31 protein-coding genes, 1 pseudogene and 1 riboswitch are annotated in these 43688 nt (G+C 34.2%); of the genes and pseudogenes, 19 read left to right on the forward strand and 13 right to left on the reverse strand.

Features of this window, described 5'->3' with window-relative positions; translation table 11 throughout:
• The 6 genes and pseudogenes from BZARG_RS02930 to sbcD all read right to left on the reverse strand — a co-directional run.
• Positions 1 to 528: pseudogene (locus BZARG_RS02930) on the reverse strand (hypothetical protein); the annotation flags it as partial.
• A 480-nt stretch (positions 529 to 1008) separates the two neighbouring features.
• Complete coding sequence (locus BZARG_RS02935) at positions 1009 to 2523, reverse strand: AraC family transcriptional regulator (RefSeq protein ID WP_008635294.1); 1515 nt, start codon at positions 2521 to 2523, stop codon at positions 1009 to 1011.
• Between the two features lie 188 nt (positions 2524 to 2711).
• Entirely contained in the window at positions 2712 to 4595 is a 1884-nt protein-coding gene (locus BZARG_RS02940) for a hypothetical protein (protein ID WP_008635305.1), read from the reverse strand.
• A 157-nt stretch (positions 4596 to 4752) separates the two neighbouring features.
• Positions 4753 to 5829, reverse strand: coding sequence for a mechanosensitive ion channel family protein (locus BZARG_RS02945; protein ID WP_008635277.1), 1077 nt, complete (start codon positions 5827 to 5829; stop codon positions 4753 to 4755).
• Positions 5826 to 8858 carry an AAA family ATPase gene (locus BZARG_RS02950; protein WP_040287958.1) on the reverse strand — a complete coding sequence of 1011 codons (3033 nt, stop codon included), beginning with the start codon at positions 8856 to 8858 and terminating at the stop codon, positions 5826 to 5828. Before BZARG_RS02950 ends, BZARG_RS02945 begins: the two co-directional genes overlap by 4 nt.
• Before the next feature lie 3 nt (positions 8859 to 8861).
• A complete protein-coding gene (gene sbcD / locus BZARG_RS02955; RefSeq protein WP_040287959.1) occupies positions 8862 to 10061 on the reverse strand; it encodes an exonuclease subunit SbcD in 1200 nt (399 codons plus the stop codon).
• A 648-nt stretch (positions 10062 to 10709) separates the two neighbouring features.
• Positions 10710 to 10754: riboswitch (PreQ1 riboswitch) on the forward strand.
• A 33-nt stretch (positions 10755 to 10787) separates the two neighbouring features.
• Between sbcD and BZARG_RS02960 the strand changes: the two genes are divergently transcribed.
• Positions 10788 to 11393: a 7-cyano-7-deazaguanine/7-aminomethyl-7-deazaguanine transporter gene (locus BZARG_RS02960; RefSeq protein ID WP_050807279.1), complete on the forward strand. Its 606-nt coding sequence runs from the start codon at positions 10788 to 10790 to the stop codon at positions 11391 to 11393.
• 121 nt (positions 11394 to 11514) lie between these two features.
• Here BZARG_RS02960 and BZARG_RS02965 read toward each other — a convergent pair whose 3' ends face one another.
• Positions 11515 to 13284 carry an aminopeptidase P family protein gene (locus tag BZARG_RS02965; RefSeq protein WP_008635264.1) on the reverse strand — a complete coding sequence of 590 codons (1770 nt, stop codon included), beginning with the start codon at positions 13282 to 13284 and terminating at the stop codon, positions 11515 to 11517.
• Between the two features lie 264 nt (positions 13285 to 13548).
• Here BZARG_RS02965 and BZARG_RS02970 point away from each other — a divergent pair, with 264 nt between their 5' ends.
• The 6 genes from BZARG_RS02970 to BZARG_RS15165 all read left to right on the forward strand — a co-directional run bounded on the left by BZARG_RS02970 (position 13549) and on the right by BZARG_RS15165 (position 18708).
• The gene (locus BZARG_RS02970; RefSeq protein ID WP_008635315.1) at positions 13549 to 13866 is read left to right on the forward strand and encodes a hypothetical protein; all 318 of its coding nucleotides are present in this window, start codon (positions 13549 to 13551) and stop codon (positions 13864 to 13866) included.
• A gap of 169 nt (positions 13867 to 14035) precedes the next feature.
• Positions 14036 to 14341 carry a cupin domain-containing protein gene (locus tag BZARG_RS02975; protein ID WP_040287960.1) on the forward strand — a complete coding sequence of 102 codons (306 nt, stop codon included), beginning with the start codon at positions 14036 to 14038 and terminating at the stop codon, positions 14339 to 14341.
• A 242-nt stretch (positions 14342 to 14583) separates the two neighbouring features.
• Complete coding sequence (gene acnA / locus BZARG_RS02980; protein ID WP_008635292.1) at positions 14584 to 17370, forward strand: aconitate hydratase AcnA; 2787 nt, start codon at positions 14584 to 14586, stop codon at positions 17368 to 17370.
• Between the two features lie 333 nt (positions 17371 to 17703).
• Positions 17704 to 18123, forward strand: a complete 420-nt coding sequence (locus BZARG_RS02985) for an OsmC family protein (RefSeq protein WP_008635306.1) — start codon at positions 17704 to 17706, stop codon at positions 18121 to 18123.
• A 153-nt stretch (positions 18124 to 18276) separates the two neighbouring features.
• The gene (locus BZARG_RS16115) at positions 18277 to 18411 is read left to right on the forward strand and encodes a hypothetical protein (RefSeq protein WP_262483626.1); all 135 of its coding nucleotides are present in this window, start codon (positions 18277 to 18279) and stop codon (positions 18409 to 18411) included.
• A gap of 3 nt (positions 18412 to 18414) precedes the next feature.
• A complete protein-coding gene (locus BZARG_RS15165) occupies positions 18415 to 18708 on the forward strand; it encodes an SDR family NAD(P)-dependent oxidoreductase (RefSeq protein WP_262483627.1) in 294 nt (97 codons plus the stop codon).
• Between the two features lie 97 nt (positions 18709 to 18805).
• Here BZARG_RS15165 and BZARG_RS02995 read toward each other — a convergent pair whose 3' ends face one another.
• Positions 18806 to 20905, reverse strand: a complete 2100-nt coding sequence (locus BZARG_RS02995; protein WP_008635299.1) for an amino acid carrier protein — start codon at positions 20903 to 20905, stop codon at positions 18806 to 18808.
• A 373-nt stretch (positions 20906 to 21278) separates the two neighbouring features.
• On the opposite strand from BZARG_RS02995, the gene BZARG_RS03000 reads away from it, so the two are divergent.
• From BZARG_RS03000 to BZARG_RS03025, 6 genes are all read left to right on the forward strand, one after another.
• Positions 21279 to 22475, forward strand: coding sequence for a di-heme oxidoredictase family protein (locus BZARG_RS03000; protein ID WP_008635308.1), 1197 nt, complete (start codon positions 21279 to 21281; stop codon positions 22473 to 22475).
• Positions 22476 to 22486: 11 nt separating this feature from the next.
• On the forward strand, positions 22487 to 22927 hold the full coding sequence (locus BZARG_RS03005; RefSeq protein ID WP_008635302.1) for a QcrA and Rieske domain-containing protein: 441 nt from the start codon (positions 22487 to 22489) through the stop codon (positions 22925 to 22927).
• Positions 22899 to 24137 (forward strand): hypothetical protein, encoded by a 1239-nt coding sequence (locus BZARG_RS03010; RefSeq protein ID WP_008635289.1) that lies wholly within the window; start codon positions 22899 to 22901, stop codon positions 24135 to 24137. The genes BZARG_RS03005 and BZARG_RS03010 overlap by 29 nt, the downstream gene beginning before the upstream one ends.
• A 513-nt stretch (positions 24138 to 24650) precedes the next feature.
• A complete protein-coding gene (locus BZARG_RS03015; protein WP_008635278.1) occupies positions 24651 to 25094 on the forward strand; it encodes a response regulator in 444 nt (147 codons plus the stop codon).
• Between the two features lie 218 nt (positions 25095 to 25312).
• A complete protein-coding gene (locus tag BZARG_RS03020; RefSeq protein ID WP_050807280.1) occupies positions 25313 to 27121 on the forward strand; it encodes an FAD/NAD(P)-binding protein in 1809 nt (602 codons plus the stop codon).
• Between the two features lie 141 nt (positions 27122 to 27262).
• Positions 27263 to 29395 carry a catalase gene (locus tag BZARG_RS03025; protein ID WP_008635280.1) on the forward strand — a complete coding sequence of 711 codons (2133 nt, stop codon included), beginning with the start codon at positions 27263 to 27265 and terminating at the stop codon, positions 29393 to 29395.
• A 148-nt stretch (positions 29396 to 29543) separates the two neighbouring features.
• Here BZARG_RS03025 and BZARG_RS03030 read toward each other — a convergent pair whose 3' ends face one another.
• From BZARG_RS03030 to BZARG_RS03045, 4 genes are all read right to left on the reverse strand, one after another.
• Positions 29544 to 30530 (reverse strand): MlaD family protein, encoded by a 987-nt coding sequence (locus BZARG_RS03030; RefSeq protein ID WP_008635312.1) that lies wholly within the window; start codon positions 30528 to 30530, stop codon positions 29544 to 29546.
• A 4-nt stretch (positions 30531 to 30534) separates the two neighbouring features.
• On the reverse strand, positions 30535 to 31287 hold the full coding sequence (locus BZARG_RS03035; protein ID WP_040287962.1) for an ABC transporter ATP-binding protein: 753 nt from the start codon (positions 31285 to 31287) through the stop codon (positions 30535 to 30537).
• Positions 31288 to 32070 (reverse strand): MlaE family ABC transporter permease, encoded by a 783-nt coding sequence (locus BZARG_RS03040; protein ID WP_008635314.1) that lies wholly within the window; start codon positions 32068 to 32070, stop codon positions 31288 to 31290.
• A 627-nt stretch (positions 32071 to 32697) separates the two neighbouring features.
• Positions 32698 to 33216: a DUF421 domain-containing protein gene (locus BZARG_RS03045; RefSeq protein WP_008635275.1), complete on the reverse strand. Its 519-nt coding sequence runs from the start codon at positions 33214 to 33216 to the stop codon at positions 32698 to 32700.
• Between the two features lie 255 nt (positions 33217 to 33471).
• Here BZARG_RS03045 and BZARG_RS03050 point away from each other — a divergent pair, with 255 nt between their 5' ends.
• Both BZARG_RS03050 and BZARG_RS03055 read left to right on the forward strand, forming a co-directional pair.
• Positions 33472 to 33624, forward strand: coding sequence for a YqaE/Pmp3 family membrane protein (locus BZARG_RS03050; RefSeq protein WP_008635313.1), 153 nt, complete (start codon positions 33472 to 33474; stop codon positions 33622 to 33624).
• Between the two features lie 592 nt (positions 33625 to 34216).
• Positions 34217 to 36235 carry a M13 family metallopeptidase gene (locus BZARG_RS03055; RefSeq protein ID WP_008635286.1) on the forward strand — a complete coding sequence of 673 codons (2019 nt, stop codon included), beginning with the start codon at positions 34217 to 34219 and terminating at the stop codon, positions 36233 to 36235.
• Between the two features lie 183 nt (positions 36236 to 36418).
• Here the strand turns inward: BZARG_RS03055 and BZARG_RS03060 are convergent, their stop codons facing one another.
• Entirely contained in the window at positions 36419 to 38191 is a 1773-nt protein-coding gene (locus tag BZARG_RS03060; protein ID WP_008635271.1) for an ABC transporter ATP-binding protein, read from the reverse strand.
• A 391-nt stretch (positions 38192 to 38582) separates the two neighbouring features.
• Here BZARG_RS03060 and BZARG_RS03065 point away from each other — a divergent pair, with 391 nt between their 5' ends.
• From BZARG_RS03065 to BZARG_RS03080, 4 genes are all read left to right on the forward strand, one after another.
• Positions 38583 to 40199, forward strand: a complete 1617-nt coding sequence (locus BZARG_RS03065; protein ID WP_008635291.1) for a GMC oxidoreductase — start codon at positions 38583 to 38585, stop codon at positions 40197 to 40199.
• A gap of 99 nt (positions 40200 to 40298) precedes the next feature.
• Complete coding sequence (locus BZARG_RS03070; RefSeq protein ID WP_008635290.1) at positions 40299 to 41507, forward strand: tyrosine-type recombinase/integrase; 1209 nt, start codon at positions 40299 to 40301, stop codon at positions 41505 to 41507.
• A 490-nt stretch (positions 41508 to 41997) separates the two neighbouring features.
• Positions 41998 to 42879: a hypothetical protein gene (locus BZARG_RS15960; protein WP_040287963.1), complete on the forward strand. Its 882-nt coding sequence runs from the start codon at positions 41998 to 42000 to the stop codon at positions 42877 to 42879.
• Between the two features lie 2 nt (positions 42880 to 42881).
• Entirely contained in the window at positions 42882 to 43571 is a 690-nt protein-coding gene (locus BZARG_RS03080; protein WP_008635266.1) for a hypothetical protein, read from the forward strand.
• The last annotated feature ends 117 nt before the right edge of the window (positions 43572 to 43688 follow it).

The raw sequence follows: 43688 nt of genomic DNA on the forward strand, positions 1-43688 counted from the left end.
ATCAGCGTTTTCAATAACTGTTGTAATGGTTTCGAAGTTTTTAATAACCGCTCCAAGATCTATACTAGTAACAACACCTTCTTCATCGGTATAATCTAATGTGTGCCCATCTGAATTAAGTCCTAAAAAGGTTAAGGTTTCTAGGTCTGCAATATTAATAGGTTGTGTATCTCCGTTTACATCTATATAGGTAAAGGCATTGTTTACCACATCCCAGAAAACAATATTATCGGGCAAATCAGTATCTACCATCATTTTATTCCAGCTTCCCAGGTACCAATAATAATAACCAGGATTAAGCGTTGTAGTAGTACTTGTATTGTATACTAATAAGCTTTCAATATTTCCTGCTGAAATAGTTGTTTGATCTGTTACACTTAATAATGACACTTGCGGAATTAATATTCCTCGATTACCAGATACAATTTCCAACTGGGCAGATGAATTAGGCATATCGGTACCGATACCTACTTGCGCATAAATAAGACCACTTGTGATTAAAGTTAGAATTAGTAATAGTTTTTTCATGAATTCTGAATTGTTTCGCCTTTGGGCTTAGGTACATCTGTTTTAAACAAAAGTGACATGTAATAATTGAAGTATGGAATTACAAAAAGTAAACCTCAATATTATTTTGGAAATATCACTCTAATATATTCTGAGTAAAATTAAGCTTTAAAATAAGGCATAAAAACTATGTAGTAGTCGTATTACGCAAAACAGACAACACACAGATACCTGAAGAATAGTCAATTAGAAATAGCAGTAAATTTCATCAGGTATTTAAAGCACTTCAACGACACCTCATTATAAACTAAAGAAAAAATAGTTATTTATAGAAAATCTATCTTTAGCAATGAGTACGCTGGAAAATTATAGAAATTGTAGACTGAAATAAAACTTTATGTTATTAAATTTATATTACTGGAAAACATCAACAAATTAGATATTAAAATATAAAAGAAACATTTTATACTTCTCAACAGTAAAACTAAACTATATTATGATTTAACTTGCTTTATTATGATTTAACTTTCCAATAAATTTTGAAGGTGGAGTATTTACAAAATGTTTAAAACTAGCTGAAAACTTACTATGTGAAGAAAAACCACATTCTTCTGCTAAATAACTTATTTTATAATTTAAGTATTCGGGATCTGTTTTTAATTTATCTACGATGTACTGAATGCGCAATTTATTTATATAGTCGTTATAATCTGTATTCTTATTTCTTTTAAGAACTTGCCTAAGGTACTTTGCATTGGTATTTAACTCACCTACTAGAGTTGACAAGGACATGTTATTATTTAAAAAATTATTTGAAACTTCAAACTCCTCTAACTTCTGCAACAGCTCCTGTTCTTTTTCTTTAGACAAGAGAAATTCTCGTGATTTGTTTAGATTTATATCATGATCACGTTTTATTTCATGATCATTTCCATACATGGAATTTCCTGCTTTTCTTTTGTGATAAGCACCAAAACCAATTAACAAAAGTATTAAACCTCCAATAATTATGTAAAAATAATTATTGGAAGTAGCTTTTTTTGAGTTCTCATTAAGCGCTTTATAAGCACTATTTATCATGCTCTTATCCTGGGCACTATTTTTATTTAATACATCCAAATATTTTGAATCATAAGCCATATAATGATCTAGCTCTTGTTTTTGCAAATAATAATTACCTAAATTTTTATATACATTTTCTTTTAAAGAACCATTATTGCTGTTTTCAGAAATAACTAAAGCCTTTTTTAAATAGACTTTCGCAATCTCATTATTGTTTAGCCTTAAATACGTTTTCCCTAAACTATAATACACAGTTCCTGCACAAAGAGAACTTCCCGCATCTGCTTTATTTAAAAACACTTCAGCTTTCGAAAAATGCTCCAGTGCTTTCGTATTATCTTCCAATGCCATAAAAGCCCGTCCCATCATTTGTTCAGCATTTCCAATACTAAAATATTTAAATTGTGAGGGCTCTTCCGCTTCAAACGAAGCAATAGCTACTTCAAGAAGTTTAATAGCTTTATAATAATCGTTTTCATCCAAAGCGTATTCAGCTAGTTCCTGATTACTCTGGCCTTGGCGTTTTAAAGCTTGTTTTTTGTCGCTTATATTAGCACTGGCCTCTATTCCTTTTTCAAGATAGTCTTTTCCAGTATCCAAAAAACCAATAATCCTATATTGTGAAGATAGAAAACCATAAATTCTTGACTGGAAATTATAATCTCCTTCCGCCTCTGCTATTTCGAGAGCCTCAAGTGCATGACCAATAGCCTCTCCACGCATATCTTGTTTCTCTAAAATGTCTGCAAGAAACATGTGAGTACTTAATTTTTGTTTTACATTTTTAGAATTCAGATGTATAGAGTCGGCTAAATGGATTGCTTTGGAAGGATTTGATGCCGCTATATTTACAGTAATATTATAAAATACTGAATCCAATTCCTTTAATGATTCTTCGTTTTGAGAATAAAGAATAAAAGGCAATAAAAAGATAATAAAAAGATAAAATCTCATTAAAAACAAAGGACATAGATTGTAGGACCTTGCAAAGGTACCTAATTCCTTACTAATTTGCGTTACAATTGTTAAGAAAATGTTATTTATTAGTTAAACCATGCTCATTTTAGAAATAATAATAATAATAATAATAATAATAATATTATCTAATTAAAAAATCAAACGTCCTAATTCCAATAATTGTTTTAATTATACCCAACTGGTGTCGGTTTGCCTAGCTCAAAACCTTGTAGTCCAAAATCGTCAATATCAAGCGCATTGGTTTTAAATATACTATTCCCATTTCCGGGAATACTCGGATAGTAGGACAATGATAGTTTTATAGAATTAAACACCAAATACTCGTTTTTAATAAGAAGCCCCACACTAAAAGACGAATACAATTTACTCGTATTAAAACGCGTTTCTTCATCGGCAAGCAGTGCAGCACTCATATTTACATAGGGATTAAACCTAAAACCAATAAACCGCCATGGTGGATAAAACTGACTTTGAGTCGATAGCACAAATTTTGAAGTCCCCATTAAGCCACTATCAAAGTTGGGAATCCCCATACTATTTTCATGTCGCTCATATCTGTGATAAAAGCTTTTAAAGTCATTTCTCTCATCAATAGTTATGCGGTCGCCTACAGAGTTTAAACGGTTTTTCCCAATCAATAACTGTGGTTTAATAAACTGGCGCATTTTCCACTTATCGCCCAGATAAATCAAATTAGTAAAGTAATTGGCACTGAAAGAATAGGCTGTTTGTTCGGCTTCACCCTTATTAAAAAAAGTACTATATTCTAAATTAACACTTAAGTATCCCCAATTGTAATAGTTTCCATGCGCTATTTTTCCACCTAAATAAAATCGGTTTTGTTCATTTTTATATTGATTACCGGCGGTAATGGCAAAAATATCCCCCACAGGAACACTTTCCGTTATACCATCTCTAAATATATAGTTGTCCTCCACGAATCGCCTGGATGAAATACCGATACTACTCAAATAAAATGTTTCGTTTGAAAAAAACTGAATACTATCGAATTCTATTGTGGGCTTTTCTTTGTAGTCTATATTAAGAAATCTAACAGCACTAATAATATTTGCGGTTCTTTCTCTCTCCGATTTCCCTTTGAATAAGTGAAAGGAATATCCTGCCCAAACATCTTGTGATTGATACTTAAAATCTTGGCGCATAAACTCCATATTGGCATCTGGAAGATCCTTATATGTAAATTGCTCGTCCAAATAAACACCAGCCGCCCATTTTGTATACGGAGAAAAGAATGTCCTTTCTATATCAATAAATTTACTTTTGGCTTCATCCAAGTTATTACTATAACCAACAGCTGTACTTATATAAGTGTTTTTAAAATTCGGCATAGCATATAAAAACTCATGCGCCCATTTGCCATCGTCAAATCGGTTATCAAAACGCAATTTTAATTGGTGTCCAAATCCTAAAAAGTTATGTTCATTTAATTTCAACTTCATCTTCGATTTTGAAATAGCACCACGCGGCACCAAACTCCAGGAATCTAAAGTTGTCACATATACATCAACAGAATCCGGACTTCCTTCCACCTGCTCTGCTCTAATTTCAACATCTCTTATAAAACCTTGATCGCGTAATAATCGTTTAGACTCTTTGAGCAAAAGACCATCTAAGGGTTTATTCTTATTAAAAATCAAGACGTTTTTAATTGCAAAATCTTTCGATTTTAAATGAAGCTTATTCCCTGTTCTTTCCAACCAACTATGGGTTGTTTTTGTAGAGTCTGAAATTGAAAACCCAAAAGGATCATGACTTTCAATGTTTATATCCCTTATAATCTTGCCCTCAAATTGACGATAATCTTGGGTTGGCACCACCACAGATTTATTATTCGGTTTCTTTTTAGACTTAAAGATTAACTTATGTATTAATTTGGTTGATTTGGATTTTTCCGAGTAGTTTTCTATCCGCTCATAAACAGCATGAGTAGAATCCTGTTTATGATCCTTTACTTGAGAAAAACCATAATTAAAAAAGCTTATACATAGTATGATAAGGACTTTATTAATATGCGATAGTTTATTCATGTAGTTTAATTTGGAAGCTCGTTTTTAGCTACGCTATTTAAAATGTTTTTCCTTTTTAAGTGAAGACCGCACCCATGGGAAGCAAAAATAATGAAATGTCCACTTATGCAGACTTAATAATCACCAATTATATAAAACTTTTGCGGATCATGTTAATTCAACTTTTTATTATAATATTCCGATGCTGAAAAGGCATTTTTATCCCTTCGTCATCAAACCTTTTTTTCACCCTTTCTATCACATCACATTTAAATGCAAACGCATCAGACGAGAATTGCACCCAAGCCCAAGCTTTTATTATCATTGCTTCTTCGTTAATTTCAATCAATGCGGTTTTTACCATAGGGTTTCCATCATTTTTATCAATTAGCAACCGATTATCATAAATTAGCGGATGATTTTCGCATGTTTCTTGAATAATCTTTTTTGCTAAATCCACATCACTAGTATGAGAAATTCCGATTTCTATATGCTCACAGTATTTTGTTTCTCCCAAATCATAATTTGTCAGTTTTTCTTTACTAACTATTGCATTCGGAATAATCATCATTCTATTCTGTGAATCTCTAATAACGGTATGACGCATTGTTATGCTCTTTACCTTACCTACTATGCCTCCTTTAACGGTAACTTTGTCGCCAATTTTAAACGGTTTAAACGTTATTATAAAAAGCCCTCCTACAAAATTACCCAAGGCTTCTTTTGCCCCTAAACCTACAATTAGAGTAAGTACACCTGCTCCACTTAAGGCCAATTTTGCGGCATCTTTAAGGGATGGAAAAATTAATAAACCTAATAGAATCCCTACAAATACCATACTAACTCCAACTACAGAGCGCACGAATTTATAGTTGACTGGTTTTAGATCCGTAACATTTTGTTCATGGGTTTTATATTTAAACCATAAATTACTTAAAACAACAGCAGATATCGTTATTACGGCTATAGTCCCTAAATATGCAACCAGTTTAAAATACTGCTCTAAATTAGTCTGCTTATCCCTTTCATTAAAAATAAAACATAATGCAATTACTGTTAACGCAAACCACAAAACCCATAAAACATATTTGATTAAATTAATAGATTTTAAGGACGCTCCTGGCAGTATTACACTCACTATTTTTGTTAACCAATTATGCAATTTTGTGGTCAGTATACAAAGGGCTACCGCAATTGCTAAAACAGTAACTGCATAAAAAACATCAAACTTATAGGTTTCTAAAAACTGGTTCATATTATTTGAATAGTACTATATCCAGAGCCCATTTTCTCCAGTCTTATTTGCGTAGATATGCGTTCTTTTAAAGCCTCAACATGAGAAATAACTCCAATGGATTTATCACCCTCATTTTGCATTTTTTCCAAGATGGTAATAGCTTGATTTAAGGTTTCAGGATCTAACGTTCCAAAACCTTCGTCAATAAAAATAGATTCGATTTTTACGTTTTTAGCAGCCAAATCAGACAAAGCAAAAGCCATGGCTAAACTCACCATAAATGTTTCACCGCCCGACAAGGTATTAATGGACCTTCTAGCATCTCCTTGGTGACTATCAAAAACTTTTAATGAATCGTTTTTGTCCGCTTCATCAGCCGTTGGGATATCTAGAATGTAGCGATCGCTTAAATCTTTCAGTCGCAAATTAGCATAACCAATCAGTTGTTCAAGCGTTAAATCCTGTACAAAATTTGAAAACCGTTTACCATTAGCATCCCCTATTAAACCATTCATAGTTTTCCATAGGGCTTCTTCTTTTTTATAAGCTTTTAATTTTGTTAGCAGTTTTTCTTGCTTTTCTTTGGTTTGTTTATCGGCCGTAAGCTTATTTTTAATGGTTATAATTCTTTCGTTTAAAATATTATATTCTTCTTCATTCTTATGAAACGCCATTTCCAATGTTGCAATTGGTTCCTGAATTGTAATTAGCTTTATAAAAGCTTCAATTTCCTTTAATGCATTTTCTTTTTCGGTTTTTAACCGCTCTTGCTTTAATTGTAAATCTTTATCTCTCTGGCGAATACTATCTGCTTTTGCTTCCGGAAGTATCAAGCTTTTTAAATGCAGAAGACTTTCAATATTTTCATTTTTAAGGATGTCATCTAATTGCTTCTGAAAAACATCCCGCTCTTTTACAATTTCGGTAATTCGAGCTTTTAATGATGAAATTAACTTATTAGTATTAACAACATCTTGTGTATTTGCAGCCCATTTCGAATTTAAATCTTGAACTTTGGCATCAATATCATCAGCCGCATATAATTGTTTTCTTCTCGTTTGCTTTTTTAACTTCACTTCTGAACTTGTCAGCCACAGATTGGAAGTTTCCTTTAAAGTCGCCAATAGATTTCTTAATTCGAAAGCTTTTTTAAGGCGTTCCACCGTCTGTACGTCGGTTGTTAGTTCTTTCTCTAAAACCTCAACAGCTTCCACGTTTTCAACAATTCCAATTTTAAGGGATTTACATAAGTTTTCAACCTCCTTAAACTTGGGCTTTATGGTTTCTGAAATTTCAGCAATACTTTTTCTTAAAGCTTTCCCTTTTTTTTCTTCGTTTTCAAGATTTGTTTGAGTCGAAGTTTTCAATTCGCGTTTAGTCGCTAAAAAGTCGGTTTTCGTTTTTAAAGCATCTTCTTTTAATTCGAAAATTGGTTTATCAGTTGCAAATGGATGTTCTAATGAACCACAAAGCGGACAAGCTTCGCCATTTTCCAATAAATTTCTGTGCGTTTCTAAACTTTGATGTTTTTTCCGCTTTTCTTCTTCTATATTCAGTTTTTCGACTTCCTTTTGAAGCGCTTTCAGTTCGAATTCTAATAATTCTAAACTGGCTTTATATTTCTTAAATAAATCATCACTTTCGGTTAACTCGGTTTCTTTGGATGTTTTATTCTTTACTAAAGCATTGTAATCTGTTAAAGCGACTTTCAACTTATTAATAAATCCTGATTTCAAACTTAAACTTGCATCCTTTTCTGCTAAAGCTTCTTCATTATCAATCTTCTTTTTATGGAGAAAAACTTCAACTTTTTCTTCAACAGGATTAATGGAATCTATAAAAACAGCAGGATTTTCATTAAATCGAATTCTTTCTGCCCCTTTATTCACATTCAAAAGGATTTTATGAATATGATCTTCATGAAGTTTCGCTTGCGCAGTAGCCAGCGTTTCTTCTTGTTTTAAATCGGTTACGGTTTTACGCAACTGCTCTAATTGCTCTGCATATTGTTCAGGCTTTATCTTTTCCCCTAAAAGTTCTGAAGCCAATTCTTGCAAATTGTCTTTTTCCTTTAAAACCTGGGTTTCATTTGTTTTCTGGCGCGTAAGCTCTTCCGAATTTTCTTTATGCGCTTTATCTTTTTGTTCAAAATTGGAAATAAGGGTATTATGCCCGACGTATTTCGAATGCTTTTTTAAAGTCTCTTCCTCTTTTTTGAAGTTTTCTAACGCCTCTGATAATTCCTTCTGAAGCGATTCGTTTTTACTTAAAATCGTTTCATTTTTCAGAATGCCTTTCTTATTTTCAATCTCAATTTTTAAACCATCAATCTTTTTCTTTTGAGCAACTTTCGTTTTGGCTAATGTAGTTTCTTCAGTAAGTAAATTATTTTTTTCTTCTTCGGGTATTAATTCAATTTCTCCGAGTCGTATATTCTGTTCTTTGCAAGCATCGGATGCGTTTTTAAACTTCTTAAAAACTGCTATTCCAATAGATCTATAATCTTTAGCGCCGGTAATATCTTCCAATAACTTATTGCGCTGGTCTCTTGGCGCTTTTAATAATTTACTGAATTCCCCTTGCGAAAGCACCATGGCTTTTACAAATTGATCATAACTCAAGCCTATTAGTTCGGCGTTTTTACTTGGAACTGCAGATTTACCACTTACAATAATATCTCCCGTTGCAACATCAATAATTTCCTGTTTTCTATCATTCAGATTATTATTCCGATTGCGTTCTATAGACCAATGCGATCGATAGGTTTTTTGGTTAACTATATATTCAACCTCAGCATAACAATCTTGCGCATTTCTAGTCATAATCCCACCATCACCATCAATAATGCGCTTACTAATCGCTCCAATTCTAGGCACCTGATTATATAAAGCCAAAGTAATAACGTCCAACAAGGTAGATTTTCCAGATCCTGTAGCGCCAGTAATAGCAAAAAGCCCGCTTTCGGCTAACGGACCCGATAGAAAATCGATATGATGTTCGCCTCGCAACGAGTGGATGTTTTTAAAACTGATTTTACTGATCTTCATAAATTACAGATTAAGTTCTTCTAAAATTTGACGAAATGCATTTTTTAAATCATCGATGTTTTCCTGATTTCCGTCAAGTTCTAATCGTTTTTCAAACATTTCCATTGGCGTTACATCGGCGACGCTTATTCCTGGTTCAAAAGCTTCGGAAGCTCCACGAACTTTGTTTATGAAATTTAATTTAGACTTTATAATTTTAAGATTCTCGTTTTCTTGACTGTCTAATAATTCATCCAAATCCTGCCTAATTTGAATATTCTCGTTGGGTTCATTTACTATGATTTCGGCTAATGAAACAAGTCCTGTATTCTGAATATAATTACTTAATTGTGTCTTGACTTCTTCAAGCGTACCTTTAAAAGCTACCAAATCTCTAAATTTAGGAATTGGCAAGATTTCAATATCTGTGTTTTTTCCAGAAACAGTAATTATATTGACTAGTTTCTCCTCTTCTTTCTCACTAAAGCTTAAGCAAATAGGCGAACCCGAATAATAAATATTCCGAGATTCGGACACCGCATACGGTTTGTGAATATGGCCAAGCGCCACATAATCGGGTTCATCTCCAAAAATAGAGCCGTTAACACCAGCCTGATTTCCAATTTGAATATCCCGCATACTTTCCGAAACGTGCGCGCCTTGCACATATAAATGTCCCATAACAATAAAAAAATCGCCTTGAAAACTTTCAAGATAATACCTATTAATGTTTGCAAAGTAGTTTTTTATACCGTCTCTAATTTGTTCAATTTTATCAGTATAAGATTCTCCTGGTGCAGATTTTCTAATATCCTTATCTCTCAAAAACGGAACCGCAGCAACCACCACGTTTTCTTCTCCTACACTATATTCAAAAAACAATTCGCTTATAGAATCGGACGCACCACCAACCACATTAATATCCAGAAAATTTAATAGTTCTTTTGGTGCATTTAAAACAGCTGCTGAATCGTGGTTTCCACCAGTAATAAGAATTTTACATCCCGAACCAATCATCCGTTTTAAAAAACTGTAATATTGTTTTAAAGCGGCTTGAGATGGATTTGCCTGATCGAAAACATCACCAGAAACTAATAACAAGTCTATTTTTTCGTTCTTGATGGTATTTAAGAGCCAATGGAAAAACAAATCTAAATCTTCTGATAAATCAATTTTATGTAATTGCTTTCCAATATGCCAGTCTGAAGTGTGTAGTATTTTCATATTTATCAATACATGCATTTTTCTAATAGATTAAAATCTATCAACGCGTTAAATCTAATCATTTAAACCAAAGTTTAAAATTAAGCATTAAAACATGATTTTTAACACCGGTTTCTGTGAAAAAAGTTTTAGTTATTAGACAAACCAAACTTTAAATAAAATGCCTTATTCAAAAAAATACTAAATTAATAGTTCCGAAGTATTTCGAGTAGTAAATGCTGAAATCCACTTAAATCAGGGAGTTGACACTGTAAAGTCTAACATTATACTTACAACATGTCAGTACGTGCAATAATTACAGAACATTATCTGTCGTTTTTTATTTTCCATGTTTTAAATTATTATTAATACTTCCGTAGCATCTTAATACTCATAATACAAGAATGACAAAATGCCATGTATTTATTCAGATTACAATGCAGAGAATTATTCAGTAGAGGTTTAAAACTTAAAAATCATCATTAAACAAGAGCTTAATGAACACTCCCAGGGCTATGATGACTGATGTCTTGCCTATTATAAAATTCTCCTGGCGCGGACTTCCTAACATTATAATAAAACAGTATTAATACTGAAATTTGATTTTTATGATACTTATAAACTACTAAAAAGTAACTACCTTTGTCCATCCTAATTTACAGTAAAACGGGACACGTGGTTCGTAATTCTCCCACGTTAAAAAACTATGAAACGCTTTATGTCTTCTAAAAAAATAAGCGCCTTGTATTGCTACTCGTCGCATTTCACATTCTTATTGTTGCATCAAGCAATTATTTGGTGCAGTTTCCTATATCGGTTTTCGGATTCAAGGCCACTTGGGGTGCTTTCACCTTTCCGTTTATCTTTTTGGCAACAGATCTTACCGTACGCCTTTTCGGAGCACGACTAGGAAGACGGATTATTTTTTACGCTATGTTTCCCGCCCTGATAGTATCCTATTTGATTACCGTTGGTTTTCGCCATGGTATTTGGTTAGGGTTTGACGTGCTATATAGTTTCGATCTTTTTGTGGCACGCATTGCCATTGCTAGCTTTTCTGCCTATGTAATTGGACAGGTTTTAGATGTTTTTGTATTTAATAAACTACGACAACACAAACAATGGTGGCATGCGCCAGTAGCTTCCGCTATTTTCGGGAACTTTATGGATACTCTTGTGTTTTTTATCATTGCTTTTTACAAAACATCAGACACCTATTTAGCAGAAAATCTCGTCGAAATAGCAACAGTAGATTATATTTTTAAAATGATAATAAATGCGCTATTCTTTCTTCCGCTTTATAAAGTTATTTTAGATCGTGTTATGAAAAGGTTACAACAACAGACTGTATAAGTTTTACGACATTCTTAAAGTTGTAAATCGAATAAAAACTACATATAAGAGTAACTTCTAAATGAAAATACCCCGAGACGCTGCTCAGGGTATAAATTTTCTTATTAAAATTAGTTTGCTTTTAGATTGGTGAAACCAAATCCTCAAACCAAGTTTTTACGTCCCCTTCCAAATGCGGTTTCAGTTTTTCTTGAACTAATTTATGATAAGTGTTCATCCAATCTATTTCTTCTTTAGAAAGTAAATCTTTAACAATAATACTTTTAAAGAAAGGACAAAGAGTTAAAGTTTCAAATTCGTAAAACGTATTCCATTCCGTTGTCTTCCACGTATTAATCAGGATTAGATTCTCATGACGGATTCCGTATTTACCTTCTACATAATAGCCCGGTTCATTAGATAATACCATCCCTTCCTGTAATTCATTTGGATTAAGATCCTTACGGATGCTCATTGGTCCTTCGTGAACATTTAAGAAACTGCCTACACCATGACCAGTACCGTGATTAAAATCTTTTCCTTCTTTCCATAAAGGCATTCTCGCCAAAGCATCTAGTTGAACACCTCTAGTACCTTTAGGAAATTTAACCATAGACAACTGGATCATGCCTTGAAGCGCCAAGGTAGCATCCTTTTTAAATTCGTCTGATACATCGCCTAATGGAAATGTACGGGTAATATCCGTTGTACCTTCTAAATATTGACCACCAGAATCTACCAAAATACTGCTATCGTTTGTCACTTTAGCACTGCCTTCAGATTTAGCTGAATAATGAATAATGGCTCCATTACCTTTATAACCAACAATGCTATCAAAACTAGCACCTATAAAATTCTTTCCTTCGGCACGAAAACCGTGCAATTTTTTCCCGATGGTATACTCGTCTAAATCCTCTTTTCCAACTGTATGGGTTAGCCAATGGAGAAATTTAACCATTGCGACACCATCGCGAACCATTACCGTTCTGAAACCTTCTTGCTCCGTTTCATTTTTAATGGCTTTCATTACATGCCCTGGAACCGGTTTTTCAATAATAGTATTATCTTTTTTTACAGCTTCAAAAACAGATTGATTACTATTAGGCGCGATCAAAATAGATTCGTTATTTAACGTTCCGAGATAATCGAAAAAACTGTCGTAAGATTTCAGTTTAACACCCGATTTCTTCATGAGATTTTGAGCATTTTCATCTAATTTATTTAAATCAACAAAAAGAAAACAATCTTTTAGCGTCAACAAGACATAACTTAAAAATACAGGGTTACATTGTACATCGCTACCGCGTAAATTAAGCGTCCAAGCTACATCATCCAAACTAGAAATAACGTGCGATGTTGCTCCTTCTGCCTTCATTTTTTCGCGGATAGCAGCAATTTTATAAGTCACCGATTGTCCAGCACGTTCTATAGGCTGTACAAAAACAGCATTTTTACTCGCTGCGGGACGTTTAGTCCATACATTATTTAGTAAGGGCAAATCTTTAAGATTGCGTTTATGTTTTGTGCATTTATTTTTTAAAGCTTCCCAGTTGGCATGTGATGTTGCTAAACCATTTACAGCTATGGTTGCATTATCAGAAGTTTCAGAAATAATCCAATCAATATAATTTGGGGTGCCTTCTACGCCGTCTTTAAACAAGTCAATCCCTGAACCTTTTAATTCTTCTGGCCCTTGGGTAAAGTAACGACCGTCTGTCCAAAGTCCAGCTTTATTCGCAGTAACTACTACAAACCCTGCCGAACCGGTAAAACCAGAAAGCCAAGTCCTTTCTTGCCATTCTGCTGGCAAATATTCACCCATATGAGGATCGGCGGAATATACGATAAAAGCATCGATGTTATTTTTCTTCATTTCGGCTCTCAAGGAAGCTACTTTTTCTTTGGCTGTCATAGTTACTATTTTTTTAGAATTCGAAAGTTACAGAAAGTCTACTGTACTGAAAAAGATAATAGATGTTTTACAACTTTTTTAACCTAACTAAAGTGTAATGATGAAATATTACGTTTTTAAAACCCAAAAAGCATAGCTAAATTGGATATCTAGCTAGAATTCAACTATAATTTTCTTAATAATTACGAAGAGACTCCATTTGTTAACTTTGTTTTTATTTAGATAAATGCCTAAATTACAAAGACTCACAAAAACATAAGCATTATGGATATTATAAAAACAATTGTAGAATTTTTCAAGAAACCGGAAGCGGAGACTATCAACGAATCTCCTCAAGGTGTTTGTTCATTATGTTGGGGCTATCAAGAGTACAACGGAAAAATCCGACAACTATTTAAGGACAAACAGGTGGATGTAAACAACCATAAAGACTCTTATACACTGATTCAAGATTTTGTAAAAGCACATGTAGACGGTTATCATATTAAAGATGGTATGGTGCATGTATGTCCTAATTGTGGTGAGTTAGAAAGCGGGAAAGACCGGATTGAGAAGTATAAGCTATCAAAGGATCAGGAATAAATATTTGCTACTATTGGTTTTTCTGAAGCCAAATAATAAAAATCCGTTGGCCTTCATTCGAGATTTAACAAGATTTGGCAAAGAATAATATAAAAGCAAGAATTTTGCAGAAGATATTGCTATCAGTTTACATCCACATATTAATTAACTTTATAATTGTAATAATATTATGAAAAAAGCAGCGAATCCTAAAGTAAGAGTATTAACCTCGGGCACTAAATTAATAGCCAAAGAAATGCAAGCAAACGCTGGAGATTTATTGCCTGCCCACCTTGCAAATGTCGAATCGATACTCTTGGTTCAAGAAGGCGAATGTATTCTTAAAATGAACGATGAAGATCATGTACTTAAACCAGGCGATGCTATGGTAATTCCACCAGAAATAAAACATCAGATAACGGTAATTAAGAGCTTTAAGGCTGTTCACTTTATGCCTAACGACATTGAATTTAAGTTCTTTGACAGTCTTATTTAGACCAGTCCTTTACTACAAGAAAGACATAAAAAATGGGATTAAATAACTAACAGCCTAATTCAACTTTAATTTTTAATCATACTTAAAACCGGCGACAATAAGTCATCAAGAAACTCATTTCTAAATAGTTCCGAATTAAAACCAAACAAACTTATTTATGAAAATTCTAAAAAAGTATCTAGAATTAAAATTGTAAAAGCGGTTTATTAATCCGAAATTAGAGACTCAAAACATTATTTATCATGGACAAAGATATATACCACATAAAAAAAACGCTTCACATAAACGGAAAAGAGAGTTATTATTTTAGCTTGGTAGAACTTCAAAAACAAGGACATGACATTAGTAAAATGCCTTTTTCTATTCGCATTTTACTAGAAAATGCCCTACGTAATTATGACGATTTTGCAGTGACAAAAGAAAACATAGAAACGCTGTTGAATTGGAAACCAAAAGGATCCGATAAAGACATTCCTTTTAAACCAGCTCGGGTGTTAATGCAAGATTTCACTGGTGTTCCTGCCGTAGTAGATATTGCTGCATTGCGCACCGAAGTAGCGCGAAAAGGCAAGAATCCAGACAGCATCAATCCACTTATCCCAGTAGATTTAGTGATAGACCACTCTGTTCAAGTAGATTATTTCGGTACGGATTACGCCTATCAACGCAATATAGACGAAGAATATAAGCGTAATCAAGAGCGGTATCAGTTTTTAAAATGGGCGCAAAATTCATTTGATAATTTCACAGTTGTGCCACCGGGCATGGGTATTTGCCATCAAATAAATCTCGAGTATTTATCTAAAGGTGTTATAGAACGAAATGGTGAAATTTTCCCTGATTCATTAGTAGGAACAGACAGCCACACACCAATGGTTAACGGAATTGGTGTCGTAGCCTGGGGCGTTGGTGGGATAGAAGCGGAAGCTGCTATTTTAGGTCAACCGCTTTATTTTATCATGCCCGAAGTTATTGGTTTGAAACTAACCGGTAAACTACCACTAGGTTCTACAGCTACCGATTTAGTATTAACGATTGCTAATTTGTTACGAAAACGCGGTGTGGTAGGCAAATTTGTTGAAGTTTTTGGTCCTGGTTTAGATTATCTTTCTGTTCCAGATCGCGCTACTATTGGTAATATGTCGCCAGAATTTGGTAGCACTATTACTTACTTCCCTATAGACGATAAAACATTAGAATATATGCGTCAGAGTAACCGATCTGAAGCACAAATAAACCTGGTAGAAACCTACTGCAAAGCTAATATGCTATGGCGTGAAAACGAAAATAAAATCACCTATACAGATGTTGTTGAATTAGATGTTTCTAGTATTGTTCCAACAGTAGCTGGACCTAAAAGGCCACAGGATAAAATTCTATTAAAAGATTTTAAAAACAAATTTATTGAGCTTTTAGATGATTCATTCAACAGGAAATACATTTCTCAAAAAGACCGAGAAATTGAAAAATCCATAACACGCTTTGATAATGAAGGTGGTGATTTACCGGTACCAGAGCCAAAAACAAAACCACAACTTCTAGAAACAGAAACCAAAGAAAAAGACGGGTTAAAAACGGTTTGGATAACTCGTGGCCAAGAAAAATTCATGTTGTCTGACGGCGCAGTAGCCATTGCTGCCATTACATCCTGCACCAATACGTCTAACCCGTTTGTTATGGTGGGTGCCGGTTTAGTTGCCAAAAAAGCACGCGAACATGGTCTTGACGTAAAACCTTGGGTTAAGACATCCTTGGCACCGGGTTCTAAAGTGGTAACCGATTATTTAGAAAAAGCGGATTTAATGAAGGATTTGGAAGCACTCCGATTCCATTTGGCAGGTTACGGTTGCACGTCTTGCATTGGTAATTCCGGTCCACTTCCACAACAAATTGCTAAAGCTATAGATGAACATAACTTGGTCGTAACTTCGGTGCTTTCAGGTAACCGGAATTTTGAAGCGCGGATTCATCCACAAGTGAAAATGAACTTTTTAATGTCGCCAATGTTGGTTGTCGCTTATGCCATTGCAGGTCGCGTAGATATAGATTTAATTAACGAGCCTATTAGCTACGACATCAATCAAGAGCCTGTTTATCTCAAAGATATTTGGCCGACAGACGACGAAATTAATGCCGTTTTGAGTCGTGTTTTATCGCCTTTAGATTTTAAGAAAAATTATGATGAGATTTTTGAAGGCAATGAAATTTGGAGAAATCTAGAAGTTCCGAAAGGCAAACTTTATGATTGGAATGAAAGCTCAACCTATATCAAAGAAATTCCGTTTTTTAAAGGCATTTCTGATGAACCAGAACCGCTTCAAAATATAGAAAACGCCAAAGCATTACTTGTTCTGGGTGATAGTATAACTACCGATCATATTTCGCCAGCAGGCGCTTTTAATGAAAATTCGGCAGCAGGTAAATACTTACTTTCAAAAGGTGTGGCTAAATCAGACTTCAACTCCTACGGTTCTCGAAGAGGAAATGATGAAGTTATGGTACGCGGTACGTTTGCGAATGTGCGTATAAAAAATAAATTAGCAAAAAAAGAAGGTGGTTACACTAAATTCCTACCAACTGGCGAAGAAATGACTGTATTCGATGCTGCAGAAAAATACAGAGAAAGTAATACGCCGCTCGTAGTTTTGGTAGGCAAAGAATATGGAAGCGGCTCTTCGAGAGATTGGGCTGCAAAAGGGACTTTTCTATTGGGCATAAAAGCAGTTTTAGCAGAAAGCTATGAACGTATTCACCGAAGCAATTTAGTAGGACTAGGCGTTCTGCCATTAGAGTATAAAAATGGAGACACAGCAGAAAGCTTGGGAATTATTGGAACAGAAAATTTTACTTTTTGTGGTATTACAGAAGACATTAAACCGTTAAAAGAAGTGGAGATTACAGCCACAGATGAAAATGGTAAAGAAATAAAATTTAAGGCAATTGCCCGTTTAGATTCTGCCATAGAAATTGAATACTATCGCAACGGTGGTATTTTACAATATGTGCTGCGTCAATTTTTAAAAGCTTAAAACCTTTTTAACTGACTCCTTCACTCACTAGAACGACTACGTTTAGATTATGTCAATTGGTGAGAGAATTCATTTTTTAATCTACAAACTAAACCCTACTCCTAATCAACCGCTTGCCTTTTTCGGAAGAGGTTGATTGGGATTAGGAAACCAACCGCTTTAACAAAATCTTAATTCGGATAGCTTTGTCCTTGTTTAGAGATTAATTAAATTTGGGTAGCCATAAACATCTGCAAAGGTGAAATGATGGAAAAAGATTTACCAAAAAAACTTTAAAGTAACCACTTATGTAAATCGGAAAAAGTAAAAGAATTTAATTTAAAACCATAAAAAATGAAACGTACAGCAAATGCCGTTTGGAGCGGAAACTTAAAAGAAGGTGAAGGAAAAATAACCACACAAAGTAAAGTTTTAAAAGATTCACAATATTGTTTTAATAGCCGCTTTGGCGAAGGAAAAAGCACCAACCCCGATGAGCTTTTAGCTGCTGCTCACTCCGGCTGCTTTGCCATGGCATTGAGTATGATTTTAGGTAAAGAAGGCTTTACTCCCGATTCTTTAAACGTTACCAGTACCATAACTATTGATGCTGATAAGCTTGAAATAACAAGTTCAGATCTCGTATTAAAAGCAAAAATCCCGAATATTAGTCAGGATAAATTTATGGAATGCGCCAATGCAGCAAAAGATGGCTGCCCTGTAAGCAAAGCATTAAGTATAAAAATTACGCTTGAAGCTACTTTAGTTAACTAAAATTCGCAGAAAAAATGAGTAATCAAAATAATTTATATCCAGAAGCAACTCGAGAAAACGTCGAGAAAAAAGCAGCCTTAAATCCAAGCAAATAGAAGCTTGCCGAACTTTTAGCCGCGCCGTTTTTAAAGAAGGTCTTCTGAATGAGAAAACATGGCAGACATCAACCTAACCGAGTGGCATGCCAAGGTTAATACAAACCTTAACGGCACTTATTATGTAACGTCCGCTATTACACCTCTTCTGAAGCAAAATAAAGAGGGTGCACATATTATAAACATCAGATAAATTATAGGGAAAACTAATAGTAGCTTAAGTGCAACATATTCAGCTACCAAATACGCCATGCTAGGTTTTAGCGGAGCATTGTTTAAAGAGTTGCGCGGAGATAATATTAAGGTAACATGTGTAAATCCTGGCAGTATTGAAACCCATTTATTTGAAGATTCTGGTATTATGCCGCACGACCATATGTTGCAACCACAAGAAGTAGTTACTTTGCTGCTTCAGATTTCAGAAGTAGCCAGCAATTTATTGATTGACGAAATTACTCTTCGACCGCTAAATCCCACAGCAACTAAATAATAAAAAACGTGTCGGTCTTTTACTCAATGACCGCTCAAATAAACACCAAGTTTTAGAATATTTCTCTCAATTCTAAAACTTGATATTATGCAAAAGGTTAATCTTTAGATTTGATAAATTTTGGATTGATATACAATTTCCCATCTTTTAACTTCTGCCAGTAAATTTTCATATCAGCGTTTATTTCTGGCGCCATGATATACAACCCTATTATATTAGGAAAAGACATTGCCAAAATCATCATATCGGCGAAACTTAAAACCGCACCTAAACTAACCGAAGCCCCTAATACAACAAAGCCCAAATACATGACTTTATAAACTAATTCCAATTTTTTACTTCTTCCAAAGAGGTAACTCCAAGAACGCATTCCGTAATAAGACCAAGAAACCATAGTAGAAAAAGCAAATAAAAATACAGCCACGGCTAGTACAGAAGGAAACCAAGATACGACGCTTCCAAAGGCATCTGCAGTAAGTTCTACACCACCTAATCCGCTGCTGGTTTCGTGCATACCCGTAAATATTAAAACCAAGGCCGTCATGGTACACACGAGCATAGTATCTATAAAGGGCTCAACCAAGGAGGTGAAACCATCGGCAATAGGATGATTTGTTTTGGCAGCACTGTGCGCAATTGCAGCCGAACCGACTCCTGCTTCACTAGAAAAGGCAGCACGTTGCAAACCGATTATTAACACACCAATAAATCCACCTTTTAAAGCTTCAGCAGAAAAAGCACCATCTAAAATTGCTAAAAAAGCACCACCTATAAATTCAATATGATATACTATCACCACTAAACAACCTAATACGTATAATATAGCCATGACAGGAACTACTTTTGCAGTCACTTTAGCTATACTTTTAATGCCTCCAATAATTACAGCCCCTACTAAAACGGCAAAACCAATTCCGAACCAAAATCCTTGACCTTGTAAAAATGGAATTTGCTCGGAAACTATTTTAAAAGCTTGATTAGACTGTAGCATATTACCGCCTCCAAAAGATGCACCTACACCGAGAACTGCAAAAAGAATAGCCAGAAACTTTCCTAATTTCTTTAGATTACGTTTTTCAAGTCCGTAGCGCAAATAATTCATAGGTCCACCAAATATGCGACCTTCCTCATCAATAAAACGGTATTTAACGCCTAGAGTACATTCGGCAAACTTTAAAGACATTCCGAAAAAACCGGCTAGAAACATCCAAAAAGTAGCACCTGCACCTCCTAAAGAAATTGCTACCGCAACCCCCGCAATATTTCCTAGTCCTACTGTAGCCGAAACTGCTGTTGCCATAGCCTGGAAATGCGTAATCATACCAGGAGCATCTGGGTCATCATACTTTCCTCTTGCCAAATCAATAGAATGTCGGAAACCACGAATATTTACAAACTTTAAACGAAGTGTAAAGAAAATACTTCCTAAAATAAGCCAAATAACAATAAACGGAATGGTATTGGTTTTTATATCGCCATTAGGATGTAAAAGAGGTCGTGGGTTTTTGAATTGGATTACTCCCAAAAGCGGCGCATTAAAAGTACCTGTTTTAGGCATTGTAGAAATTAAGGCTCCTTCTTTTGTGGAATGCTCTAAAGTACCTACATCTGAAGCATAAACAAATAACTCAATATTTTCATTATTTTCCAGTACAGCAATCTCCTCTCCTTTTTTAACTTCGCTCCCTTCTGCAACCAACCAACTTTTAACTAGGTATTCTTCATCGCCCGTCTCTTCAGTTTCTGGAAGCGTAATATTTTTATGAGAAGTATAAACTACCGGATCATATATTCCGACGGATGCAAAAGCATCCCAGAATAAAACGGCTCCTAAAACATCTACTGCAGGTTGTACTTTACTGTTAAAAATTTCTGTTATTGATTCGGCAGGGATTTTAAATTTTTGAATAACGCTATTTCCATTTGCATCACTTACCACTACAGAGTGCTCCATACCTTCAATTAAACCAACGGATTCTGATTCAAATAATGGCGTATCTACATTGCTCCATTTATATTGATAAGGTGCTTGACCTCCTTGGATTGTAACCTTTGCAACAGCATTATTAATTTCCGGAGAAGGATTAAGTAATTCCAACGCCACAGTCATTTCACCCGAAGACTGATCTTGGGCTATAGAATTAGTAAAAGGAATGAATAACAACGCCAAAAGGGCAATAAACCTAAATTTTATCATCAAATATTTTAAAAATTTTCGATTTATTTATCGAAAACCACAATTTAGCAATAAACAGAAGCGCTCCCAAGATAATTTAGTTCTTTTTTTGAATTGCTTGCTTTCAATAGCTAACAAAAAATAATTCACTTTTAGATATAATCATTGTCATTGTAATTCCTTCTTCATTTAACTAAACGTTTTAAATATTAAAACCACAAACCTTAACCCTTACATATCAATCCCTAAAGACCATACAGCCATCCTTTTTTTACGGTAAAAAAGTAGTGTCTGGGATTTAAATTAGTTTATTCTAATATCATTTTTAGACTTATCTAAAAATATCTTTGGTTTATCGAATACAATGTTTAGTTTTGCCTAAAATTATTATGAAATGAGAATGAAAAATTATTTATTAGGAAGTCTATTCGCACTTCTCGTACTTTTTTCTTGTGATGTTTTAGCACCTGGAGAACCGGAAGAGAATGAACTGCTCGATGGCCCTGTAGAAGGTTTAAGTATGGCGGAATCTAGACGTTTTATTGAAGGAGACGTTGCTTTTAACGACCAAATATTTACTGTTGAAACCGGTTTAGGACCTGTTTTTACTGGAACTAGTTGTGTAAGTTGTCACGCTGGAGATGGTAAAGGACATCCTTATGTGAAATTTAAACGTTTTGGACAAATTCTACCAGGCGTAAACGAATATTTAGATCAAGGTGGCCCACAACTACAAAACCGAGCTATTCCTGGTTATGAACCTGAAACCTTGCCTGCAGGAGCACCATATACAGATTTGATAGCACCAATTGTTACAGGTTTAGGACTCTTGGACGCCGTTAGCGATCAGGATATTATTGATATGTCTGATCCAGACGATTTAGATGGCGACGGTATTAGCGGGCGTGTACACTGGAATACAAGACCAGACTACGTTACAGATCGTCCAGGAACGATTAGTTTGAATGGTAAATATATCACGCGTTTTGGAAAAAAAGCGCGAATGTATGATCTTTTACATCAAACAGCAGATGCTTATAATCAAGATATTGGGATAACATCGTATTTCGAACCTTATGACACGTATAGTGGAGATAAACTTTCTCCAGAAATAGACAGACAGACTATTAGCGATGTTGTTTTTTACCTAAAAACATTAAAAGAGCCAATACCTAGAGACCAAGATGATCCAGATGTTATGGCTGGTAAAGCTTTGTTTCAAAGTACGCAATGTGTGGGTTGCCACAAACCGACATTAGAAACTGGATATTCGTCAATTGAAGCTATTTCTTTTAAAGAATTTTATCCGTATACCGATTTACTATTACATGATATGGGTCCAGCTTTAGATGATGGATATACTGAAGGCTACGCGACATCTTCTGAATGGCGAACAGCACCATTATGGGGTATTGGATTATCTAAAGACTCCCAGGGTGGTGATTATTATTTACTTCATGACGGAAGAGCTCGAAGTATCGAAGAAGCTATTTTATATCACGGCGGAGAAGCAGAGAACTCTAAAAACCTATATCAAGGTTTAAGTCAACCAGAAAAAGATCAACTTATAAAGTTTATTGAATCCTTGTAAAACTAACTCCTATGGATCGGAAAAAATTTTTAAAAACCTGCGGGGTAGCTCTCGTAGGTCTTCCCTTTGCTTCGGCACTCTTAACTTCTTGTGAAAGTATATATTATGCAACAAACAGCGTTCAAAACAACACAATTGTCGTACCGCTTTCCGAGTTTGAGATTCTTAAAAAAAACAAAATTACCTATCGGACTTTTGTCATGGTTAAAACCGCGAATCAGGATTTCCCTATTTGTCTTTATAAAACCGGAGAGAATAAATACGTAGCGTCCCTCATGAAATGCACACACCGCGGTTGTGAGCTTAATGTAGGCGGCGGAATATACAGCTGTCCATGTCATGGCAGTGAGTTTGACACCAAAGGCACCGTATTAGAAGGACCAGCCGATCTAGATTTAAAAACATTCAAAACAAACATTAAAAATGAAAATATTTACATCCAAATATCTTAAAATTAATCTATTAATTCTCGGAACATTCTGCTTTAGTTCCAGCTTTGCCCAAGAAGAAGAAAGCGTAACGAACAAAAAAGACGATGAGATAGAGTTAAATATGGATGCGGTTTTTAATAGACCAACATTAAGCTTTGATAAAGTTCCAGTAACAGTTGGAGGTTATTTGGAGGCCAATACTATGTACAGAGTAGAGGAAGGCATTACTGACGGCTTATCTTTTCAAGCTAGAAGATTAACCATATTTATGGCAGCTTCAATATCAAGTCGCATTAAATTTTTAACCGAAATAGAATTCGAAGATGGCGGTAAGGAAGTCGCTATTGAATTTGCGGCTTTAGATGTGGCTCTTCACCCTATGTTTAACTTTCGAGGTGGAATTGTAATGAATCCTATTGGCGCTTTTAATGAAAACCACGACGGTCCAAAATGGGAATTCGTCGAACGTCCAGATGTTGCGGTAAATATGTTGGCAGCTACCTTATCCAACGCAGGTTTTGGGGCTTATGGAAAAACCTATTCTGGAAACTGGATTTTTGGCTATGAGGCGTATGTAACCAATGGGTTTAGTAGTAAAATAATTTCCAATGAAGAAGACAAAACCTATCTACCGGCTCATAAAGATGGTGAGAATATCTTTGAAGAGAATTTTAGTGGAGAAGCAATGTTTTCTGGTAAGTTGGCCATAAGAAATAGGAAAATTGGAGAAATTGGGATTTCTTATATGGGAGGCACTTACAATAAGTTTCTAAATGATGGTGAAGAATTGGAAGACAAAGCTAGACTAGATGTTTTTGCCATAGATTGGAACACCACCATTAAGGCTACTGGAACATATATCGTTGGAGAAGCAGCTTGGATATGGGTACAGACACCAGATACATACACGCAGCAATACGGAAATAAGCAGCGTGGTGCTTTTATGGATATTGTACAACCTGTATATAAAAACAAGATTTTTGAATGGGAAGATGCCACTTTCAATGTTGCAGCAAGATTTGACTATGTAGATTGGAATGTGGGACGATTCGCAGAAACCAATACACGCATAGGCGATCAAATTATGGCCGTAACACCTGGAATTAGTTTTAGACCAACGCCAAAAACTGTATTTAGAATGAACTACAGGTATGAATGGCAAAAAGACATTGTTAACAATCCTGCAAAACAAGCAGCAACTTGGTATATGGGATTCAGTAGTTATTTTTAATCAATTTTATCCAGCATTGGAACGCTATGTTTAAAAGTAAACTACTCATATTTAGTGGGACAGTTTAACAGATACTTAAAATACATTATATTATTCTGAACACATTTCAGAACCTAAAAAAGCCTAATGCCAAGCATTGGGCTTTTTCTTTAGAACTTTTCAAGAATAATTTGTCTTTAAAATAAATAGCGACAGAGTTTAACAATTGCAGGTGAAATATTAAAGCCAAACTTCTCACTCAACTCTAATTCTTTAGCTCACAGAACAATTTAGTTTACTCATCGAAAAACGCAAATCTTAAACTCACTCAATAATCTGATATTTAATCAGTTAAAATTACATATATTTATATAATCATTTTAATTTAACAATTATCACTCATGAGTAATTGTTTGTTTTTCTAACAAAGCATTCAAAAAACAACCTTTTCTCCTTTCAGGAAGCATCAATTTTATATGAAATAAAACAGACGCCAAAGCATTGAAAATTCGTTAACTTTAAATTCCCTCAATTATGTCTCCTAAAAATTTGAATATTGTATTTGTAGATAATGACGAAGATGACAGAGCATTATTTGAAGAAGCATTAGGCGAATTGAAAATAAACTGTTCACTTAAATTATTTGAAAGTGGAAATGAGCTGATGAGATATTTAAACCAAACTGATAAAGAGACTAATGTTCTTTTTTTAGATTTAAACATGCCTATTAAAAGTGGAATTGAATGTCTGATAGAAATAAAACGTGAGAAGAAATTAAAAAATATACCCGTAATTATTTATTCCACCTCATCTGCAGAAAAAGACATTGAAGATACTTTTGGTCATGGCGCCAGTGTATATATAAAAAAGCCAAATAATTTCACAGAACTAAAAAACCTAATTTACAACGTTCTCCAAGTAAATTGGAAGGATCATAATTCAAATCTTAATAGACAGAATTTTTTATTTACGATTTAGAATTTAAATTTATTGGCTTAATATACTAAACCGAAATACTTTGTTCCGTTCGAACATTTTAAGCACATAAGTTACCCTAGGTTTCGATTTCCCTTTTTTGTTATCACTCGGTTTTAGGCTCAAATTTCTGAATTTTTTATTTAAACATAATGTATATTTAATATACAAAAAGAATATGGTGATGGAAATCCTATCCTATTATTAAGAATGCAATACGTATGAAAAAACTTGGATTGGCTATTATAGGTTCTGGTGCCACCTCTATATATTGTCTGAAACACATTTTAGATAATTCAGCTGTTTTGAAGAAACAATTTAACCGAATTTCTATTTTTGAAAGAAGTAAAAGAATGGGTTACGGCATGCCTTATAATCCAGATACAACCGATTTATTTAATTTATCAAATATTTCTTCGGAAGAAATACCTTTATTATTTCAAACCTTTGCAGATTGGCTTCGCAATCAAAACAGACAAGATTTAAAAAAGTGGCATGTTACTGAATTTCCTATTGAGGATTCCGAAGTTTATAGCCGTATAGCTTTAGGCGAATATTTCCATCAACAATTCCTTGTATTAATGGATAAACTCCAAACCGCTGGCTTTGCTGTTGAAGAATATACTAATCACGAGATTCTAGATATTGAAATAAACGATAAAAATAACATCAAACTCATAGCCAAAAACGCCTCATTTAAGGCTTCCAAGGTAATTATAGCTACAGGACACAATTGGCAGCATAATGATAAACCAGCATCTGGATATTATGATACTCCTTGGCCAATTAAAAAAATTATTCCAAAAAATGACGCGTTTTATAATTTTGAAATAGGCGTTTTAGGAGCTTCGTTAAGTGCTTTTGATGTAGTTTCATCTTTAGCACATCGGCATGGAAAATTCACACAAAGTAAAAAAGGTTTGGAATTTCAGTTAAACAAAGAGGCGAAAAACTTTAAAATCACTTTACATGCAGCTCAAGGTTGGCTGCCACATTTACAGTATGAACAAGAAGAGCCATTTCGTGAAATTTATAGACATGCCACACGTGAAAAAATACTATCACTTCGCAATGAAAACGGATTTTTAAAAATAGATTCATTTTTTCATTCCGTATGTCGGTCAGCTTTGCAACGTGCATTTGAGAAAGACGGCAATAAAGAAATGCTAGAATTACTTACAGACACAAAATTCGGCTTTAAGGATTTTATAGAAATCATGGCTAAAAACCATGAATATTTAGACTCTTTTGAAGGCATGAAAAAAGAACTGGTTCAGGCAAAAGATTCCGTAGAAAACAATAAACCCATCCATTGGATGGAAACCTTAGACGATTTAATGTACTGCTTAAACTTTCATGCTGAAATGATGCCAGCAGAAGATCATTTATTCTTTAAAAAAGATGTAAAACCCTTTTTAATGAGTGTAATTGCTGCATTACCTTTAAGTTCCGCCAAAATTCTTTTAGCGCTTTATGATGCAGAAGTTGTCAACTTAATTGCGGGGAGAGTAAGGATTATCGAGGATACGAATATAAAAGAAACCACAGATATTGAAATTTCTAAAGCAGACAATAAAACCATTAAAAAATCCTATCAATTATTTATTAACTGCTCTGGAAATGATAATATAAATGTGGACACTTTTCCATTTCAATCTCTAGTCAAATCAGGCTTTGTTAAGGAGGCAAGTGCCAAATTTGAAACGGTTAAAAAATTAACCGATTTAGAAAGCACACTGGGTAAAGACACTGTTTGGAAAAAAAACAACGAGGTGTTTTTAAATATTGGCGGAATAGCTGTGGATAGTGCCTATCATATTATTGGCGTAAACGGCAAAACTTGTTCTAATATTCATGATCTGTCTTTTACACATACTCACGGTTTCAGACCTTATTCTTACGGGTTACAAGCTTGCCTTGCAACAAGTCTTATTGTTGTGGATTCTTGGCTGATATTAGAAAAGAACACTAACAAACCAAAAACTATTGAAGAAGTTTCAAAAATCTACGACAAAGATGATGACTTATAGACGGTCTTTAAATTAATAAAAACTAGATAATCTTCTTAATTAAGTTACAAATAAAATCAAATGCGTTAATCAAAACACTTGAATTAGAATACTTTAGAACTAAATTTTAAAAATTTCGTTTTAATTTTAAATTCTAGTTTCATGGCCAAAAAGAACAAAACAGAGAATCAGAAAACCAAAGACCTTAAGCAATTTGAAAAGGATGCTACAGGGAAAGTGATGACCACCAATCAAGGGTTAAAGGTAAATGACACCAACAACTCTTTAAAGGCAGGTGAAAGAGGCTCCACATTGTTGGAGGATTTTTTACTTCGGGAAAAAATAACCCGTTTTGATCATGAGCGTATTCCAGAAAGAATTGTACATGCACGTGGAAGTGGCGCACACGGACACTTTGAATTATATAAAAGTATAGAACACTACAGCAAAGCAGGAATTTTTACTGATACTAATCGTAAAACACCTGTATTTGTAAGGTTTTCAACAGTTGCGGGATCTAAAGGATCGCCAGATTTGGCACGGGATGTTCGCGGATTCGCTGTAAAAATGTATACGGAAGAAGGCACTTGGGATTTAGTTGGAAATAACATGCCGATTTTCTTTATTCAAGATGCCATGAAATTTCCAGATTTAGTACATTCTGTTAAACCAGAGCCTAACAGAGAAATTCCGCAAGCCGCGTCGGCTCATGATACGTTTTATGATTTTGTTTCACATACTACCGAAACACTTCACAATCAAATTTGGGCTATGAGCGATCGTGCCATTCCGCGTAGTTTTCGGATGATGGAAGGTTTTGGAATTCACACATTTCGATTAATTAATGCAAAAGATGAATCGCATTTTGTAAAATTTCATTGGAAACCAAAATTAGGCGTTCATTCTGTAACTTGGGATGAAGCCGTTAAAATTAATGGAGCAGATTCCGATTTCCACAGACGTGATTTATGGGACGCTATAGATTCCGGTCATTATCCAGAATGGGAATTAGGAATTCAAGTGGTTGCACAAGAGGATGAGCACAAGTTCGAATTTGATTTACTTGATCCTACCAAACTCATTCCCGAAGAAATGGTTCCGGTTGAAATTATTGGTAAAATGACCTTAAACAGAAATCCAGAAAACTTTTTTGCTGAAACGGAACAAGTAGCTTTCCTTCCAGGACATATTGTGCCTGGTATTGATTTCACTAATGACCCATTACTTCAAGGTCGATTATTTTCCTACAGAGACACACAGTTGTCACGTTTGGGAAGTCCGAACTTTCATCAAATCCCTATAAACAGACCAATTGGCGAGGCACATAATAATCAGCGCGACGGACATATGCAAATGGATATTCCGAAAGGTCAAACTGCTTATTTTCCAAATACATTAGGTGGCGGATGTCCACATTTAGCTAAAATGGCAGAAGGCGCTTTTCATTCATTTGAAGAACGTATTGATGCAAAAAAAATAAGAACGCGAAGTGAAAGTTTTAGTGATCATTTTTCGCAGCCAGCCTTATTTTATAGAAGTCTTGCTAAATGGGAAAAACAACATTTGGCTGAAGCTTATATTTTTGAGCTTGGAAAATGTACACAAAAACATATTAAACAACGCATGCTTTGGCTAATTGCTCAAATTGATACTGATTTAGCCAAAAATGTTTCCAAAGGTTTAGGATTACCAATTCCGAAGGAAATAGATCACCCCATCAATCAAGCTATTGGTGCCGATGCTGATGTAAAAAAACACCAACCACCTAAAAAGAAAAATTATTTAGAGAGTGATCCAGCCTTAAGTCAAGCTAATACAAAATTTGATAGTATTGAAACACGACAAATTGCTGTTTTGGTAGCCGATGGTTTTTCTATGAGCGATTTTACTTCAAAGAAAGAAGCATTGGAAAAAGAAGGTGCCATGCTAAAACTTATAGCTCCTCATGGCGGGACTGTGGTTAGTGATGATAATACAGAGCATGAAGTTAATGCTTCCATTATAACAACCGAAAGCGTATTGTTTGATGCGGTTTATATTCCGGGTGGTAAAAAATCAATTCAAGGTCTTCTTGCAGAGTCTAAATTCAAGAAATTTATAAATGAAGCTTTTAAACATTGTAAAACTATTGTAGCCGATAATGAGGGTGAAGATTTACTAGACAAAACCTTTGTAGCAGACTATAAAGATGATAAAGCAGTTTTAATAAATGAGAAACCAGCAACTATAATTCGTTCTATTGCCAAACATAGAAATTGGGATAGAATGGATGTAGCTGCTCAAGTTCCAGCGTAATAAACAATCGGTATTTCAAAGAAAATTTAGCTTATATGAAAAAGTGAAAATGCAAAAAAGGCGAGCCCAGAAATAGTGGCTTGCCTTTTTATTTTATTCGAAGGCATTAAAATCTATAATGCTCTAAACAAAAATAGTGTTAGTATTATCAGTTATTTTCAGCTTCTTTCTTTTTTTGTTTCTCCTGTTTTCTAAAATAACCACGGAAGAAAAAATTATGCTTTAAAGCTTCCATATTTTCATTTAATTTCTCTGCCGCTTCTTTAATATTAATCATCGTGGAGTCGATATTCTTTACAAAACCTTCATCTTGGGTAATATGATTTAAAGCACCTTTCCCTGATTTCATTTCCATAATATATTCGTCAAGATTTTTGGTAACTGCATTAATATGATCACTCGATTTTTCGAGATTTACAAAAACTTTTTCAATTTTATTTTTTGAAACAGTATCACTTAAAAGTAAGGCCGCTGCACTTTCATCATAATTTATTTTTGAGATAATAGTGTTAATTTTGTTTATTGCTAGCGTAGCACCTGAAGTCATTTTTCGCAATTCTTCTGCAGACTGCCTGATATCTTTCCCCATTAAACTATCACTAACCAAGGCCCCTAAAGTTCCTTTCCCTTCCACAATTTGATTGGTGATTTTTAATAAATCAGCAGTCAACAACGCAGCATTTTCATTGGTTTTATTTAGCGTAGAAAGCATTTCATCTGTACTGGCTTTACTTGAGATTTGAATGGTATCGCCAGAAACAACCTGACGCGCCGTTTCATCTTTCCCTGGAACGATATTTACCACCATACTACCCACCAATCCATCTGAACTAATGGAAGCAATAGCGTCTTTTTTGATAAACTTGGATGTTTTCTCTTCCACAATCATCTGGACTCTGATATTCCCTTCATTTACCATTTCTATATTACTTACAGTACCAATGTTGACGCCAGAATAGCGAACATTATTACCCAATGTTAAACCATTTACATTTGAGAAAGTAGCATAAATTTCAATGTTTTTACTAAACATTTGTTGCTTGCTTCCAATAAAATAAAGGGCTGCGATTAGTAAAAGCGTGCCGACCACTACAAAAATGCCGACTTTTATTTTTTGTGCATTTGATTTTCCCATAATGTTAATTTTTAAAGAAGGCTTGTACTTGTTCATCCTTTGAATTTGAAAGTTCCTCAAAAGTACCTTCAGCATAATTGATTCCGTCCACCAACAAAATCATCCGGTTTGAAATTACTCGCGCACAATCCACATCGTGCGTAATAATAATGGAAGAGGTATTGTATTTTTCTTGAATAGTACGCATTAATTGAATAATCTCTTTAGCAGTGATGGGATCCAAACCCGTTGTTGGCTCATCATACATAATTATTTTAGGCTTTAAAATTAATGCTCTTGCCATAGCTACCCTGCGTTGCATTCCACCAGAAAGCTCGGCGGGCATTAAGTCTATAGTATCGGACAATCCTACGTTTTCCAAGGCTTCTTTAACCGAGAATTCTGTGCCTTGAAAATCTTCAATTTTATCTTTATGTCGCCTCAAAGGAAATTCAAGATTTCCCCGAACAGTCATAGAATCATAAAGCGCACTTCCTTGAAAAAGAAAGCCTATTTCAGTCCGCAATAAATCAAGCTCCGCTTGGCCCATAGTAGTAATATCCTGGTTTTTAATAGTGATGCTTCCACTATCTGGTTGAATTAAACCAACAAGACATTTTACCATCACCGATTTTCCAGAACCGGATTTCCCCATAATTACCAAGTTTTCACCTTCGTAAAGTTTAAGGTTGAAACCTTTGAGTACATGATTATCACCGAAACTTTTTTTAAGATTCTTTATCTCGAGTACAGGTTTTATGTTTTTTTCAGAATTCATTTATATATCAAAAAATATATCAGTTACAAAAACGGCGATAAAGTCAATTATAAACAACAGCATTGAAATATACACTACTGCAGAATTGGACGCTTCTCCTACTCCAACAGTTCCTTTAGAGCAATTATACCCCTTATAACAACCAACAATACCTATAGCAAAACCAAAGAAAACCGATTTCACCGTTGCCGGAAGCAAATCACTAAAGCTTAAAGCATCGAAAACCTGATTAAAATAAAGCAAAAATGACACATCTCCTTTTAAATTCTCAACAATAGCAGAGCCTAAAAGCGCAATAGCATCTCCCATAATTATCAATAATGGCAACATCAAAGTTGTTGCTACTACGCGTGTAACCACTAAAAATTTAAAAGGATTGGTTCCTGAAACTTCCATGGCATCAATTTGTTCCGTAACTCGCATAGAACCAAGTTCCGCACCAATTCCAGAACCTATTCTTCCAGCACAGATAAGCGCTATTATAACAGGACCAATTTCGCGTACAATAGAAAGGCTTACCATAGAAGCCATCCATGATTGCGCACCAAATTCCATTAAAGTGGGTCTTGATTGTAATGTGAATACAAGTCCTAAAATAAAACCTGTAACACTCACCAAAAGCAAAGAACGGTTGCCCATATTGTAACATTGACGAACCAATTCCTTAAACTCAAATGGCGGACTGAAAACTTCGCGAAAAAAGCGACCAGCAAATAAAGTCATATCACCTATTTCGGCAAAGAATGACTTGGTATTGGTTAAAATGCCTTTTTCTTTGTTCATTTAAAAGTTTAAAAATAAAATGTAGTGTTTAGCTATTGCAAGAAGGCCTATGTAAACATGGGTGTTAATCTAGAATTCTTTAAAATTAGTAAATCCTTCCAAGTAATTAAGATACAATTTTAAAAATGGATTTCTCTTACTTTTTAACTTAATAAAATTTGATGAAAACACAAAATCTATTCTTGTTCAAATCATTAACAATATTAAGAGCTTTAAACATATCGTTTTAAAAAATGTCAAAATATAATATGAGTTTTATGCGTCTTATATAGTTTTCCGAATAGCCTTTATCATTTCGTTGGATTAAACAGCTTCTGTACTATGAAAATTGGTTAAGTAGAATTAAAAACTTCATTTTATAACCTTCATTTAAATTGAAAAATCTATATGATTCGTATTATATAACACCATAAGCTATCACTTTAATTAACATATTAGAATTGAAAAATAAGTAAGCAGAAAGGCTTGATGTACAGAATAGCCCCCTATATAAGTAAAAGCATCTAATAATTAATTTCCTAAAAGCTTAAGATAAATTGAAAGGTATGAAAAACAAATTCTTACTACCCATTTGTTTTATATATGAACCTAGTCATGGTAGATGGTATTCTTATTATTATAAAAAAATCAAACATCTATATCCTGCATATTTACATCTTTAAACATCCGATTTTCAACACGTTTACCTTCATTATTATGAAGCACGGAAACGTCGCCAGTACTTTCAAAAACAACAGCCTTTACCTCATTAAAATTATGGACATTGGCCTCTCGTAATTTAGCAAGGAGATCATCTTCACCAACATTACATTTTTTTAACCTATCGTAGAGTATTTCGCCATTCAACATTATTATTTGAGGTTTATTGGTAAAAATCTTTTTAAAAAATTTATTCTTTCTTACTAAATATGAAAATACAGTCTGAAAACCGATTATTGTTACCAAGGTAATGGCACCTTTAACCAAGGAGTAGTCCTTGTTAAGAATAATAGACGCTAAAACAGAGCCGACTGCTATAGTTGAAGCAAAATCGAAACTCGACATTTTAGCAAAAGTCCGTAATCCAAATATTCTTGTAATGACGATTATTATAGAAAAAACTCCTAAAACTGATAATATTAACCAAATTGATTCTTCTAAAGTCATAAGTTTAAATGTTAGTGTTAGTGTTAGTGAATATATTCTATAATTTAAAATGCTATTAATGCATATACTTAAAATACGAACTTATATAAATTTTAGACTTGTTTTATAATTAGCAAAACCACCTTATGAAAATACTATTAAATGGTTTAATAAATTTATTTAAATCCGCTAAAGTATATTTGATTTGCGTTAAGTAGGAAAATTAATTTGCTGTAACTTGGAGTTATTATTAACTAAACTAATAAACTTAAAACTATGTCCTTACTTACTATTATTCTAAACATTTTACTTCCGCCTCTATCGGTTTTCATGCAAAAAGGTTTAGGAGGCGCATTCTTTATAAGTTTGTTATTGACACTTATTGGATGGATTCCAGGTGTTATTTATGCATTTATAGTAACCGATTAGAGAAACTCTTGAACTCTTAATTAGAATACTTTCGATTTCTTTTTAAGACTAGAAAACATTGAATGTGCTTATTTCAAACATTTTACTATATAATTTAATTAACAATTAAAACTCAAATATCATGTTAGAAGATAGTAAAAACCCAAAACAGAGCACGAAAAGAAACGACATCAAAATGCCACGGACGAGAAAGGTGCTCAAAAAAAAGACCATTTTAATCAGTATGGTAAGTCAGATGATAAGCGAAAAGAACGCGGTGAGAAAAAAGAAGATTATAATTTAAATATTTTAGGAATTTGCATAGGAAGAATACATGCCTTTTACGCTATTTCTTGTTTCAACCACCCACGAAAACTTCTTTATAATTTAAATTCTGTGATATTTTATTAAGGCATATGCTTGCCTAACCAAGGCTTTTACAAAAGTTTTTTAGCTTTACTGGCATGCTTTAAAAATATACTATTTATGTTATTCATTGTGAATATTACAGTTTCAATTTAAAAGCTGAATTTTTATAGTATAACTCTAAAAAACGAACTTCTACAAGCTTTCCAGTTTAGAATGCTTACTTTTAATTGAAATTAACTCAACCATGAAACACGTAGTAATCCTTTTCTTGACGCTTTTTATATTAGCATCATGTACAAATTCAACCAAATCAGACAAAAAACTAATTGAAATCACAGGGGTAGACGCTACATTGACGCCAGGTGATGACTTTTATAGATTCGCAAATGGCAAATGGTACGATTCTGTATCTATACCAGCTTCACAAGCAGGTGTTGGCGCTTATATGTTTATGAACTATCCACAACGGATGCGCCTACAAGGGATATTGGATAGTGTTTCGCGAGGTGAACATCCAAAAGGAAGCATTGAGCAAAAGGTTGGCGACTTTTATGCGTCGGGAATGGATACTGCAACTATTAACAAACGTGGTTACGAACCTATTAAGCCGACACTCGCCTCCATTGACGCCATTACAGACGTAACGTCTTTAATGACTTTTGTGGCTAACCAAATTAAAGTAAATAATAGTTCTATTATGGCTTTTGGAGTTGGTCCCGATGATAAAAACAGTAGCATGAACATTGCTCACGCTTACCAAACGGGCCTCGGTTTACCTGATAGGGATTATTATTTCAAATCAGATTCATCGGTCGTCGCCATTCAAGACGCCTACAAAACCTATCTTACCACATTATTTCAGCTTACAGGCAGCAGTGCAGCAACCGCCAAAGAGGATGCTGAAACGGTTTACGAAATTGACAAGCAACTTGCCGATTCTCATAGAACACGAGTGGAACGTCGGGATGTAATAGCAAATTACAATATGATGGCCATAACAGATCTTAAAAACACACAACCTAACATTGGTTGGGCCAAATTCCTCGAACAATTAGATGCTCAAACTGACTCTATAGATATAGGCCAACCTGCGTATTATGATAAACTTAATACCCTTTTAAAGAGCACACCTATTAATGCCTGGAAATTATATTTAAAAGCAAATACCATAGAAACATATGCATCAGACTTAAGTCAGCCTTTTGTTGATGCCGCTTTTGATTTTACCAAAGTAATTTCTGGCCAAGCGGTGCAAAAATTACGAGGTGAAATAATGGCAAGCGCGGTGGACAATTATCTAGGTGAAGCCTTGGGACAACTATATGTTAAAAAATATTTTCCAGAGCGTGCAAAAGAGCGCATGTTAGATTTGGTGAATAATATACAAAAAGCCTATGCTGTAAGAATCGATAAATTGGAATGGATGAGCGACAGCACAAAAATAAAAGCAAAAGAAAAACTGTCTGCCATGACCAAGAAAATAGGTTATCCTGATAAATGGAAAGATTACGATAATGTACAAATTTCAAGAGACACCTATTTTGAAAACATCGTGTCTGCTGCTGCGGCCTCATATGAACGTGAACTGGCAAAATTGGGCAAGCCTGTGGATCGTTCAGAATGGTATACAACACCATCCACGGTTACAGCTTATAATAATCCTTCAGCAAATGAGATTGTTTTTCCGGCGGGCATTCTGCAATCACCCTATTTTGATAATGACGCAGATGATGCGCTTAACTATGGAGGTATTGGTATGGTAATAGGCCATGAAATAACGCATACTTTTGATGATCAAGGTGCACAGTACGATAAGGATGGTAACGTAAAAGATTGGTGGACAAAAGATGATTACGCCAAGTTTAAATCAAGAATACAGCAAGTTATAGATCAATATAGCACCTTTACTGTCTTGGACAGTTTGCATATTAAAGGAGATATGACTGTTGGCGAAAACACGGCTGATATTGCCGGAATAGCTGTGGCATATGATGCATTTAAAATGACAAAACAAGGACAGGATTCTACAAAAGTTGGCGAGTTTACGCCAGACCAACGCTTTTTTTTGTCTATTGCAAGGATATGGAAAGTAAAAATGAAAGATGAATTTCTTCGTTTGTGGATTAATAACAACCCACATTCGCCTCCTGTTTGGCGCGTAAATGGTCCCTTAATGAATAGCACACCTTTTTATAACGCTTTTGATGTAAAGCCAGAAGATAAAATGTTTTTATCAAAAGAAGACAGAATAACAATTTGGTAAATTACTCATGTCATAATGGGCTCTAAAGGTCAGAGAACGACAGGTAAAGCATAAAAAATCTAATTACCTATATTATAAATATGAGGTCGGTCTTTTAAGATACGACCTCTTTGTTTTATTGTTGGAGTCCGTCTTTTATAAAAATCCAAGAGGTGTTGTAAAAACTTACATTAAAAGAAAAACTTATATTTTTGCTTGATACGTGTAGAGTTCATAATATCTACCTTCTTTAGCAATCAATTGGTCATGTGTGCCACGTTCTACAATGTGGCCAGCTTCGATGACTAAAATCTGATCTGCTTTTCTAATGGTACTCAAACGGTGGGCAATTACAATCGTAGTTCTGTCTTTAATTAACTCGTTTAAACTCTTCTGAATTAAGGCCTCACTTTCGGTATCTAAACTTGAGGTGGCTTCGTCTAAAATAATAATTTTAGGGTTTGCCAAAATAGCACGCGCAATAGCTAATCGCTGTCTTTGTCCCCCAGAAAGCTTCACGCCTCTTTCACCTATTAGTGTTTCTAAACCCTCGTCGAACCTGTCGGTAAACTCATTGACATAAGCTGCGTTTACAGCATTTAATAATTCTGCTTCTGTGGCATTTGGCCTTGGAAACATGATATTTTCACGAATTGTGCCTTCAAATAAAAATTCATCTTGTAAAACCACACCTAAATACTGACGATAGCTACTTAATTTAACTTTCGCCAAATCCTGATTATCAATGGTAACTTGACCTGATTTGGGTGTTAAAAAGGTTGCCGATAATCCAGCGATTGTAGATTTTCCGGAACCAGAACTTCCCACTAACGCTGTTACGGAACCAGCTGCCGCTTTAAAATTAATATTATGTAAAACTTCTTTGCCTTCTTCATATGAAAATGACACATCCTTAAATTCCATATCACCATTTATGCGATCCAATTGAATATTTCTATTGGGATTATCCTCTTCCGCCGTCATATTCATCAGCTCTTCGGTTCTATCTAAACCCGCCAAAGCTTCCGTTAACTGACTCCCTATATTACTCATTTGTACAATGGGCGCAATCATAAAACCAAGGATTAATGTGAAGAATAAAAAATCACCAGTGGTCATTTCGTCAATCATCATATAATAGCCACCCATTCCCATAATGCCTGTTGTAGCCACTCCAATTAAAAACGTTGAAGAGCTCGTCATTAAAGCGGTTGCTGTCAAACTCTTTTTTACGTTTTGATATAATTTATCAACCCCTTTTTCAAAAACAACATGCTCCTGCTCCTCTGCATTAAAAGCTTTTATAACACGAACGCCGGCCAATGTTTCTGTTAACCGTCCAGTAACTTCAGCATTAATTTTACCACGTGTTCTAAAAATTGGACGAATATATTTAAAGGCTTTTAGAGCCACCAGACCAAATATAGATAATGGTACAAACACAAAAAGTGTCATCCAGGCATTTAGTTTTATCAAAATAATTAACGACACAATAGCAGTGAAAGAGCCACCAACTAATTGAACCAAACCTGTGCCGATAAGATTTCTAACACCTTCAACATCATTCATTATTCTTGAAACTAGCGCTCCAGATTTCGTGTTATCGAAAAAACGAATAGGTAATGAAAGTACTTTTTTCTGTACTTGAGATCTTAATTCACTTATTAAATATTGCGCTTGTACACTTAATATTCTAGTCAGTAAAAATGATGTTACAGCCTGCACCGTTATGGCACCTATAACGATAGCGATTAAAGTATATAGTTGGGCGTAATCTTTATTTGGAACTACATCGTCCAACAATACTTTACTCTGCCATGGTAAAATTAAACCAGACAAACTTCTTATAACGATCAATATCAGGCCAATAAAAACTAAATTTCGTCTCGGCCAAATAATGGTTTTGAAAGCTTGAGCCATAGTAACTTTTGGCTGTGATTTATCGGTTTTTTTTGATGTTTCTTTTAAATGTTGCATGTTTTATAATAAATAATATAAAGGCAAAAATACGCATTACATCAAGGCTAAATGACTAAACGGAATTAAAATTACATTAGCCATTAAAAATAATATATTGCGAAAATAGTGTATTCATATATTTTAAAAATCGGCTATCTCGACATTATAACTTGATTCTAATTTAACCAATATGTTGCAAATTAAAGGGGGCAAAAGTTATTACAAACCTATTTAATAAAATCATTCTATAAGCATAAATGGGTTTTAGAATTTCGATCACAAACAGAGTGACAGCTCGATAATTTATTTCTTCACGCAAACGTTTATTTTGTATATTAGTTCCTTTTTATGGTCATTTTTCAGGCCAAGAATACAATATAAAGTCGAGTTAGTATTAAAAAATCACGTTTTGAAAAGAAGAACTTTTATAAAAATAACATCGGCCTCCAGTGCTGGAATTATGGCAGCTAATGCTTTTGGAATTAATTTACAACTAGATCATATGGAAGAAAATATTGAGAATTTGGTAATTGGTTCTGGCTATGGAGGAGCCGTTGCAGCTTTGCGCCTTACCCAAGCTGGCAAAAAAGTAGTCATGCTTGAAATGGGTTTAGACTGGGAAAAAGAAGATGGCAAATACAAGCCTTTTTCCAATTTAATTACCCCAAAAAACAATTCCACTTGGCTAAAAAAATCCTCTCAAGCACCTATGATGAATATAGCCATGTTTAATAAAAAATTTACGGGCGTTTTAGATCGCATGGATTTTGAGAATATTAAAGTATATGCTGGTCGCGGTGTTGGTGGCGGATCGTTGGTTAATGGCGGGATGGCTGTACAACCTAAAAAAGCATATTTCCAGGAAATATTTCCCGAATTGAGTGTTGAAAAATTCTGGGCCACCTATTTCCCTTTAGCGCAAAAAGAGCTTGAAGTAAATGAAATACCTGATGCGTATTATGAAAAATCGGCTTACTATAAGTTTGCCAGAGTAGGAGAAAGTGAAGCTCATGAAGCAGGTTTTGAAACCGTTAGAGTGCCCAATGTATATTCTTTCGAATATATGAAGAAAGAAGAAGCAGGCGAAGTCCCGAAATCAGCTTTAGCCAAAGAAGTTATTTATGGTAATAATCATGGAAAGCAAAGTCTTGAAAAAACATATTTAAAAAAAGCTCTTAAAACCGAATTATTGACGATACAAGACCTTCATCGCGTCGATTACATTCAGCAAATAAAAAATGGTTACGCTGTTTATGTAGACATTATTGATACCGAAGGATTAGTGATTGCAAAGAAAACCATAAACTGCAAAAAAATATTTCTAAATGCAGGAAGCATAGGTACTACAAAACTTTTATTAACCTCCATGCATAAAGGAAAAATGACGAATTTCGATTCGAGTTTAGGAAGCCATTGGGGAAACAATGGAAATGTTATGACTGGTAGAAATATGGTAAACACCCTTTTTAATCGTGTTGAGAATGAATCTACCGAATCCAATTACAGCACTGGAACGGGATCAGAGCAATCGACCATTCCCGTTTCAGGTGTCGACAACTGGGAAGATAAAAAGCATGCATTCTTTGCAGAAATCTCTCCTTTACCAATGGGCATGGAAGTTTACACAGCATTATACTTAATTATTAATAAGGTGCCAATTCCAGGACATATTTCTTATGACCCAGCTCTTGATGACATTCGAATCCATTGGGAAAAGAAAAATTATCAACACACCGTTGATAATGCCAAGTATTTTATTAAAAAAATGAACAAAGCAAACGGCGGCACTCCTTCTGGTTTATTATGGAAAGGTGGTTATGGTCCTGACATTTGTTATCATCCACTTGGCGGCGCTGTTATAGGAAAAACAACCGATCTTTTTGGACGTGTAAAAGGTTATGAGAATTTGTACGTAACTGATGGCGCTTTAGTACCTGCAAGTATTGGCGTTAATCCTTTTCTAACCATTACGGCCATTGCGGAATACTGTATGGAGGAGATTATTGGGAAGGATTTTAAAAAGTGAGTATAACTTGAAATATTATTCTTTAGTTTTTATAATGAGAATTCAAAAAAGAGAAAGACTTTTGATTTTTTTGATTAACTTTAAGAAAATCAATTTGTTATGAAACAAATAATTACGTTAAAACCTCTTTATCATAAGGACAAAAGTCAAATATCCATTGGTTTCGTGTTTAGTAATGAAACAAAATCATATATTAAAAATTTTGATGGTGTACTATGGAGTGTTTCAGATAGAACCTATTATATAGCTCACAGTAAACAAACACTTCATCTACTTTTTACCTATTTTAAAAAAGGAGGTTATTATATAAATTATAGTGCTTTAAAATATATAAAAAGAGAAAACACGATACCTACTACAAAAATAAAACCACTAGATAAAATCATATTATACCGAGAATTAAACAAAACTCACAAAAATATTTTAAAAGAATATGTTTCCTATTTACGCGGTAAACGTTTAAGCGAAAGCACAGTCTCATCCTATGGATATTTTATGCTGCGCTATTTAAATCATCATAAAGACCTAGAAAACACAAATTGGAATACGCGAAGTATTGAGACTTTTATGGAACAAATAATCACCAAAGAGTATTATAGCATTAGTAGTCACCGGCAATGTATAAGCGCTTTTAAACACTTTACGGCATTTTGTAAAATAGAAAATTTTGATGCTAGCCGTTTTGAACGCCCAAAAAAGAGCAACTATTTACCTACCGTTTTATCCAAGGAGAGTGTAATAGATTTAATGCAGGTAACCAAGAACTTAAAACATCGTACTATAATTGGATTACTGTATTCTGGAGGTCTTAGGATTGGAGAGCTCTTAAATTTAAAAATTTGCAATTTAGATATAGATAGGAGTCAGATTCATATAATTCAGGCCAAAGGTCGTAAAGATCGCATGGTAGTCATGAGCGAAGTAATTAAACCATTATTAAGGAATTACATAAGCACTTATAAACCTTCAGTTTTCGTTATAGAAGGCCGTAATGGTGGTGTTTATTCTGCCAGTAGCATTAGAGCATTTTTAAGAGAATCTTGTCGTTTAGCAGGCATAACTAAAACCGTTACACCCCATAGTTTAAGACATAGTTATGCGACGCATATGTTAGAAAATGGAATTGACTTACGTTATATTCAAGAACTATTAGGTCATGCTAGACCAGAAACCACCATGATATACACACACGTAGCTAAAAAGAATATTATGCAAGTACGCAATCCTTTAGACGTTATAGTTGAGGAGTTACAACTGAAAGACAAAGACAACAAGAAAGTGTTGATATCCCGAAATTTTAAATGCTAAAAAGCTATATTTGAATTTATATAACGAGTTACCTACAAGTGCTCCGAAAAATTGCAAAAAGCAATTTCCAATCTTCACGTTGAAATAAAAATCCTCCGGATTTCTCATTGTTGTGAATAAAACAAACAAGCTAAAAATCTGATTGGAAACTAAAAATCCTGTGGATTTCTTACTGCTACGGATAATAAAAAATAAAATCACTAAATTGAAACCGTAAAACGCAAAGAGCACGCAATCAACACGTGATTAAAAAATCCTTCCGATTTCCCACTGTTATGAATAGAAAAACAGATCGGCAAATCTGAACGTGCCAAATATTATGTGTCGCACCTGTAGCTAACAATGTATATAAAAAATGCTTACTTTAGTGCTAAACTTAAGGAAAGTGCGCGTTTGCTTTCTTCCGATTTTCCTTCGGAAAATCCTCGGACGCAAACCCGCACTTTTCATATACGAGCCGTTAGCAAATATTAAAACGAGACCACAAAAAATGAGACAGTTAACAATTTTAATTCTATTTATAATAAGTCTAAGTCTGCAAGCACAAAATTATTGTGTCAATTTTACAGACTTTGCTAACGATGTATCTGATTCTAGGTTTCCTTCCGAACTTAGGAAAATGTTAAATGAATCTGATGTGGACTATTTAACAGTTTGGAATCATTTAAAACGTGGAGGTTTAGATTTTGAAACGAGAACGAATCCCGAATTACTAAGAACATTACGTACCGACCTTGACAATACCAAATATGGATTACAAGAAATTTTTGAAGCAGATGCAGAGGAAATACTCATTTGGAAACAACTCAAAGACGACCCATTTTATAACGGCGAACTTATAAAAGAAACCACAGACCCAAAGTTATTAAAATGGAAAGATAGAGAATTCTTTAAAGCTGTAACTAAAAAAGGAAATGACTTTGAAATAGATATGCTAAATAAAGTTAAAACAAGAACTGGAGTAGAATATGAAAGACTTTTAAAAGAAATTCCAGATATTGGTGAGCGAAAACTTATTAGCCAAATGCAATTTTGTTTGCCTGGTTTTTCTCCACCTTGTAATGCAAAAGGCGAATACTTTATTGCTGACCAAGTCTGGATTAAATTTGATGAATTTGAAGAAATCGAAAATATGATTATCGTAGATGCTAAGCTAAGCGAAAAAACTGCACTAACTAGCGGACAGACAGCTGCCAAAAACCAATCTGGAAAAGGAAGTTTAACTTACAAACCAATAGATTCAAAAATTAAAGACGAAATCTTTCAAGATTTACCAACGAGAATTAATCAAGGGGATGAAATACCAATAATAGGTTTTTATAAACTTTATGGAGACGGAAATAGTAGTTTTGTAGATGTAAAGAAATTATAAATATGGAAATAACTAAAAAATCACTTGAAGGATTAATTTTAGGTAAAATAAACCAAAAATACAATGTTAGATATGGAGACACAGATTATTTAATTTATAGTTTTCAAGATAAGTTTTATTCTGTCGAATTTAGGTTTAGAATTCAATATAAGAGGTTAGTAACGTTTGAAGGTTTTTCTATTTTCTCATCAAAAGAAATTGAAAAAGAAATATCTAATTTAATATTAGAGGATTTAAAAAACTATTATGATGATGATTTTTATTTTAACTCAAAGAAATTCTACAAAACAGACTATGATTTCTCTCAAGAAATTATATCTGAAACACATTTAGAAGAATTTTTAAACGAATTTGTAAAATGTTTAGAATATCACGAGCAAGAAGTTTTTCCAAAATTATTAGACATTAATTTTTTGGCAGAATATGTCGGCTCTGTTCCATTTGACCAGCAAGCAGAAATACCTGTTGGCGGTAATTTCCCTGTACATTTATTCAAAAAACTAGCTGTTTTAAAATGGGGAAATCAAGAAGAAAGATATTTAGAATACAAAATAAACACCAATAAGTTAATTGAAAGTTATTCCATTAAGAAACCTCAAAAATATAAACCATCATTTGAAACTGGTTTCAAAAATTTGATTAACCAATTAGAGAATGAACCCAATCCGTTTGAACATAATAACATTTGCTAACAATGTATATGAAAAATAGGCGAAACAGCAGTAATATCAAGGCTTGTGGCTCGTATCAAGCATTGTGCTAAACCGAAAGTTTCGTACTTCGAAATCGCCTACTTTTCATATACTAAA

Source organism: Bizionia argentinensis JUB59 (assembly GCF_000224335.1).
Lineage (GTDB): Bacteria > Bacteroidota > Bacteroidia > Flavobacteriales > Flavobacteriaceae > Algorimicrobium > Algorimicrobium argentinense.

Coding starts and splice junctions, on each gene's coding strand:
- BZARG_RS02935 (WP_008635294.1), bottom strand. CDS start 2,523: ATGAGATTTTATCTTTTTATTATCTTTTTATTGCCTTTTATTCTTTAT.
- BZARG_RS02940 (WP_008635305.1), bottom strand. CDS start 4,595: ATGAATAAACTATCGCATATTAATAAAGTCCTTATCATACTATGTATA.
- BZARG_RS02945 (WP_008635277.1), bottom strand. CDS start 5,829: ATGAACCAGTTTTTAGAAACCTATAAGTTTGATGTTTTTTATGCAGTT.
- BZARG_RS02950 (WP_040287958.1), bottom strand. CDS start 8,858: ATGAAGATCAGTAAAATCAGTTTTAAAAACATCCACTCGTTGCGAGGC.
- sbcD (WP_040287959.1), bottom strand. CDS start 10,061: ATGAAAATACTACACACTTCAGACTGGCATATTGGAAAGCAATTACAT.
- BZARG_RS02965 (WP_008635264.1), bottom strand. CDS start 13,284: ATGACAGCCAAAGAAAAAGTAGCTTCCTTGAGAGCCGAAATGAAGAAA.
- BZARG_RS02970 (WP_008635315.1), top strand. CDS start 13,549: ATGGATATTATAAAAACAATTGTAGAATTTTTCAAGAAACCGGAAGCG.
- BZARG_RS02975 (WP_040287960.1), top strand. CDS start 14,036: ATGAAAAAAGCAGCGAATCCTAAAGTAAGAGTATTAACCTCGGGCACT.
- acnA (WP_008635292.1), top strand. CDS start 14,584: ATGGACAAAGATATATACCACATAAAAAAAACGCTTCACATAAACGGA.
- BZARG_RS02985 (WP_008635306.1), top strand. CDS start 17,704: ATGAAACGTACAGCAAATGCCGTTTGGAGCGGAAACTTAAAAGAAGGT.
- BZARG_RS16115 (WP_262483626.1), top strand. CDS start 18,277: ATGGCAGACATCAACCTAACCGAGTGGCATGCCAAGGTTAATACAAAC.
- BZARG_RS02995 (WP_008635299.1), bottom strand. CDS start 20,905: ATGATAAAATTTAGGTTTATTGCCCTTTTGGCGTTGTTATTCATTCCT.
- BZARG_RS03000 (WP_008635308.1), top strand. CDS start 21,279: ATGAGAATGAAAAATTATTTATTAGGAAGTCTATTCGCACTTCTCGTA.
- BZARG_RS03005 (WP_008635302.1), top strand. CDS start 22,487: ATGGATCGGAAAAAATTTTTAAAAACCTGCGGGGTAGCTCTCGTAGGT.
- BZARG_RS03010 (WP_008635289.1), top strand. CDS start 22,899: ATGAAAATATTTACATCCAAATATCTTAAAATTAATCTATTAATTCTC.
- BZARG_RS03015 (WP_008635278.1), top strand. CDS start 24,651: ATGTCTCCTAAAAATTTGAATATTGTATTTGTAGATAATGACGAAGAT.
- BZARG_RS03020 (WP_050807280.1), top strand. CDS start 25,313: ATGAAAAAACTTGGATTGGCTATTATAGGTTCTGGTGCCACCTCTATA.
- BZARG_RS03025 (WP_008635280.1), top strand. CDS start 27,263: ATGGCCAAAAAGAACAAAACAGAGAATCAGAAAACCAAAGACCTTAAG.
- BZARG_RS03030 (WP_008635312.1), bottom strand. CDS start 30,530: ATGGGAAAATCAAATGCACAAAAAATAAAAGTCGGCATTTTTGTAGTG.
- BZARG_RS03035 (WP_040287962.1), bottom strand. CDS start 31,287: ATGAATTCTGAAAAAAACATAAAACCTGTACTCGAGATAAAGAATCTT.
- BZARG_RS03040 (WP_008635314.1), bottom strand. CDS start 32,070: ATGAACAAAGAAAAAGGCATTTTAACCAATACCAAGTCATTCTTTGCC.
- BZARG_RS03045 (WP_008635275.1), bottom strand. CDS start 33,216: ATGACTTTAGAAGAATCAATTTGGTTAATATTATCAGTTTTAGGAGTT.
- BZARG_RS03050 (WP_008635313.1), top strand. CDS start 33,472: ATGTCCTTACTTACTATTATTCTAAACATTTTACTTCCGCCTCTATCG.
- BZARG_RS03055 (WP_008635286.1), top strand. CDS start 34,217: ATGAAACACGTAGTAATCCTTTTCTTGACGCTTTTTATATTAGCATCA.
- BZARG_RS03060 (WP_008635271.1), bottom strand. CDS start 38,191: ATGCAACATTTAAAAGAAACATCAAAAAAAACCGATAAATCACAGCCA.
- BZARG_RS03070 (WP_008635290.1), top strand. CDS start 40,299: ATGAAACAAATAATTACGTTAAAACCTCTTTATCATAAGGACAAAAGT.
- BZARG_RS15960 (WP_040287963.1), top strand. CDS start 41,998: ATGAGACAGTTAACAATTTTAATTCTATTTATAATAAGTCTAAGTCTG.
- BZARG_RS03080 (WP_008635266.1), top strand. CDS start 42,882: ATGGAAATAACTAAAAAATCACTTGAAGGATTAATTTTAGGTAAAATA.